The organism is Alphaproteobacteria bacterium (assembly GCA_015231795.1).
Taxonomy (GTDB): Bacteria; Pseudomonadota; Alphaproteobacteria; order Rhodospirillales; family WMHbin7; genus WMHbin7.
Genome location: JADGAX010000005.1, coordinates 170504 through 226076, shown reverse-complemented (window position 1 = coordinate 226076; position 55573 = coordinate 170504). Strand labels below are relative to the sequence as shown.

The following is a 55573-nucleotide window of genomic DNA, read 5'->3' as shown; positions in this document are numbered from 1 at the left end:
ACGCGGTAGAGCAGGGCTTCCGGCTTTTGGGTGGGATGCGCCTTCTCGCCATTCTTCTTCAGGCGTTCTCCCCCGGTGCAGATGGGCAACGTCCAGTCCGAGCGCATCTGGATGCCCTCGTTCAAGGCCTTCATGCTGTCGTAATTGAAAGTGACCTTGGCGTCCTTGCTTTTGGCGCACCAGATCAGGGTTTCATGGGCATTGGCGAAGCGGGTACCCTTGAAGTTCGGCATGGGGTTCGATTTGCGCCAAACGATGTCGTTCAGCATCCAATAGCCAAGATCTTGCAAGATGGCGCCGACGCGAAAGATATTGTGGTAACTGCCGATCACCCATAGCGCGCCATCGGGTTTCAAGACCCGCTGCGCGGCCTTCAGCCAGTCGCGCGTGAACCGGTCGTAATCGCCGAAACTGGCGAACTTGTCCCAGTCGTCGTCGACGGCATCGACCTTGCTGTTGTCCGGGCGATGAAGCGCACCTTGCAGCTGCAGGTTATAGGGCGGATCGGCAAAGACCAGATCCACCGACCCTGCGGGCAGGCTGTTCATCAGTTCGACACAGTCCCCTTCAAGGACTTGATTCAATGGGAGCTTCTGCATGCCCGGACTGTGATTCAACCGCGACTCGCCGTCAAGTCTTTGTTTTTCTGGCGAATCTTCGACCTATCCACAGGCCATATCTTGAGTCACGGCAAGCTGCGACCCACCAGGGCTGCCACGGGGGCGAAGCTGCGCCGGTGCTCGGGTGTTACGCCCAACTGCTCCAGGGCAGCTTGATGTTGGGCGGTTCCGTATCCGGCATTGCTTTCCCAGCCATAGCCGGGATAACGCGCAGACAGGTCGGTCATCAAACGGTCGCGCGTGACCTTGGCCGCGATCGAGGCGGCGGCGATGGATAGCGACAAGCCGTCGCCCTTCACCACGGTTTGAACTTTGCAGGGCAAAGGCGGGGGACGGTTGCCATCGACCAAGGCAAGATCGGCCCTGACGCCTAGTGCTTCGAAGGCGCGGCGCATGGCCAGATAGGTGGCCTGTAGGATGTTGACGGAATCGATCTCGGCAGGCGACGCCATGCCGATGCCGATCAAGGCCCAGTCGCCTTGCGTCAGGCAGGCGAACAGGGCCTCTCGCTTGGCGTGCGACAGCTTCTTGGAATCATCAAGACGGTGGGCAATGTCGGCGGGGATGCGTTCGCGGTCCAGAATGGCGGCTGCAGCCACTACGGGTCCGGCCCAGGGGCCGCGCCCGGCCTCGTCAATGCCGGCAACGACGCCCTTTGCCGCTTGTTCCAGCGAGAAGTCGGGCACGTTTGCCTTACTGCGCTGCTGGGGCGCCGCCAGCGGCGGCCTGCGCGTTGCGCAAGGCGATGAACTGCTGCAGCCCGCCAGCCTCCAGAAGGGCCACGGCGCAGCCCAGCAACTTGTCCTTGGGGTCCTGGGCCGCCGGGCAGATGCTTTCCGAGAATTGCGCCACCGCCCTTGGTCCCTTGGCCTCGCTGGCGGGCAGGGCCTTGGTCAGGTCGGCTTCGCGCTTCACTTCGGCGGGATCGCCAGCGATCACGAGATCGGGTTCGATGCCGCGCGACTGGATCGAGCGGCCCGACGGCGTGTAGTAAAGGGCCGTGGTCAGCTTCAGGGCCGAGCCATGCTCAAGCGGCAGAATGGTCTGCACGCTGCCCTTGCCGAACGACGTCGTGCCCAGCAGCACGGCTCGTTTATGGTCTTGCAGCGCGCCCGCTACGATTTCGCTGGCCGAGGCCGAGCCTGGATTGATCAAGACGGCCAGGGGGCGTCCGGCAATCACGTCGCCGACCCGCGCCTTGTAATGTTCCTCGCCGCTTTTGCGCCCGCGCACGGCCACCACTTCGCCGGAATTCAGGAAGTCGTCGGAGATGCGCACCGCCTGATCCAGCAGGCCGCCCGCATTGTTGCGCAGGTCCAGCACATAGCCCTTCAGCGAGGCACCCGCTTGCTTCTCGATCTCCTTGACCGCCAGCTTCAACTCTTCGTCGGCATGTTCGTTGAAGGTGGTCAGGCGCAGATAGCCGACATTGGATTCCAAATGCCAGCGCACGGGCTTGACGACGATGATCGCCCGGATGATCGAAACCTGGAACGGCGAGCCGCTTTCGCGACGGATCGAGATGCGAACGCTGGTGCCCGGCTTGCCGCGCAGCTTGCGCACGACCTGGGAAAGCGTTTGTCCCTTGATGGCTTCGCCTTCGACATGGGTGATGATGTCGCCCGACTTCAGTCCGGCCTTGGCGGCAGGCGTGCCGTCGATCGGCGAGACGACCTTCACTTCCTCGTTTTCCATGGCGATCTCGATGCCAAGGCCGCCGAACTCGCCGCGGGTGCTGGAAGACAGGTCTTTGTATTGATCGGGCGTCAGGTAATTGGAATGGGGATCCAGGGTCGACAGCATGTTGCCCAGCGCCTTTTCCACTAGATCGCCGGGCGGCAGCGAGGCGGGCTTGGGCTTGTCGTCTTCCACGCCCTTGATGGCGGCGTCGATCAGCAGCTTGCTGTCGGTGGGCGTCACATAAAGATCATGGACCCGTTTCAGCGCCAGCCTGAAAACGTCCATCTGGCCGCGCCTTTGGGTCGGGGTGGCGCTGGGATCGACGTAACGGTCGTAGACCACTGAAAAGCGCGCCAATTCCCGGGTTTGGGCGTCGGGAGGGCCGCCGCAGCCTGTGGGGGTCAGCAGAACCAGAAACAGGCAGGGAAGGAGCAGGGGACGGTGCAACATGCTTCCTATATGTGGCGAAGGGATTATAAGGACAAGGCCGCTGTCGAACGACTTTGCCGTTGTGATGACAGTTTCGCTCGAAGTCGTCAATTTCTGGTTAAACATCCCCTGCCATTTTCCGTTCAGTTTGCCTTCAGCTTGACTATGAAAAGGTAGCGTCATGACGAACAAACCCGCTCTTGTCTGGGACATTGAAATCCGCATTTTCCACTGGCTGCTTCTGGCCTTCGTGGTCGGCGCTTGGCTGACCGTGGAAGTGGGGCCGCCATCGTTGCTGGGACTGCATGAAGTTCTGGGCTTCGGCATCGGCGCCATGCTGGTTTTCCGCCTGTTCTGGGGACTGTTCGGAAGCTGGCACCAGCGCTTCACCAGCTTTGTTCGCGGGCCGGTCACGGTTCTTAGCCACCTGAAATCATTGCTTTCTGGCAAACCACAGCGCTTTGTCGGCCACAATCCGGCGGGCGGCGTCATGATCGTGGCCCTGCTCGTGGTTTTGCTGGGCGTGGTGGCCAGCGGCATCGCCACCATGGGCGGCTTCGACAAGGCCGGTCCCTTGGCGCCCTACCTGACCTTTGCCCAGGGCCGCCAAGCCAAGGAAATTCATGAACTTCTGGTCAATATCCTGTTGGTCCTGGCAGGGCTGCATGTGGCGGGCGTGATCCTGGAAAGCGTCTTGCTGAAGGAAAACCTGATCCGCTCGATGATCCATGGCCGCAAGGAAGCGCACCCTGCCGCCGTGGTCCCTCCCGGCGAGGCGCCCATCGCGCGCCCCGGCCTAGCCGCCGTTCTTGCCAGCCTTGTCGTCGCGAGCCTGGGTTCGACCATGTTCTATTCCTCGCTCAAGCCCGCCCTGGGCGTTCCCATGCTGGGCCACAATCCCCAATACGTCAAAGAGTGCGGAGCTTGCCATACGCCGCATCATCCCAGTCTGCTGCCGTCTTCCTCGTGGAAGCTGGTGATGGCGGGCTTGTCCGATCATTTCGGCGACGATGCCAGCCTGACGGAAGGCAATCGCCAGGAGCTTGAAAGCTGGCTGGTCAAGTCGTCCGAACTGGGTTGGGACACCAAGGCCGGGCAACGCATTCCAGCCACCTTGAAGGCCGACGATCCCATGCGCATCACCGCTTCCGTTTTCTGGGAGCGCAGACACCGCAAAATCCCGGAACCTGTTTTCAAATCCAAATTGGTCGGCGGCAAAGCCAATTGCCAGGCCTGTCACGTCGATGCCGTGCGCGGGGGATTCTCGCCCTTGGGCATCGCCATCCCAGAGGAGATCAAATAACCATGAAGATACGCCTTGTCCTTGCCGCCGCCTGCCTTGTGGCCTTGTCCGCACAAGCCGTCGCGAACCCGCAGCGGTCAGCTTTGCTCGATCGCTTCGCCGCCGAAGCCAAGCAGCAAGACAAGGCGTTTTCGACATTCTCCGCCGAGCGCGGCAAGGCCTTCTTCACGAACAAGCATGCGGGCGGCAAGCCTGAATTCCCGGCTTGCTCCAGTTGCCATACGACCGATCCAAAATCGTCGGGCCAGACCAAGGCGGGCAAGGAAATTCCCCCCATGGCGGTTTCGAAAACGCCAACGCGCTTTACCGATCCGGCCGAAGTCGAGAAATGGTTTGGCCGCAATTGCAATCAGGTGCTGGGGCGCGAGTGCACGGCCAGCGAAAAGGGCGATTTCATCACTTTTCTCATCAGCCAGTAACAGGAGGGTCGCATGCGCCGACTGATTCCCGCCGCTTTGTTGCTTTTGATCCCGGCTGTTGCCTTGGCCGACAAGGGGCCTCGCGTGCAGGTGATTTCCGATCCGCTGGTGGTCAAGGAATGCAGTGCTTGCCATATGGCGTTCCAGCCGGAGTTCCTGCCCCAGCGCTCCTGGAAGAAGCTGATGGAACCCAAGGAACTGGCCAGCCATTTCGGCGATGACGCCAGCTTGCCCGAAGCGGCCAGGGCGCAGATCGAGGCCTATCTGACCAGCCATGCCGCCGGTGTGGCGCCGGGCAAGGAATCGGGCAAGGTGGCGGCCAGCGTCGCATCTGGCGATGTTCCGCTGCGCATCACCGAAACCGGACGTTGGGTGCAAAAACACCGGCCCGGCGAAGTCAATCCCGAGGATTTCAAAAGCCCCAAGGTGAAAAGCAAGGCCAACTGCCAAGCCTGTCATAAGGGCGCCGTCCGGGGCATCTACGAGGACGACTAGGACGGCGACGGGCGTTTCTGGATGCGCTGAACTGTTAAGCCGTTTTGTGCGAGCCGTCGCAATAGGGCGAGGTTTTCGTGCGCTTGCAGGCGCATAGATAGGCGGTGCCGCTTTTCTCCGCCTTGAAGACCTTGGGGGCCAAGCCTGTCCCGACATGCGACCCATCGCAATAAGGCTGGGCCTTGCTGCGCCCGCAGGCGCACCAGACATAAACGGTTCCGGCTTCCAGCTCCACGGCGTAGGGCGCGTCGGCGGCGGCGATGGGGTCCATGTGGGATCTCCTTGGCGTCAGCCTTTTAATTCAGGTCGGCCCTTGAACAATTCAAGGGCTTCGGGATTGGCCAGGGCCTCGATGTTCTTGACGGAGCGCCCATGCACCACATCGCGCACCGCCAGTTCCACGATCTTGCCCGATTTGGTGCGCGGAATGTCGTCCACCTGAACGATGCGGGCCGGAACGTGCCTTGGCGTGCAATTGTCGCGGATGCGCTTCTTGATGGCGGCTTGCAACTCGTCGCTTAGCATGATGCCGTCGCGCAGGCGAACGAACAGCACCACGCGCACGTCATTGTCCCAATCCTGGCCGATGACCAGGCTTTCCACCACCTCATGCAGTTGCTCGACCTGGCGGTAGATTTCCGCCGTACCGATGCGCACCCCGCCGGGATTGAGCGTGGCGTCCGAGCGGCCGAACACCACCACGCCGCCATTGGAGGTGATCTCGATCCAGTCGCCATGGCACCAGACGTTGGGGTATTTGGCGAAATAGGCATTGTGATATTTCTGCCCGTCGGGATCGTTCCAGAAGCCCACCGGCATCGACGGAAAGGCCATGGTGCAGACCAATTCGCCCTTTTCCCCGTAAACGGGCTGCGCGTTCTCGTCGTACACTTCCACCTTCATGCCCAATCCCAGGCACTGGATTTCGCCCCGATAGACCGGCAGCGTCGGATTGCCCAGCATGAAGCATGAAACGATGTCGGTGCCGCCCGAGATGGACGACAGGCAAACATCTTGCTTGATCGAACGGTAGACGAACTCGAATCCTTCCGGCGACAAGGGCGAGCCGGTCGAGGTCATAAGGCGCACCGATGACAGATCGTGGGTCTTGATGGGTTCCAGCCCCGCCTTGTACACGGCGTCGATCCATTTGGCCGAAGTGCCGAACAAGGTGAACTTCTCCGTCTCGGCGTAATCGAACAGCACATTGCCTGACGGATAGAAGGGCGAGCCGTCGTACAGCATCAGGCTGGCTTCGCTGGCCAGCGCTGTCATCAGCCAATTCCACATCATCCAGCCCAGGGTGGTGAAGTAGAAGACGCGGTCGTTGGGCCGGATGTCGCAATGAAGCAGATGTTCCTTCATATGCTGGAGCAGCGTGCCGCCGGCGCCGTGGCAAATGCATTTCGGCGCCCCGGTCGTGCCCGAGGAAAAAAGGATATACAGCGGATGATCGAAGGCGAAGCGTTCGAAAACGATCGGCTGGGCCACAAAGGGGGCCAGAAAATCCGCAAACAGTTGAGCATTGGCTAGGCCGGACAGGTCGGGGGCCGCGCTGGCATAGGGAACGACGATCAGTTTCTCCAGCGTGGGCAGTCCGGCTGCGATTTGCTTTAGCTTATCCAGGCAGTCATGCGACTTGCCGTTGTAGTGATAGCCGTCGACGCCGATCAGAATCTTGGGCTGGGTTTGCCCGAAACGGTCCAGCACGCCCTGGACGCCGAAATCCGGCGAGGCCGAAGACCAGATGGCGCCCAAGCCAGCCGCAGCCAGCATGGCGATGGGGGCTTCGGGCATGTTGGGCAGATAAGCCGCCACCCGGTCGCCCGGCTGCAGCCCGGCGGCTTTCATGGCCGCCATCATGCGCGACACCTGATCATAGAGCTGGCGCCAGCTTAGGCTGCGCCGCACCTTGTCCTCGCCCCAGAATTGAATGGCCTGGGCCTCGTCCCTTCGCCGCAACAGGTTCTCGGCAAAATTAAGCCTTGCCTCGGGAAACCAGGCGGCGCCCGGCATTTTATCCAGGTTTTGCGCCACGACGGCGCCCTTGTCGCCCCGAATCTTGGCCCAATCCCACATCATGTCCCAGAATTGGTCGGGCCTTTGCGTCGACCAGTCATGCAGGGACTTGTAGTCGGGCAGATGACGGCCAAAGCGCCGACCGGCCTCGGCGGCAAAGCGGGTGACGGCCGCCTGGGCGACGCGGTCGGGCGAGGGGGTCCATAGAGCCTGGTTCATGGTGCGCGTCTCGTTCGGTTGTCGTTGGCGGTTGTTGTTTGACGGATACTCTAACATCAGGTTCTTGGCAGTCCAGCGTCAGCGGGCTATTGTCCGGGACCTTTTCGTTCAGGAGACGATGGCGTTGCGCTATATCAGCACAAGGGGTCGGGCGCCGGCCTTGAAGTTCGAAGACGTCCTGCTGGCCGGTCTGGCCCGCGATGGCGGGTTGTATGTGCCCGAAAGCTGGCCAACCTTCACCAAGGCCGATCTGAAGGCCATGCGGGGCCTGTCCTACGCCGAACTGGCCGCCCGGGTCATGCAGCCCTTCGTGGGCCGCTCGCTCAAACAGGCCGAACTTGTCGCGATGTGCGCCGAAACCTACGCCGTTTTCGATCATGCGGCCGTGGCGCCCTTGCGACAGATCGGGCGCAATCAATGGGTGATGGAACTGTTCCACGGCCCAACCCTGGCCTTTAAGGATTTCGCGCTGCAGCTTTTAGGCCGCCTGTTCGACCATGTGCTGACCAAGCGCGGCGAACGGGTGTGCATCGTGGGCGCCACCTCGGGCGATACGGGATCGGCGGCCATCGAAGCCTGCCGGGGCCGGGCCTCGCTCGACATCGTCATCTTGCACCCGAAAGGGCGCGTTTCCGAAGTGCAACGCCGCCAGATGACGACGGTAGCGGAACCCAACGTCCACAATATCGCCATCGAGGGCAGTTTCGACGATTGCCAGGATTTGGTGAAGGCCATGTTCAACGATCAGGCCTTTCGCGATTCCATGAAACTGTCGGCGGTCAATTCGATCAACTGGGCCAGAATCATGGCGCAGATCGCCTATTACATGGCCGCCGGCGTGGCCCTGGGCGCGCCAGATCGCGGCTTTACCTTCGCAGTGCCGACCGGCAATTTCGGCAATGTCTTCGCGGGCTATGCGGCCAGGAAGATGGGGTTGCCCATCGATCGTCTGGTGGTGGGTTCGAACGCCAATGACATCCTGACCCGCTTTTTGAGCACCGGCGCGATGACAATGGGCGATGTGGTCCCCACTTTAAGTCCCAGCATGGATATTCAGGTGTCATCGAATTTCGAGCGGCTGCTCTTTCTGGCCATGGGGCGCAATGGAAGCGCCGTGGAAAAACTGATGAGCGGCTTTCGCGCCGACGGCGAATACCGCTTGTCGGCCAAGCCCATGAGAGCCATCCGCGATTTGTTCGAAGGACGGCGTTTCGACGACGCGGCCACCAAGGCGGCCATCAAGGGGCTTTTCAAATTGACCGGCGAAATCTTCGATCCGCACAGCGCCATCGGCGTTGCCGCCGGTCTTGAATGTCACGACTACAAGCGCTCGGTTCTGGTAAGCCTTGCTACCGCGCATCCCGCCAAGTTTCCCGACGCCATCGAGGCGGCCATCGGCCAGCGTCCGGCGCTGCCCAAGCGTTTGGCCGATCTGCACAGCCGCAAGGAGCGCTATGAAACGGCGCCCAACGATCTTAAGGCCGTTCAGGACCTGATCCGCGCCCGTGTGACGCCATGAGCGTGCGCATCCAGGAAGTCAGACCGGGCCTGCGGCTGGTGACCGACCGCATGGACAAGGTGGAGACCGCCACGCTTGGCGTGTGGGTGGAGGCGGGCACCCGCCACGAAGCGCCCGAGATCAACGGCGTGGCCCATATGCTGGAACATATGGCCTTCAAGGGCACCCGCAAGCGTTCGGCGCTGGCGATCGCCGAAGAGATCGAGAATGTCGGCGGCCATCTGAACGCCTATACGTCGCGCGAACATACGGCTTATTACGCCAAGGTGCTGAAGGAAGACGCGGCGCTGGCGCTCGACATCATTTCCGACATCTTGCAGAACTCGGTCTTCGCCGAGGACGAACTGGCCCGCGAGCGCGATGTGGTGGTGCAGGAAATCGGCCAGGCCGAAGATACGCCCGACGACATCATCTTCGATCATTTCCAGGCCGCCGCCTTTCCCGATCAAGGGCTGGGCCGTCCGGTGCTGGGCACGGAAGAGATCGTCAAGGGATTAAGCCGCGACGCCATCGAAGGCTATATGCGCGCCAATTACGGCCCGCCCCGCCTGCTGGTGGCGGCGGCTGGCAACGTCAATCACGAAGCCCTGGCGGACCTGGTGGCCAGCCAGTTCGACAAGGTGGGCGGCGCGGCGCCGGTGCAGGCCGATGTAGCCAAATATGCGGGCGGCGAGCATCGGGCCGAGCGCGAACTTGAACAGGCGCATGTCGTGCTGGGCTTGTCGGGCATCGATTACGCCGATCCTGACTATTACGCCATTTCCGTGCTGGCGACGCTGCTGGGCGGCGGCATGTCGTCGCGCCTGTTTCAAGAAGTGCGCGAAAAGCGAGGGCTGGCCTATTCCGTCTTCGCGCACACCACGTCCTATGTCGATGGCGGACTGTTCTCGATCTATGCCGGAACCGACCCACAGCGGCTGGGCGAATTGATGCCCGTGCTGTGCGCCGAACTGGTCAAGATGTGCGAGCCGGTAGAGGCCCAGGAATTGGCGCGCGCCCGCGCCCAGTTGAAGGCCAGCGTGCTGATGAGCTTGGAAAGCACATCTGCCCGGTGCGAAGTGCTGGCCCGTCAGATGCAGGTGTTTGGCAGACCGATTCCGCCGTCGGAAGTGGTGGAGAAGATCGAGGCGGTGGACGCCGCCTCGGTGGCCCGCGCCGCCAAACGACTGCTGTCAAGCCGCCCCACCCTGGCGGCGCTGGGACCCTTGTCCAAGCTGGAAAGTTTCGAGTCCATCGCAGCGAGACTGAAGGTTTAGGACGTCTTGCGAACAACCGAAACGACAAAAGGCCGGGTTTCCCCGACCTTTTGCATTTCTGGCAGGTCAGAAGATTAGGCGGCCTTGGCGGCCTTGGCCTTCTCGAGCTGACGCTTGACCTTCAAGGAGTCGGCGGTCAGGCGGGTGTTGGGGGTGCCCAGCAGATAGGCGTCCAGGCCGCCATTGTGCTCGATGGTGCGCAGGCCCTGCATCGACACGCGCAGCTTGACCATGCTGCCCAGGATTTCGCTGTAGGTGGCGGTTTCCTGAAGATTCGGCAGATAGCGGCGGCGCGTCTTGTTGTTGGCGTGGCTGACATTATTGCCGGCCAGAACGCCTTTTCCGGTGATGGCGCAACGACGGGACATGATATCTGCTCCTGAACCTTGAAACGAATGAGAAGGCGGGTTTCTACGCGACCAGGGGGTGGGCGTCAAGGGGGCAAAAAGGGAACGGGCGACCGTTAACCAAATAACTTATCGATATCGTCCTGGCTGAACAGCTTGTCGACATCGGCCTGATTGACGCCCTGGCCCTTAAGCTGCGGACCATTCAACAGTTTTTGCTCCTCGGTCAGCTCTTTCTTGACGGCCCCGGCCACTTCCTTCAACTCGTCGGGACGCCACATGCCCAGCATGCTCGAAATGCGCTCTTCGATGAATTTCATCGACTTCACCACCTTGGTGATGCGCTGGCCGGTGATGTCCTGGAACGAACAGGCCTCGTACACTTTGCCGATTTCGTCCTCGGTTCCGGCGATCAGGCGCTGGGCTTCTTCGCCCGCGGCCTGCTCCTTCAAGGTGGTCAGATTGGTCTCCATGACTTCCATGGCGCCCATGATGGAGTTGGTGGCCTCTTCCGTGGCCTGGACGATGGCGTCCAACTGATCGGCCATGCCGCCGAAATGGTCTTCTCCGGCGCTGGCTGGACCCAGGGCCGCCAATTCCAGGCGAATTTTCTGAATATGTCCGAACAGGCGCACGAATTCGCGCTTCAGGACGTCGGCATCTGGCTCTTTGAGCATTCTTTAAGGTCCCCTCTAGGCCGTGCCAGACTAGCCTCGGAGCCGTGGAAAGGAAAGAGGCAGTCCTAAGAAAAATAAACGCATTATTTTTAGGCTGTTGTCTGGGCGAAGAAGGCGGCCAACAACGCCTCGGCGCCCTGGGCGGGGCTTTGGCGGCCCTGGGCCACTTGGCTTTCCAACGCCCCCAGGCGGGCGGCAATGGCCGGATGGCCGCGAAACCGTTCTTTCAGCCCGTCTTCGATGGCGCGCCACATCCAAGACAGCGCCTGCGTCGAGCGTTTTTGCGCCAATCCGCCTTCGCCCAGGATCTTGCGGTAGGCCTCGATGGCCGCCCAGGTTTCGTCCATGCCTCTGCCTTCCAGGGCCGAGATATTGAGAACCGGCGGCTGCCAGCCTGGATGGGCCGGGGTCAGCAGGTGAAGGGCGCTGGCATAGTCGCGGCATGTCCTAAGGGCTGCCTGGGCCAGATCGCCATCGGCCTTGTTGACCAGCAGGGCGTCGGCCAGCTCGACCACGCCCTTCTTGATGCCTTGCAACTCGTCGCCGCCGCCCGGCACCAGCAGCAGCAAAAACATGTCGGTCATTTCCGAGACGGCGGTTTCCGACTGACCGACCCCCACGGTTTCCACGATCACCACGTCGAAGCCCGCCGCCTCGCAGACCAGCATGGCTTCGCGGCTGCGCCTGGCCACGCCGCCCAAGCCGCCGCCGGAGGGCGAGGGGCGGATGAAACAGTCGGGGTGGCGCGACAATTTTTCCATGCGCGTCTTGTCACCCAGGATCGAGCCGCCGGAACGCGGGCTTGACGGGTCGACGGCCAGCACGGCCAGCCGATGGCCCCGACTCGCCAGATACAGACCGAAGGCTTCGATGAAGGTCGATTTACCCGCACCCGGCACGCCGGTAATGCCTAGGCGCACCGATTTTCCGGTAAAGGGCAGCAGACGCTCCAGAAGATCGACGGCTTGGTCGCGATGGTCGGGCCTTGTCGATTCGACCAGGGTAATGGCGCGCGCCAGCGATCGCCGTTCGCCGCTTTTCACCCGTTCGGCCAGATGCGCGACATCGGTTTTCATGATGGCTTGGCCGGTTTCTTGGCGCCCGGCTTGGCCGCGCCATCAATCGGAGCGTTGAAGAAGGTTTTGAGCGCCATGTAGACGAGGGCTTCGCGCTGGATGGGGGGCAGTTCGTCCAACAGGCTTTGCTTGGAGCGATAGATCTTCAAGGCGTCGTCGATCAGGGCTTGGCGCTCGGGCGTCATGGTTTTCGGCTTGGGCGCGCCCTTCAGTTCCAGATTGTCGGGCAGCTTGGCCTCGACCGGCTTGGGAGGCGGCAAGAACAGCCGCTTCAGGAAATCGCCGACCAAGCTGCTCATGGCCCTGGATTTCTGGGAAAGCCCGGAGCCAGCGGGCTGAAGGGCATGACATTGGCGCTGGACGGGACTTGATCCCCGGCTTCAGGGCGGGCCGCTTGTTGGGAAGCGACCGCCGGGCTTTCCGGCCAGGGGGCCGCCTCAGTCGGGCTATTGGCGGGCTGGGATGGCGACAAGGGTGGCGGGACGGCGCCTTCGGGCCACAGCACCTTGGCCACTTGATGGGCGGTATAGGCCGCGCTGGGATTGGTGCTTTCCGCCAGCGGGTTTCTGGACGGCATCGCCGCCGGTTGGTTGCGTAACGCCGTCATCAGCAGGGCATGCAGCTTGGCGGGCGGGCCAAGCTCAAGCCCCTCGCGCAACAAGGGATCGATGGCGCGCTTGGCGGCGAAGTCGGCAAGACGTTCCTGCAATTGAACGAAATCGGCGATCATGGGCTTTAGGGCAGGCACGGCCGTCAAGCGGGCGGCCAGTTCAGAGGCGGCGGCCTGGGGATCGGACGGATTGCCCAGCAGAAGGCGGAAAAAGGCGAAACGGTCGCCTGCCCGCGTCATGCGCCACAAATCGGGCATGTCGTCCTGGTTCAGCCTGCCCAGCGACAGGGCCAATTGGGCGGCCAGGGCCTGCAGATCGGCCAAGCCGCGGTTGATGATGTCCAGCGCCGCCGCTTGGCGCTCGCGGTCCTGGGTTTCGGCCAGGGCGCGAACGATGGTTTCGGTCTGTTCGGCCGACTTGCGGGCCTGCCAATGCAATTGCTTGAGGGCGAAGGCCAATTGGCGCTGGGCGCTGGATTGGCGGAAATAGGCTGCCAGCAGCCACAGCAGGGCCAGGGGCGCGAAGATGCCCGCCATCAGGGCCGCCAACTCGGTCGGGTGCTGATGGGCGAGATTTTCCCAGCCGATATGGCCGTCGATATAGGCGCCGGCGCCCAAAAGCCAAGCGCCCGAGACCAAAGCCGACAGCAAAAGAACGAAACCTTCAATCATCTTGACGCAACTATAGATCAGAAAACGGATTTTTGGAATGGTGCGGCTTGACAGGCCGACGGGCAGAAGGCATGAACGGGGCCATGATCGAAATCCCCTTTCTCTCCGAATTGGTGGCGCTGGCCTCGGTGGTGCTGATCGACATCGCGCTGGCGGGCGACAACGCCATCGTCGTCGGCATGGCGGCGGCGGGCCTGCCCGCCCAGCAGCGGCGCAAGGCCATCCTGATCGGGATCGGGGCGGCGGCCCTGCTGCGCATCATATTCGCCGTCTTCACCTCGCAGCTTTTGCAGATCGTGGGGCTGATGGTGGCGGGCGGCATTCTGTTGCTGTGGGTTTCCTGGAAGCTGTGGCGCGAGATCAGAAGCAACGCCCATCAGGAAGAGGCCGAGGGCGAGGCCGCCCTGGAAGGCGCCGACTATTGCGCCAAGAACCAGAAAAGTTTCAAGGAGTCGGTCATTCAGATCGTGGTGGCCGACGTCTCGATGTCGCTGGACAATGTGCTGGCGGTGGCGGGGGCGGCCATGGATCATCCGGTAATCATGGTTATCGGTCTGGCGCTATCGGTGGCCTTGATGGGGCTGGCGGCAAGTTACGTCGCCAAGCTGCTGCAGCGCCACCACTGGATCGCCTATGCCGGACTGGTCGTCATCTTGCTGGTCTCCGTCAAGATGATCTGGGACGGATCGCTCGAGGTTATGGCTCGGCTGTAAGCAAGGCGCGGGCGACCTTCGAGGCCAGGGGACGCCCCAATTTTTCCGAGACAAAGCGCGAGGCGACGAGCAGAAGCTCCATCTCCACGCCGGTATCGATGCCCAGACCGTTCAGCATGTAAAGAACGTCTTCGGTCGCCACATTGCCGGAAGCGCCCTTGGCGTAGGGGCAGCCGCCCAGACCCGCGATCGAGCAATCGATGGTGCTGACGCCCACCTCCATCACGGCCAGCAGATTGGCCAGCGCCTGGCCGTAAGTGTCGTGAAAATGGGCGGCAAGCGACGCCTGGGGAATGCGCCTCGCCGTTTCGCTGACCATCGCCTGGGCCTTCCCCGGCGTTCCCGTGCCGATCGTGTCGCCCAGCGATATCTCGTAGCAGCCCATCTTGAAAAGCTGCTCGGCCACGTCGGCCACCCGAACCGGTTCGACCGCGCCGTCATGAGGGCAGCCCAACACGCAAGACACGTAGCCGCGCACCTTGACGTTCCTTTCCTGGGCCTTGGCGCAGAGGGGGCGGAAACGTTCCAGGCTTTCGGCAATCGAACAATTGATGTTCTTTTGCGAAAAGGCCTCGCTGGCGGATGCAAAAATGGCGACTTCCTTAGCGCCCGCCTTCATGGCCGCCTCGAAGCCTTGCAGATTGGGCGTCAGCACCGGATAGGAGGTGCCGGTTCTTTGGATGATGTTGGCCAGAACCAGATCGGTGCTTGCCATTTGCGGCACCCATTTTGGCGAGACAAAACTGCCCACTTCGATGGCGGGCAGGCCTGCGGCGGTCAATTCGTCGATCAACGCCACGCGATCTTCGACGCCAACAAGATCGGCTTCGTTCTGCAGCCCATCGCGCGGGCCGACCTCGACAAGGCGGACATGGCTGGGCAGGCGCATCGGATCATTCCTCTTGCACGAATGCGATCAGCACGTCGCCGTCGCTGGCCTGATCGCCGGGCGCGAAATGCACGGACGCCACAACGCCGTCGATGGGCGCCTTGATGGTGTGCTCCATCTTCATCGCTTCCAGAATCATCAAAGGCTGGCCCAGCAGGACGGCGTCGCCGGGTTTGACATGCACGGCGGTGACCTTGCCGGGCATGGGAGCGGTCAGGCTGCCGCCTTGCGCTTCGCGTCCCGCCGCCAGGCTCATGGGATCGAACAGGTCAAGATGATAGGCCTTGCCCTGTGCAAACAAGATCAGGTGTTGACCCTCGCGCACCAGCCTTGCGTTAAGGCGATATCCGTCCAGATCGGCCATCAGCGAGCCGTCGTCTTGGCGCTGGGCGCTCGCCGCCATGGACGCGCCGGACGGCAAGTCGATCTGCCATCCCTGTTTGCGGTAATGCACCGTGACCTTCTGGTCCTTCTCGCCATCCATGAAAATGAGGTCGTGGTGATTGTCGTCGTTCATGCGCCAGCCGATGGCCGAATGCCAAGGCGAGTAAGGATCGCAAGACAGCTTGGCCTGCGCCTTGGCCTCTTCGTCCCTGTCCAGCATGACGCCGATGGCGGCCAGGGCCAGGATGGTCTCGGGGGCCTGCGAAGGCTTGGACGACAGGGCGCCCTGCTCGCGGTCAAGAAAGCCGGTATCGACGGCTGTTTCGGCGAAAGCCGGATGGGCGGCGACATTGGACAGAAAGTCGAGATTGGTGACCAGCCCCGCCACTTCGAAATCGGACAGCGCCGATTGCAGGCGTGCCAGGGCCTTGGCGCGGTCTTCGTCCCAGACGATCAGCTTGGCCAGCATGGGATCGTAATGGATGCCGATGTCGTCGCCAGCCCGCACGCCGCTATCCACCCGCACATGGGGCGATTCGACGGGCGGACGCCAATGAAGCAGCCTGCCGGTGGCGGGCAGAAAATCGCGCGCCGGATCTTCGGCATAGATGCGGGCCTCGAAGGCATGGCCATTGATCGACAACTGACTTTGGTTTCGGGGCAGGGCCTCGCCCATGGCGACGCGCAATTGCCATTCCACCAGATCAAGGCCGGTGATCATCTCGGTCACCGGATGTTCGACCTGCAGGCGCGTGTTCATTTCGATGAAATAAAAGCCGCCGTCTTCGTCCAGCAGGAACTCGACCGTTCCAGCGCCCAGATAGCCGACGGCCTTGGCCGCCGCCACTGCCGCCTCACCCATGCGGGCGCGCAGCGCTGGATCAAGGCCGGGGGCGGGCGCTTCCTCGATCACCTTTTGATGGCGGCGCTGCAGCGAGCAATCGCGCTCGAACAGGTAGACGGCATTGCCCTGCATATCCGCGAAGACCTGAATCTCGACATGACGCGGGCGGGACAGATATTTTTCGACCAGCAGCGTATCGTCGCCGAAAGACGCCTTAGCCTCGCGCCTTGCCGAGGCGATGGCGGGTTCAAGTTCGCTTTGCTGGGTCACGATGCGCATGCCCTTGCCGCCGCCGCCGGCCGAGGCCTTGATCAGCACGGGAAAGCCGATGCGCCCGGCTTCCCGCTCGATGGCGGCGTTGCTTTGGTCGGTGCCATGATAGCCGGGCACCAAAGGCACGCCCGCCTTGGCCATCAGGCGCTTCGATTCCGATTTAGACCCCATGGCGCGCATGGCGTGCGGCGTCGGACCCACGAATGCCAGCCCCGCCTTTATCGCGGCCTCGGCGAAGTCGGCGTTTTCGCTTAAAAATCCGTAGCCGGGATGGATGGCTTGAGCGCCCGATGCGCGCGCCGCTTGCAAGATGGCGTCGACGGACAGGTAGCTTTCTCGCGCCGGTGGCGGGCCAATATGCACGGCCATGTCGGCCATCTCGACATGCAAGGCGTGTTTGTCGGCGTCGGAATAGACGGCGACCGAGCGAAGGCCCATGCGCCTTGCCGTGCGGATGATTCGTGTGGCGATTTCGCCGCGGTTGGCGATCAGGAGGGTATCGAAGCGCATGGTCTATTCCGGCCTTTCCGGGGGCTGGTCCGGTCCCGGCGCGCTGAAGGCCAGGGCCAGCGCCTGGACCAGCACGAGAAACAAGAACAGCGAGATGATCACTTGCAGATAATCGGCGATCCGCGACAAGAGCGAGGCGGATGCCGTGCAACTATCGTCCAGGCCCAGACTGGCCGATAGGGAATGCGTCATGAAGTCGCCGAGGCTGGGCAAGGATGGGCAGCCCGCCGGGATGGTGTAATAGGCGGACAACCCCAACTTGCCGATGGCGTAATGGACGAAGCCGAACCACACCACGCTGGCCGTGAACAGGGCCAAGCACGAGAACACCACGGCGCGCGTATTGTCGAAGTCGCGAAAGCGGCGCTTCCAAGAAGCGCCCGATCTGAACAGGGCGACATGCTGGCTAAGGGCATGCACGGCCAGAGCGCCCGGCCGCCAGACCAGCAAGGGCATAAGCAGGACCAATAGGAATTGCGCAAAGTGGTAGGGCGAGATCGCCAAGCCCGTCGAAACCATCACGAACAGGGCGTGCAAGATGAACTGGCCCATGTAAAAGATCATATAATAGGCGGCCAGGCGGGTATAGGTGGGTCCGGGCGTTCCCCGAAGATCGAACAGCCAGCTCATCAGCCAGGCAGAGCTTAGGGTCAGGGCAGAGTGCCCGGCCAAGGTCGCCAGTTCCAGGGGATTGGCGTCGACGACCAACTGGTGATAATTGACCACCTGGCGCGAGAAGAGCTGAAGCCCGGTCATGATCAGGGAAAAGACGGCGACATCGATCATGTTGCGCTTGATGGCGTAGGCGTAGGCGAAGAACAGGGCGAAGAACAGGCTTTTCAGCAGGCCGTACCGTCCGTCCATCCAAATCCACAGCGGCGCCATGGTGGCGGCGTTGATGGCCCAGGCGGCTGCGTAGCCGCGCCAAGTCAGGGAACGGTTGCCGTCTTCCTGGATCATTGCCATGTTGGCTTTCGTTTCTCGAGAAAGGCGCCGACGCCTTCTTTTCCCTCGGCGCTGGCGCGACGCTCGGCGATCCTGCGCGCCGTGTCCAGGCGCACGTCCTGCGTGATGGGGCGCTGCGCCACCGCGCGGATCAAATCCTTCGAACTTGCGATGGCCTGGGGGCCGTTGGCGGCCAGGGTGGCGACCAGCCTGTCGACCGCCTTGTCCAATTGTTCCTCGTTGTCGGCCAGTTCATGCACCAATCCCAGCCGGTGAGCTTCGACGCCGTCGAAACGTTCGGCGGTCAGGAAATAGCGCCTGGCGGCCCTGGCCCCCATGGCGGCGATGACATAGGGCGAGATCACGGCGGGAATGATGCCCAGCTTGACCTCGGACAGGCAAAAGGAGGCGGAAGGAACGGCCACGGCGATGTCGCAGCAAGCCACCAGCCCGACCCCGCCGCCATAGGCCGCACCCTGCACGCGGGCGATGGTGGGCTTGGGCAATTCGTCCAGCGTTTGCATGACCAGGGCCAGCGCCTTGGCGTCTTCGACATTCTGCTCGAACGAGTAATTGGCAAAGCGCTTCATCCAGTTCAGATCGCCGCCCGCCGAAAAACTTTTGCCCGAACCGGACAGCACCACCGCGCGCACGGCGTCGTCACGGCCCAGGCGCGTCAACAGTTCGGTCAGCTCGGCGATCAGCGCCTCGTCGAAGGCGTTGTGGATTTCCGGGCGATTCAAGGTCACGTCGGCCCGGCCATTCTGGATGCTGACAAGAAGAGTATCGCTCATGGCTACATCCGAAAGACGCCGAATTGGGTGGGGGGAATGGGCGCGTTCAAGGCCGCCGACAGCGACAGGGCCAGCACCATGCGTGAGTCGGCGGGATCGATGATGCCGTCATCCCATAAGCGGGCAGATGCGTAATAGGGATGGCCCTGCGTCTCGTACTGCTCGCGGATGGGGGCGCGGAAGGACTCTTCCTCTTCCTTGCTCCAACTTTGTCCCTTGGCTTCCATGCCGTCGCGTTTCACCTGCGCCAGCACGCTGGCCGCCTGTTCGCCGCCCATCACCGAGACCCGCGCATTGGGCCACAGCCACAAAAAACGGGGGCTGTAGGCGCGTCCGCACATGGCGTAATTGCCCGCTCCGAAGCTGCCGCCCATGATCATGGTGATGCGCGGCACACGCGCGCAGGCGACGGCGGTCACCATCTTGGCGCCGTCCTTGGCGATGCCGCCCGCTTCGTAGCGCTTGCCCACCATGAAGCCGGTGATGTTTTGCAAAAACAGCAAGGGGATGCCGCGCTGGGCGCACAATTCCACGAAATGCGCGCCCTTTTGGGCGCTTTCCGAAAACAAGATGCCGTTGTTGGCGACAATGCCGACCGGATAGCCCATCAGATGCGCGAAGCCGCAAACCAGCGTTGCGCCGTACAGGCGCTTGAACTCGTCGAATTCCGACCCATCGACCAAGCGGGCGATCACTTCACGGACGTCATAGGGCTTCTTGGGGTCGGTGGGAACGATGCCGCCGATCTCGGCCGGATCGTAGAGGGGCGGAGCGGGTTCGCGCAGCCGCAAGGAAAGCTGCTTGCCGCGGTTCAGCGTTCCCATGATCCGCCTGGCGATGGCCATGGCGTGCGCGTCGTCCTCGGCGTAATGGTCGGCAACGCCCGAGATGCGGCAATGAATGTCGGCGCCGCCCAGTTCCTCGGGCGTCACCACGTCGCCGGTGGCGGCCTTGACCAAAGGCGGGCCGCCCAGAAAGATGGTGCCCTGATTCTTCACGATCACCGCTTCGTCGCTCATGGCGGGCACATAGGCCCCGCCCGCCGTGCAACTGCCCAGCACGACGGCGATCTGGGGGATGCGCGCCGCGCTCATATTGGCTTGATTGTAGAAGATGCGTCCGAAGTGGTCGCGGTCGGGAAAGACGCCGTCCTGATTGGGCAGGTTGGCGCCGCCCGATTCGACCAGATAGACGCAAGGCAGATTGTTCTCGAGCGCGATTTCCTGGGCGCGCAAATGCTTTTTCACGGTCAGCGGGTAATAGGTGCCGCCCTTGACCGTGGCGTCGTTGGCGACGATGACGCATTCATTGCCCTGGATGCGCCCGATGCCGGTGATGATGCCGCCGCCCGCGATGGTGCCATCATACATCCCATAGGCGGCCAGTTGCGAGAATTCCAGAAAGGGCGATCCCATATCCAGCAGTTGGCGGATGCGCTCGCGGGGCAACAGCTTGCCGCGTTCCAGGTGCTTTTTGCGCGGTCCCTCGCCGCCGCCCAGCTTGACCTCGGCGACCTTGGCGCGCAGATCGGCGGACAGGGCCTGCATGGCCGACAGGTTGGCCTTGAATTCCGGATCGCGAGGATTGAGGGCGGATTTCAGTACCGTCATCTTACCAGCCTTTGCGCCTGATCCATTCTTCCATCATCGGAATGCGGTCGAAGCCCCAGAAGGGCTCCTGGTCCACAATGAAGAAGGGCGATCCGAAAACGCCCAGCCCAATCGCCTTGTCGGTCTCCTCGCGCACCTTGTTTTTCCAGCTTGCGTCCTCGATGGCGGCCAGCAATTGGGCGCGGGGAATGCCGTGCATCTGCCCGAGATCGGCCACCGTCTCGGGTTTTGAAATGTCGATGCCCTTGCCGAAATAGGCGTCGAAAACCGCCATGGCGAAATTGCGCGCCAGCGCCGATCCCTGTTCCGCTTCGATCCAGTAAAAGGCGCGCGTGGCGGCCAGGGCCGCGATGGGAAACGGATCGGGCAAGGTCCAGGGCACATTGTACAGGCGAGACAGCCTGGCCCAGTCGCGCACGCAATAAGGCCCTTTCAAGGGCTGGCTCATCAGGGGCTGATTGCCCGACGCCTTGAAGGCGGCCCCGATCATGATCGGTTTCCAAACGATGGCGCGTCCCGTCCTGGCGGCGAACGCTTCAACCCCATGGCGGGCGAAATAGCCATAGGGCGAGGAGAAGTCGAAATAGAAATCGATGGGACCCGGCATGTTCCTTATTCCTCCAGCAGAGCGCGGGCGATGACCATGCGCTGGACGTCGCTGGTGCCCTCGTAAATCTGCGTCACCCGCGCGTCGCGGTACAAGCGCTCGAGCGGAAAGTCGGAAAGGTATCCATAGCCGCCCAGGGTCTGGATGGCGTCCGAGACCACGCGCTCGGCCATTTCGCTGGCGAACAGCTTGGCCATGCTGGCTTCCTTGAGGCAAGGCAGCCCCTCGTCGCGCAGGCGGGCGGCTTCCAGCACCAGATGCCTGGCCGCTTCGATCTGCGTGGCCATGTTGGACAGCCGGAAACCCACGGCTTGGTGTTGGGCGATGGGTTTGCCGAATGCGGTGCGCTCCTTGGCGTAGGCGATTGCGGTTTCCAGCGCCGCCTTGGCCATGCCCACCGACTGCGAGGCGATGCCGATCCGCCCGCCTTCCAGGTTGGACAGCGCGATCTTGTATCCCTCGCCCTCTTGGCCCAGGCGCAAATCCACGGGCAGGCGCATATCTTCGAACAAGACTTGGCAAGTGTCCGATGCGTGCTGGCCCATCTTCTCCTCGACCCGCCACACTTTATAGCCCGGTGTGTCGGTGGGCACGATAAAGGCGGTGATTCCCTTCTTGCCCGCCGTCGGGTCGGTGACGGCGAAGGCGATCATCACTTGGCCGTTGCGACCCGACGTGATGAACTGCTTTGTGCCGTTTAGGATGTAGCCGGAATTGCCGTCCTTGACGGCCCTGGTCTTCAGGTTGGCGGCGTCCGACCCAGCTTGTGGCTCGGTCAGCGCGAAAATGCCGATCTTTGCGCCGGTCGCCATCTCGGGCAGAAACCGTTTCTTCTGTTCTTCGGTTCCGAATTTGTAGATGGGCATGCAACCCACGGAATTATGGACGCTCATGATGGTGGAGCAAGAAGCGTCGCCCGCCGCGATCTCTTCCAGCGCCAGGGCGTAAGATACGTGATCGGCCTCGGCTCCGCCCCACGCCTCGGGCAGCAGCATGCCCATCAGGCCAAGCGCTCCCATCTCGGCGATGGCTTCGGCGGGATAGCGGCTTTCCTTGTCCCAGCTGGCCGAAAAAGGCGCCAGCTTCTCCTGCGCGAAACTGCGCGCCATGTCGCGGATCATGTTTTGCTGTTCGGACAATTTCATGCCAGAACCTCGAAGGCTCCCTTGAACTCGTTGTAGGCCCACAAAGCCCCCTTGCCCATGTCGAACCACCAGCCGTGCAAGGACAGTTCCTTTTTGGCGTGCGGTTCGGCGATCCAGGGAAAGGTCTTCAGATTGGTCAAGGACACCACGACCGCCTGACGGCCGATCTCGTTGGCGTCGCCGACGCTCTTGTCCTTGCAATTCGACGCCTCGCAGGCGATCGACACCCAATTGGCCAGAAATTCGCGCTGCGGTTCTTCGCCCTTGGCGATGCGCTGAAGCGCTTCGATGCCGCCGCAATTGGAATGGCCCAGCACCACGATATGGCGCACGGCCAGGTCGCGCACTGCGAATTCGATGGCCGAGCTGGTGCCCAGCATGCGTCCTTCCGGTTGATAGGGAGGGACCAAGCTGGCTACGTTGCGGATGACGAACAACTCGCCCGGTTCCGAATTGGTCAAAATGGCGGGATCGGCGCGCGAGTCCGAACAGGCGATGACCAGGGTTCTGGGATTCTGCCCACGCTCGACCAGACTTTGGAAACGTTCGGGCCGTTGTTCGTAATAGGTGGCCTTGAAGCTCTTGAATCCGGCGATCAGTCGGTCGATCTGCGTTGGGCTCACCATGGAATCTCCTCGCCGTTATAGCTTAGGAACTTGCCGGAATGCTGGCTTGTCACTTGGCCGAGCACTTTGCGCAGACCGCTGATGCTTTCGCCAGGAGAAAGAGGTGCCGCCTCTCCCCCCATGTCGGTTTTCACCCAGCCCGGATGCAAGGCCAGGGACACGATACCTGAAGATTCAAGATCGACCGACAGCGATTTTACGAGGGCGTTGAGGGCGGCTTTTGACGCCCGGTAAATGTAAAACCCCCCGGACGCATTGTCGGCGATCGATCCCATGCGGCTGGACAGAAAGGCCATCACGCGCCCCTGACTGGCCGCCACATGCGGCCTGAAGGCCTGGGCCAGCATCATGGGGGCTATGACATTCACATTCAGCGTTTCTGCAAAGTCATCGACATCCACCGCGCCGAATTCCTGATCGCCCCCAAACTGGGCGGCGTTGCACAGCATCAGGTCGATGGGCTTGTCCTTCAGCTTGTCGGCCAGCACCTTGATCCAGCCGTAATCGGTGACGTCCAGCGCATGGATCTCGACGCCGGGCAGGCCCGATAATTTGGCCGAACAGCCGGGATCGCGGCAGGTGGCGATCACCCGCCAGCCCGCATGCGCGTACTGGCGGGCGAATTCAAGCCCCAAGCCCCGGTTTGATCCCGTGATGAAGACCGTTGGCAAGCGGGCCTATCCCCGTTTCAGCGCGGTGATTTCGATCTCCACTTTCATGCGGGGATCGACCAGGGCGGCCACGATGACGGTGGAGTTGGCGGGCTTGGAGACTTTGAGATGCTTGCCCAGTACCGGCGCCACTTTCTCGAAATAGGCGACGTCGGTCAGATAGACAACCACACGCACCGCGTCGTCGAGCGTGGCGCCCGCCTTGGCCAGGGCCGCCGCAATGGTCGCAAAGGCGGTTTCGGCTTGTTCCACCACGTCGTCGGCGATCTGGCCGTTGGCGAAACCCGACGTGCCGGCCACGAAGATCCAGTTGCCGTCGACGACGGCGCGCGAATAGCCCATGACTTCTTCGAAGGGCGAGCCGGAGGAAATAAGGGTACGAGTCATCAGTTTGCAAGCTCCAAAGCCATGGCGGTGGCCTCACCTCCGCCGATACACAAGGACGCCACGCCTTTCTTAAGGCCGTATTTCTGAAGCGCGGCAAGCAGGGTTACGATGATTCTGGCGCCCGATGCGCCCACCGGGTGGCCAAGCGCGCAAGCGCCGCCATGCACGTTCACCTTGTCGTGGGGAATGTCGAGATCCTTCATGGCGCACATGGTCACCACGGCGAAGGCCTCGTTGATTTCGAACAGATCGACATCCTTGGCCTGCCAGTTCACTTTTTCCAGCAGGGTCTTCATGGCGCCGACCGGGGCGGTGGTGAACCAGGCCGGGGCCTGGGAAAAGGTGGCGTGGCCCTTGATGACGGCAATCGGCTTGCAGCCGCGCTTGTCCGCTTCGCTGCGGCGCATGAGAACCAGCGCAGCGCCGCCGTCCGAGATCGACGATGAATTGGCCGCCGTCACCGTGCCGCCTTCGCGGAAAGCGGGCTTTAAACTGGCAATCTTGTCCAGCTTGGCCTTCAGGGGCTGCTCGTCCTTGGAGACGATGGTTTCGCTTTTGCCCGCCTTCACGCTCAACGGCGTCACTTCGGCGTCGAACCAGCCTTCCGTGATCGCCTTCTGGGCGCGCTTGGTCGAGGCGATGGCGAAATCGTCCTGGGCTTCGCGGGTGAATTGATAGGCCTGGGCGGTGTCCTCGGCGAAGGTGCCCATCAGGCGGCCCTTGTCATAGGCGTCTTCAAGCCCGTCCAGGAACATGTGGTCATAGATTTTGCCATGACCCATGCGATAGCCCGAGCGGGCCTTTTCCAGGATGTAAGGCGCATTGGTCATGCTTTCCATGCCGCCCGCCACCATCACCTTGTTGGTCCCGGCGATCAACAGATCGTTGGCCAGCATGGTGGCCTTCATGGCCGAGCCGCACATTTTGGAAATGGTGGTGCAGCCAGCACTGTCGGGCAGGCCTGCAAAGCGCGACGCCTGGCGCGACGGCGCTTGGCCCAGTCCTGCGAACAGGCACAGGCCCATGATCACTTCCTCGACGTCTTCGGGCTTAATCCCGGCCCGCTGCACGGCGGCCCGGATGGCGGCCGCGCCCAGATGCGGGGCGGTCACGTCCTTCAGGTCGCCTTGAAAGCCGCCCATGGGGGTCCTGGCGCTGCCTACGATGACGATGGGATCGGATGACATGGTGCGTTGCTCCTGTTTATCGGGAGGCGCTCATCAAGAGCGCCTCATTTTGCGCGACAATAGAAATCTTTACGCCTATCGGCAAGCTCAAGCCGTCTCGTTGAACAGTTCGCGCCCGATCAGCATGCGCCTGATCTCGCTGGTGCCCGCCCCGATTTCATACAATTTGGCGTCACGAAGCAGCCTGCCGGTGGGATAATCGTTGATATAGCCGTTGCCGCCCAGGGTCTGAATGGCCTCCAGCGCCATCCAGGTGGCCCTTTCGGCGGAATAGAGGATGGCCCCGGCGGCGTCCTTCCTGGTGGTCTCGCCCAGATCGCAGGCCCGGGCAACGGCATAGACGTAGGCCTTGCAGGCATTGAGCGTGGTGTACATGTCGGCCAGCTTGCCCTGCATCAGCTGGAAGTTGCCGATGGGTTCGCCAAACTGCTTTCTTTCATGCACATAAGGCACCACCACATCCATGCAGGCCTGCATGATGCCCAAAGGCCCACCCGCCAGCACGGCGCGTTCGTAATCCAGGCCGCTCATCAAGACGTTGACGCCCTTGCCGATGGCGTTCAACACGTTTTCCTCGGGCACTTCGCAATCTTGGAACACCAATTCGCCGGTGTTGGAGCCGCGCATGCCCAGCTTGTCCAGCTTCTGGGCCACGGAAAAGCCCTTGAATCCCTTTTCGACCAGGAAGGTGGTGATGCCTTTCGAACCGGCGGCGGGGTCGGTTTTGGCGTAAACCACCAGCACGTCGGCGTCGGGACCATTGGTGATCCAGAATTTGGTGCCGTTCAGGATGTAGCGGTCACCCTTCTTCTCGGCCTTCAGCCGCATCGAGACGACGTCGGAACCCGCCCCCGGCTCGCTCATCGCCAGGGCGCCCACATGCTCGCCCGAGATCAGTTTGGGCAGATATTTCCTTTTCTGCTCTTCATTGCCGTTGCGTCGGATCTGGTTGATGCACAAGTTGGAATGCGCGCCGTAGGACAGGCCGACCGAGGCCGATGCGCGGCTGATTTCCTCCATCGCCACCACATGGGCCAGGTAAGACATTCCCGCGCCGCCATAGGCTTCTTCCACCGTAATGCCATGCACGCCCAACTCGCCCAGTTCCTTCCACAGATGCATGGGAAATTCGTTCGAACGGTCGATCTCGGCGGCCAGGGGCGCGATGCGGTCCTGGGCGAAATCGGCGACCGACTGGCGCAGCATGTCGACATCTTCGCCAAGATGGAAATTCAAGCTGGGATAGGCGTTGGGGATCATGTCGGTTTCCTCTGGTTCTGGCGCTTGTTTTTCTGCGGCAAGCAGGCTTTGGCGCAAGGCTAAGCCAGGGGGCGGCCCAGCGTCGCCTGGAAAATAGATGACGTTTACGTAAACGTCAATTAAATAAAGGAGCGTGAAATCCAGTGGCGAGAATTGCGTCATCCTTGGCGGGACAATGGGCGCCCGAACCCAGATGATGACCTTCGTCAAGGCCATTCGATCATCGTCATTGCCTCGCCTTGCTTAAAGGCGAATGGCGAAATCTGAATCAAGCCGACATCGAACCCTTCGACGAATGCGAGCGGCGCGCGCCCCATTCCTTTCGTCGGCATTTTCGCAATGCAGCGTCGCCCATAGGTCGAATCTTGTCAAAATCTCTCAATGTTCTTGCCAAGGAGTCATGCATTCTTCATTATTCGTCCACAAATTTCCGGTCTGCCGAATTGCCTGATCAGATCAAGGAAATGAAAAACTAAAACAATTAAAAAACGCACTGTGGGAAGGCCTTTCGTTGAGCGTTCTGGCATTGGATTCGGGCACTACGGCTTTGCTGAGAAACAGTCTTGATCAGCTTGATGTGGGTATCAGCGTCTTCGACGCCGATCTCAATATGGTATATTTCAACACCCAATTCTTGAAGCTGTACAAGTTTCCGCCAGGCTTGGCGCAGCCGGGCACGCCGTTCGAAACCTTCATCCGCTACAATGCCGAACATGGCGAATATGGCGATTGCGACATTGAGACCGAGGTCCGGTTTCGCGTCGAGCGGGCCAGAAAGTTCGAGGCGCACACGGTCGAGCGCACGACGCCTGACGGGCGCGTCCTGGAAATTCAGGGCAGTCCGCTGCCCGGCGGCGGCTTCATCACCACCTATACCGACATTTCCGAGCGACGCAACGCCGAGGTAAGGCTGCGGGAAAGCGAAGAGCGTTTCCGCCGTCTGGTCGAACTGGCGCCCGACGCCATTCTGGTTCATCAGGGCGGCACCATCGTTTACGCCAACCGCCAGGCCCAGATCATGATGGGCGCGCCCACGCCGACCGACCTGATCGGGCGCTCGATCATCGAGATCATCGATCCGGCCTGTCACGATCTGGTCGCCAAGCGCTTGAAGCTGCTGGCCAGGGGCGAACAGTTGCCGCTGGTCGAGATGCGCCTCGTGCGTCTGGATGGCGGACAGGTCGAGGTGGAATCGACCATGGGCATGACCACCTATGGCGGCCACCGCGCCATGCAGTCGGTGTGGCGCGACATTAGCGCCCGCAAGCAGGCCGAGGCGGCAAGCCAAGCGGCCAAGGATCATTTCCTGGCCTTCGCGCGCTCGACCCCCGACGCCCTGATTGCCTTCGACGAGGAAGGCCGCATCGTCTCATGGAACGAGGGCGCCGAGGCGGTGTACGGATTTCGCCAAGACGAAATCCTGGGGTCGCCTCTCAGTCGGCTGATCCCCGAGCGCTACCACGCCATCAATGCCGCCTGGGTCAAAAGAATGGCCAAGGACAGGGGGCGGCACAATTTCACCGGCAAACCCATCGAGGCGCATGGCTTGCGCAAGAACGGCGAGGAGTTTCCCGTCGAATTCTCGGTCGGCCGCTGGCGCGAGGCGGGGCGCAATTTCTTCTCGGTGGCGGCGCGCGACATCAGCAAGCGCAAACAGTCGGAAGAAAAACTGCGCCATCTGTCGCAGGCGGTCGAGCAAAGCCCGGCCGACGTCGTCATCACCGATGCCGAGGGGATCATCCAATACGTCAATCCCCGCTTCTCGCAGGTCACGGGTTACGCCTCCAAGGAAGTGATCGGCAAGAAGCCCAGCATCTTGAAGTCGGGGCGCACGCCCGCCGCCCTGTACGAGTCGCTCTGGGAAACCATTACGGCGGGCAAGGAATGGCGCGGCGAATTGATGAACCGCAAGAAGGACGGCAGCCTGTTCTGGCAGCACGCCATCATTTCGCCGATCCGCGACAATTCAGGCGCCATCACGCATTACATCTCGGTCAAGGAAGACATCTCGATCCGCAAGGAATACGAGGAACGTCTGGTTCGCCAGGCCAATTACGACGCGCTGACCGGCCTGCCCAACCGCATTCTGGCCATGGATCGCTTGAAGCAGGCGATCGCCCAAGCCCAGCGCTATAACCGCAAGGTGGCGCTGATGCTGCTCGATCTCGACGATTTCAAGAAGGTCAACGATACGCTGGGCCATGCGGCGGGCGACCTGCTGCTGAAAGAGGCGGCGCTGCGCTTGGTTGACTGCCTGCGCGAAGGCGATACGGTGGCCCGCCTCGGCGGCGACGAATTCGTGCTGTTGTTGCCCGACCTGACCGACATAAGCAGCGCCGAGGTGGTGGCGGAAAAAATTCTGACCGTCTGCAACCAGCCCTTCGATGTCGGCGGTCACGAGGCCTACATCGCGGGCAGCATCGGCATCGCCATCTTTCCCGACGACGAGCGCGACCCCATCTTGCTGATGCGCAACGCCGACGCCGCCATGTATCGCTCCAAGCGCGAAGGCAAGGGCGTCTTCCGCTATTTCACGCCGGAAATGAACGCGCGCGCGCTGGAACATATGCGCATGGAATCGCAGTTGCGTCATGCCATCGAGCGCAACGAGATGAAGGTGCACTATCAGCCGCTGGTCGATAGTGGCACGGGGCGTCTGGTCGGCGCCGAAGCGCTGTTGCGCTGGAGCAATCCGGTGCTGGGCGAGGTGTCGCCCGAACAGTTCATTCCCCTGGCCGAGGAGACCGGGCTGATCTTGTCCATTGGCGCATGGGTCTTGCGCACGGCTTGCCGCGACGCTGCCAGTTGGCAACGTCCCGACCATGAGATTTTCGTAGCCGTCAACATCTCGGGCAAGCAATTCCAGAAGCGCACGCTGGTCGATACCGTGCGTTCATCGCTAAGAGACAGCGGCCTGCCGCCCGCTTGCCTCGAACTGGAACTGACCGAAAGCGTGTTGTTGGAACATACCCAGGAAACGCTGTCGATCATCCAGGAGCTGGAATCCCTGGGCGTGGGTTTTGCCATCGACGATTTCGGAACCGGCTTCTCGTCGATCAGCTATCTGCGCCGTTTCCCCTTCGACACCTTGAAGATCGACCGCTCCTTCATCAAGGACCTGGGCGACAATGAGGGCGATGCCGACCTCGTCAAGTCGATCATCGCCATGGCCAACAGCATGAGCCTGAAGGTGGTGGGCGAAGGGGTGGAAACCCACGGCCAGCGCGAGTTCCTAAGGCTGTCCGGCTGTCATATCGCGCAGGGCTGGTTGTACAGCCGCCCCATTCCCGGCAAGGATTTCCAAGAACTGATCGACGGCTGGACCCACGCCAAGCCGCAGGTTTGAGCGCCACCTTACCCCAAAAACTCTGGCATCCCCGTGCGCACCGCCATCTCCGTAAGCGCTGTCAAAGCCGAGATCGAAACGGGAAAATCAGCCAGTACATGGCGGATGAAATAGCCATGTGTATAATGACGATGTTTAGAGCTAGGGGCAGGTAGTCACGCATCGTCGCCCCGGCGGCAAACATGATGAGTGAAGTAGGTAAAATCACCACGAGGGCCAAGAGCATCCACCTGGGTTTTGGCGCATAAACATAGCTTCTGGCATTAAGTGCATAATGGGCAAGCAAAAAGCTGCTTATTAGGGCAAACAGAAAGCTTCTGGGCAGGAACATATTGCCTTGAAGGAATTCTGGATCGTTCGCTAGGTTCTGCAAAATCATGAACAGCGAGCGGCTGTTGACTATAGAGTTAATGTCAAAACCAGTAAGAAGCGCGTTGCTTGAGCTTTCGATCTGCGCGACAGGAATGGCTGCAATAAGGCTGACGCTGAGCGCCATCGTTGATCTTCTCGAGAAAGAGAAAAAAAGGTTTCTTTCATCAGTTAAAAAAAAGTTTCTGTTCGGCAGAAGCCTCCCCGCAATCGAATAAAGGAAGAAGACGCTAACGCCAACCTGAATCATCCAATGGACATACCAGGATACACTCAAGGTGAACCATGCCACGAAATAAATCAGGGCCTTCGCGTCTCTTCGAGAGATGTCGGTGCGATACATTTTCCTATGCTATCAAACCGGTTTAAATTTACAATTACCCCAAAAACTCTGGAATTCCCGTGCGCACCGCCAGCGTTTGCAGCATGGTGGCGCATAGTTTGCGCTTGCGGTGCTTGACGGCGAAAACATCGGCCCTGGTCACCGTGATGGTGCGCCCCGGCTTGATCACCGTGCCCTCGGCGATCAGCAACTCGCCGTCGCCAGGGGCTACGATATTCATCTTGTATTCGATGGTCAGCACGCCTGCGTCGGACGCCATCAGGCTATAGCCTGCGTAACCGGCGGCTGAATCGGCGATCATGCCGATGACGCCGCCATGAAAGAAACCATGCTGCTGGCTTAACTCGGGTTTGTAGGGAAGATGAATTTCGCAATAGCCGGGTTCGATCACCGGAAGCGTGGCGCCCATGAAGGACATGACGCCCTGGCGCGCGAAACTGCCTTGCACGCGCGAAGCGAACTGATCGTCGGCGGGTTGGAAGTCGGTTTTGCTCATGGCGCTTTTGCCTTAGAGAGGATTTCAGGGGGGAAAGGTATCGATTTGCGGGCGCGCCTGTCCAGATGCACGCCGGTCAGATCGCAGATGGCGGCCACCTCGCCGCTGCCGCGCTCGATCATCACATGCTCGAAACGGATGACGCGTTCGCGCAGCTCGATCAGGCGCGTGCTGATTTCAACCACGTCGCCCGCCATCAGTTCGCGCTTGTAGGTGATGTTCTGCTGGACGGCGGCCATGCCGCAATGATGGTCGCGGAAATAGGCGGGCGTCATGCCCAGATCGGCGAAAAAGTTCCATGTCGCCTCGTCGAACTTGCCGACATAGTGCATAACGTTCATATGCCCGACATGGTCGCAATGCCAGGGATAGACGCAGCCTTTGTAAGTGATGGGCAGGGACGTGGGTGCGGACGAGGGCTTGGCCCTTGCCTTCTGCTTTGCCGTCGCGGTCTTTACGGTTTTAGCCATGTCGCGCACCTCCCAGATGAACGTAGCCTAATGCTTGCCGGAATTTCCCAGCTTGCCGCCAGCATACATTACGTTTACGTAAACGTCAATTACTGATCAGAGGACGCGAACCCGATGCGTTGGAGCGGTTCACGACCTCGTGCCGGGTTGGCCGAAATATGGTCAGTGTTGCTGCAATTCGCCCAGGCGGCGCTGGACATTGGCTTCCACCTGATCCAACTCGGATAGGGTTTGCTTGATGTCTTCCTGCTGCTGCTTGAGCATCTGGCGGCGCTCGGCGATCTTGGCCAGGAAGAGGCGAAGCTGTCCCTGCTCGCCCGGTTCGCGATCATATAGATCGATGATCTCCGCGATTTCCTTCAGCGAGAAGCCCAGCCTGCGCCCGCGCAGGATCAGCATCAAGCGCACGCGGTCGCGCTGCGTGTACAAGCGCTTCTGGCCGTCGCGTTTGGGCGAGATCAGCCCCTCATCTTCGTAAAAGCGGATGGCCCGGGTGGTGATGTTGAATTCGCGGGCCAGATCGCTGATGGTGAAATGCGTTGTCATGGCGATCAGATTATCTCGGGCTTGTCATGCTGTTAAGACGAAAGGCAGGGGGTGGCGGGCATAGCCTGCCGGATCGAACAGGGCCTTGGCGTCGCAAGACTGGCGGGCCTTTCGCAGCGCCGAAACGATCCGTCCGTCCGAAATCTTGTAATGCTCGGCCAGTCCGATTTCGCCCAAGGGGGCGCAGTCTTCCTTGAACACATGGCGGTAAAGATCGGTCATCATGCCGAAGCGGGCCGCCATCAGCATGTTGGTGGCGTTCTTGACCGCCTTCACATCTTCCTGGTTTCGGCAGTGGAAAGAGGTGGCCAGCACCACCGCGATGGCGTGCAGCACGTCGTATTTCACATGCGCCGTCAGCACGAACAAATGATGCTGATTGAGCGCCAGATTGTTCTTCCAGGCGAAACGGATCAGCCCGCCCAGCAGCAAGGTGAAGAATTCGGGCACGCCCCATTCCATGCCCAGCCCCACCGACGCCAGCGATTCCAAGGGCGAAAAGGCCAGATCGCCCGCCACCAGCCTTTGGGTCAGCACATTGTCGGCCACGCCGTTCAGCAACGGCACGTCCTGCTGGGCGAAAGGGATGCCCAGACCGTCGAACAACTGGCGGTACATGACGATGTGGGTGGTGGCGCCGAACAGCTGGGCCATGCCGGGATAGCCGTCGACCGCATGCGTGGAAACGCCGTATTCGTCGGCGATCAACTGGGCCAGCACGATCTGCGTCAGTTCCGAGATGCGTTCCGACGCCTGGCCGTGATTTCGTTCCTGCAATCCGTTGAAGCGGCCCAGCGACAAGGCCACGCATTGGCGGGTGTTCTTGATCTGGTTGAAGTAGTGCAGCGCGAACTGAACCACCTGTTCTTGCGTGACGCGCCCTTCGAAAACGCGCAGGAAGAAGGGATGGCGCCAAACCGGATGGCTCATCACATGGTCGTGCAGATCGATGAACAGCGCTTGCAAGGCGCTGGGATCGACCGGGAAAAGGCCCAGCGGGACCAACTGGTCCAGAATGCGCTTCAAGGGATTCGCGGGATCGTTCAACCCTTCGATGATGCGCGTGAAGTCGTCGGCCTGACTTTTCTTGAAGGAGGCCAGCACCGCCTCGGCATCCATTTCCAGCAAATGCGGCAGATGATGAACCTCGGGCGACAGGACGGGGCGTCCATCCGCGTCCGCCGCGATCAGGTCGGAAAAGGGGATCGGCAGGTTCATGGCGCTTTGTACATTTGGGCGTCCACCACGGCCAAGGCGCTCATATTGACGATGCCGCGCACGGTGACGGACGGGGTCAGGATATGGGCGGGCTTGGCCACGCCCATCAGCATCGGCCCCACGGACTGGCCCTGGCCCAGCACCTTCAAGAGATTGAACGAGATGTTGGCGGCGTCCATGTTGGGCATGACCAACAAGTTGGCTTCGCCCTTCAGCCTTGATTCGGGGAAGATGTTGTTGCGGATTTCCTCGGAAATCGCGGCGTCGCCGTGCATTTCGCCGTCCACTTCCAGGTGAGGAGCGCGTTCCAAGATCATGGCCAGCGCTTCACGCATGCGAACCGCCGTGACACTGTCGCGCGCGCCGAAATTCGAATGCGAGACCAGGGCGATCTTGGGTTCGATGCCGAAGCGCTTCACCTCGTCGGCGGCCAGCAGGGTGGTTTCGCAAATCTGCTGGGCGCTGGGTTCCGGGGTGACATAGGTGTCGCACAGGAAATAGGTGCCCTTGGGCAGAATCATCAGGTTCATGGCGGCGGCGGATTTCACGCCCGCCTTCAGGCCGATCACGTCCATGATGTGGCCGAAATGGCGGGTAAAGCGGCCCGACGTGCCGCAGATCATGGCTTCCACTTCGCCCCTGGCCAGCATCAAAGCCGCGATCACGCTGGTTCTGGTGCGCACCACCGTGCGGGCATATTCGGGCGAGATGCCCTTGCGGCCCATCAGCTTGTGATAGAGCTTCCAATATTCCTGATAGCGCGGATCGTTCTGCGGGTCGCACAGTTCGACGTTCTCGCCCAGCTTCAAGCGCAGGTCCAATTCCTGGATGCGCTTTTCCAGAACGTCCCTGCGCCCGATCAGCACCGGCTTGGCCAAACCCTCATCGACCACCGTCTGCACGGCCAACAGCACGCGCCTGTCTTCGGCTTCGGCATAGGCGACGCGTCTGGCGTCGCGCCGTGCCCGCTCGAAGACCGGCTTCATGACTAGCCCTGAGCGGAAGACGAACTGGCTTAGTCGGTCGCGGTAAGCCTGGAAATCGGCGATCGGCCTTGTGGCTACGCCGCTGTCCATGGCGGCCTTGGCCACGGCGGGCGCCACCACCAGAATCAGCCTGGGATCGAAGGGTTTGGGGATCAGGTAATTGGGGCCGAAATGCAAATCCTCGCCGCCATAGGCCAACACCACCCGGTCGTCGGGTTCGGCCATCGCCAGTTCGGCCAGCGCTTTCACGGCCGCTTGCTTCATCGCTTCGTTGATGGTGGTGGCGCCGACGTCCAAGGCCCCCCTGAACAGATAAGGAAAGCACAAGACATTGTTGACCTGATTGGGATAGTCGCTTCTGCCGGTGGCGATGATGGCGTCGGGACGCACCGCCTGCACTTCTTCCGGCATGATTTCCGGCGTCGGATTGGCCAGCGCGAAAACCAGCGGGCGCTCGGCCATCTTGGCCACCATCTCGGGTTTCAGCACCCGAGGGGCGGACAGGCCCAGGAATATGTCGGCGCCTGCAATGACGTCGCCCAAGGCCCGCATCTCGGTCTTGCGGGCATAGCGGATCTTGTAGGGGTCCATCAAGCTGGTGCGGCCTTCATAGACCACGCCCTCGATGTCGCACACCATGATATGCTCGCGCTTCATGCCCAGATTGACCAGCACGTCCAGGCAAGACAGGGCTGCGGCGCCAGCGCCCGAACAGACCAGCCTGACCTCCTCGATCTTCTTGCCGATCAGCTTAAGCGCGTTCAAGACGGCGGCGCCGACGATGATGGCCGTGCCGTGCTGATCGTCGTGGAAGACGGGAATCTTCATCCGCTCGCGCAGCTTGCTTTCCACCACGAAACATTCCGGCGCCTTGATGTCTTCAAGGTTGATGCCGCCGAAGGTGGGTTCCAGGCTGGCGATGATCTCGACCAGCCGGTCGGGGTCGGATTCGCTGATTTCGATGTCGAAGACGTCGATGCCCGCGAATTTCTTGAACAAGACGCCCTTGCCCTCCATCACCGGCTTGGCGGCTAGGGGGCCGATATTGCCCAATCCCAGGACGGCGGTGCCATTGGTGACTACGCCGACCAGATTGGCCCTGGCGGTGACCGTGGCGGCCTCGGCCGGGTTTTCGACGATGACGTCGCAGGCGGCGGCTACGCCCGGCGAATAGGCCAGCGCCAAGTCGCGCTGATTGGCCAGCGGCTTGGTGGGCGTGACGCTGATCTTGCCGGGAGTCGGAAACCGATGGTATTCAAGCGCGGATTCGCGCAAATCACTGGACATGGTGCGGGCCTGTCCTGGCTAGAGCCGCCGGTCCGCCCTCATTCCTCGGGACGGATTCCAGCAAATGGTGCGGTCGAGAAGACTCGAACTTCCACGGGGTTTCCCCCACAGCGACCTCAACGCTGCGCGTCTACCATTCCGCCACGACCGCGATCTGGTGAACTGAAGGGCTTGCCTTCAGAGACCGGAGGACTTAGCAAATCATGAGCCGTCCCGCAACAAAGTTCGCCCGATGACCCAAAGAAACATGGAATGGACCGTAAGCCCTGGCCAAACCGGCTATCTTGACGCCGTGGCGGCGATGGAGGCCAGGGTGGCCGCCATCCGGGCCGGATTGGCCCCGGAGTGGGTCTGGCTGCTGGAACACCCCCCCCTTTACACGGCGGGCACCAGCGCCAAACCAGCCGATTTGCTCGATCCCGACCGGTTCCCGGTCTTCCAGGCCGGACGCGGCGGCCAATACACCTATCATGGGCCGGGCCAAAGGGTGGCTTATGTCATGCTGGACTTGAAGGCCAGGGGCGGCGACATCCGGGCCTATGTCAACGATCTTGAGGAATGGATCATCCGTTCGCTGGATCATTTCGCCATCCGGGCGGAACGCCGGGCGGGCCGGGTGGGCATCTGGGTCGAGACCGGCCAAGGACGTGAGGCCAAGATCGCCGCCTTGGGCGTGCGGGTTCGCCAGGGCGTCACCTATCACGGGGTGGCGATCAATCTGGACCCTGACCTCTCGCATTTTGCGGGCATCGTGCCTTGCGGCCTGCAAGACAGCGGCGTCACCAGCATCTGGGCGCTTGGCCACACGCCCAGCATCGAGGATCTGGACCTCGCCTTGAAAAGCGAATGGGGCGGCGTTTTCGGCTAAAGAACGGTGTAACCCGCCGGGACCAATTCGATGTCCGTCCATTTCAGCAAGGTTTCGTCCATGGCGTCGAGCTGGCGCACCAGCTCGCCCTTGCCGACGTAAACCGGGCGCAGGCCGTTTCCCATCAGCACGATGGTGTGTTTGGCAAAATGCGGCTTGTATTTGACGATGGCGGCCTTGGCCCGTTCGATGTCTTCGGCGACTTCAGGCTTGACGGGCAGGATGACGGTGGGGTGGCCGGACAGTTCAAGAAAAACGACACGCGTTTTCATCGGCAGGGTCCTCAAGATTTTTTGATCGTTTGATGAAGAATCGCCGTCAGTTCCAGGTGCGGCGTCCATAAGAATTGGTCGATTGGCACGACCGAGTCAAGACGCCATCCCTTGTTTATAAGGATGGAAAGATCGCGCGCCATCGTCGCCGGATTGCAAGACACCATGACGGTTTTTTGAACCGTTGCGGCCATAGCCAGTTCCGTTACTTGCTCGCGCGCTCCGGCGCGCGGCGGATCGATCACCACGCCGCTGAATTTCTTCAATTCATGGACCAGCAGGGGGCGCTTGGACAGATCTCTGCGCTCGGTGGTCAGTCGGCCAAGGGCGATGCGGTCGCCCGCCTGTTTCAAGGCGGCCACGGCCTGGGCATGGCCATCGACGGCATGGACGGGATGGCAGGCGGCCAGGGGCAGGCTGAAGCTGCCGACGCCCGCATACAGATCGGCCACCGGACCATCCAGACCAGACAGGCCCGCCATGACCTGGGCGGTGATGGCGGCTTCGCCCTCGCGGCTGGGCTGTAAAAAGACGCCCGGCGGCAAGTGAACGGCGACGCCGCCCAACGTCACGATGGGGGCGTGGCGCTCGGAGACGGGTTCGGGGTCCTCGTCTTCGTGCCGTCGCCACGAAATGCGGGCCAGATTGGCCTGCTCGGTCATGACGGCCAGCTTTTCGCGCTTGAACAGATCGAGCGTCAGGTCGCAGGTAATCAGCGCGTCCAAACCGCTTTCGGTGAGTTGAAGCGCGATGTCGCCCTGGGCATCGCCGGTCAGAACGCCGTTCAAGGCCAGACGCAAGCCGGGCAGAGCCGATTCCAGATCGGGATGCAACAGCGGGCATTCGCCGACATCCACCAGTTGATGGCTGGCCCTGGCGTTGAAGCCCAGCAACACGCCGTCGCGGGTTCTTCTGAAGGCGAAGCTGGCGCGCCGCCTAGTGTGCGCCGACACCCGCATCAAGGGGGCGATCCGTTCTTCCGGCACGCCCACCCTGGACAAGGCTTCCACTGCGATGCCGCGCTTCCAGGCGACATAGAGCTTGTCGTTCATATGTTGGGCGGCGCAGCCGCCGCAGATGCCGAAATGGCGGCAGGGCGGCTTGGCGCGGGCCGGGTCTTGCAGAAGCCATTCAAGAACGCTGGCGGTCAGGCCGTCGCCGCGCTTGCCTTCGATGCGCGCCAGCACGCGCTCGCCGGGCAGGGTCAGCGGCACGAAGACGGGAGTGCCGCCCAACTGGCCGATCCCGTCGCCCCTGGCGCCTAGGCGCTCAATGACGATTTCGGCGTTGCGCGCTTCGATCGGCCGGTTGATGGGCCGCGACACGGCATAGCGAGGACGTTTTGCCAAGGGGTTACGGCGCTTTCAGATCGGCAGCGATCCGCTGGCTTAAGCGTTCGAAGGCTTTTTGCATGGCGTCGACCGCGGCGGCAGGGCTGTCGCCCTGGGCGGGTTCCTCTTCGCGATACAGGCCGCGATGGACCAGACTGTAATCCTTGGCCTTCATCAGCGTCATGTCGGCTTCGATCACCACCTTGGGCTGGCTGCCCAACACCTGCTCGAAATGCAGCAGGCGGCCTTTCAACAGCCAGACGCCCTCAACCTTCACTTCGTCGGTCAAGACCTGGCTGGCCGCCTTGGCGTCGTTCAGTGATTTCACCAGATGCTGCTGCAACATGCGCCCCGGCGCTTCGGTCCAAAAATGATAGCGGTAGGTTTCCAGATTCTTGGGCTGATCGGCGCGAGAATGGGCTATCGGGCGCTCGCCGGTCACGCCGTCGGCGCGCAGCCGCTCGACGACCAGGATGCCGGGCAGGGGCTTGGCAGACGGCGCAACGACGGGTGTGGTCAGCCGGTAGAAATGCTCGGCCGGCGGGGGCGCTCCGCCGCAACCGGCCAGGGGCAGGGCGAGGGCAAGCAGGGCAAGCAGGATGCGCATTTTCATTTCGCGGCCTCGTCGGGTGGCGCTCCGCCGCCCAGGATCAGGCCTGGATTGTCGCGGATGCGCCGTGAGAATTCCGCCATGTTTCGGCTGGTGCTTTCCATGTTGACGGTGATCGAATCGATGCTGGAGGAGACCACGCGCAGCGTGTGGTTCAAATCTGTCAGGCCCTGGGCGACGCTTGGCTTGGCGTCGGCGGCTGTCGCGTTCAATTGCGCGATCAGATGGTCGACCTGGGCCTTGGTGGCTTTCAACTCGCCCATCATCTTCACGGTCTTGTCCATCTCGTCGATGTTCTTGTCGGACAGAACGCGCTCGCCCGCCTGACTCAAACGCCCGGACAGGCTTTCGGCATTTTCAAGAATGGCGGGGCCGCGCTTCGACAGGTCCTTGGACAAGGTCTGCATGTTGGCCAGCAGATCGGGGGCGGTCTTTTCCAGCGTGGAACCCAGCGTGTCCACATAGTGGAGCAGGCTGGCCAGCAACGGCTTCAGCCCGTTCTGGGTCAGGTCGCCCATGTCGCCCGCCAGGGACGAAACCACGGCCATCATGTTGGAGCTGCTAGCCCCTTGCAGCACGGCCTCCGGCTTGGCCAGGGTTTCGCTGCGTCCGGCGCGAAGATCGATCGAAACGGCGGCCAGCAGGCCCGACGAGGTGATGGCCGCCACGCTGTCCTCGGGAATTTCCCAGCCCTCCTGAACCGCCAGCGCCACCTTGAAGCGCGGCTTGCCCTTCTCGCCATAGGGCTTGACCCATTCCACCTGGCCGACGCGATAGCCTTCATAGGAAACCACGGTGCCGTATTTGATGCCCGACACGTTGTCGTAGCCGGTGTAGTACATGTCGGCCGAGCCGGTGCGCCCGGTCAGCAAGGCCAGGGCCGTGATCAATCCGGCCGCGCCCGCCAGCACAAAGGCGCCCACGGCCACGTAATTGGTGTCAAGGGTGCGCATGTCTTCCCAAATCCCCCGTTATATTCCAATGGTCAGGCGGCGCATGTAATCGTCGGGGTCGAGTGTCGCCTCCTCGAGCCGCCGGTTCAACAGATTCTGAATGCGTTCGTTGCTGGTTGAGCGCACGGCTTCGACCGTATCGACCATCAAGATGTCGCCCCGGTCCAACACGCAGATGCGGTCGGCGATGCGAAAGGCGCTTTCCAATTCGTGGGTGACCACCACGATGGTCATGCCCATGGCGTCGCGCAGGGTGATGATCAACTCATCGATGGCCGCCGACACGACGGGGTCCAGCCCCGCCGACGGCTCGTCGCAGAACAATAGCCTGGGGTCCATCACGATGGCGCGGGCCAGGGCGGCCCGCTTGATCATGCCGCCCGACAATTCGCTGGGCATCAGATTTTCGAAATCGGCCAGCTTCACCACTTCCATTTTCAGGCGCGCCATGATGGCCATGGTGCTGTGGTCAAGTTCTGTGTGTTCGCGCAGCGGCAGCAGAATATTCTCGCCGACCGTCATCGAACTGAACAGGGCGCCGCCCTGAAAGGCCACGCCCATGCGCGTGCGCAGCTTGGTCATCTCGACGGCGGACAGTTTGTTGATGTCCTGGCCCAGGATGCTGACCGTTCCCGACGACGGCTTCAAAAGGCCCAGCAGATGGTTAAGCAGCGTGCTCTTCCCCGAACCCGAGCCGCCCATGATGACCATGATCTCGCCTTCGTGGATGTCAAGCGAGATGCCCTTCAGGATCTGGCGGGTGCCGTAATGGGTCACGAGGTCTCTGACCTCGATCACCTTGTTGGGGGTGCGGTTGGGGGTGGCGCTCATGGCTATCTGGTCAGCACGAAGGCGAACAGCATGTCGGTGACCACGATGGCGCTGATGGCGTGTACGACCGACCGCGTGGTCGCCTTGCCCACCCCCTCGGCGCCGCCCTGAACCAGGGAACCGTTGACCACGCCGACCAAGGTCACCAACACGGCGAAGATCACGCTTTTGCCAAGTCCGTGGCCCAGATCATCGACCTTCAGGGCTTCGATCACCCGTTCCCAATAGGCGGGAAAATCCATGCCCAGATCCATGCAGATATACATGCCCGCCCCGGTCAGGGCCACGAAATCGGCCAGCAGGGTCAGAAGCGGCAGCACGACCAGCATGGCCAGCAGGGCGGGGGCCACCAGAAAACGCACAGGATCAATGCCCATGACGTGCAGCGCGTCGATTTCCTGGTTGATGCGCATGGTGCCAAGGCGCGCCGCCAGCGCCGAGCCTGAGCGCCCGGCCACCACGATGCCGGTGATGAGGGGGGCGAATTCGCGCACCACCGACAGCGCCACCCCGAAGGTGACGCGGGACTCGGCGCCGAAGGTCTTGAGCGTATGGATGCCCTGGATGGCCAGCATGGCGCCCACGGTTCCTGCCAGGATGGCCACGATGGGAACGGCGCGCACGCCGAACTCCATCGCCTCGGCGACCACGGCGCCGAAGCGCACCGGCTGGCGCCGCCTTCTGCCCATGACCAGCCAGAACAGGCTTTCGCCCAGCAGGAAGGCGCCATAGCCGATCTCGGCGATGCCAGCGATGGTGGCGCGCCCGGTCTTCTCGACGAGATGAAGGTGGCGGGCGGGCAAGTCGCTTATCCTCCGACCGCCGCGTCCAGCGTGGCATGGATGGTGAACACCCGATCCAGCCTGGCCAATTGCAGCACGCGCAGCGCGGCCGGACTTAAGCCCGCCAGAGCGAAGGAAAAGCCCTTTTTCCGGGCCGACTGATAGGCCTCGACCAGACTGGCGACGCCGGAACTGTCGATATAGCTGACATTCGACATGTCGACCACCACCGGCTTGCCGCCGGAAACCGATTCCAGCAGCATCTTGCGCAGCGTAGGCGTGTGCTGAAGATCGGCTTCTCCATCCAGCGTCATGACCAGAAAGCCGCGGTCTTCGCGTACGGAAATGTTCATGGCAAGGGTCCTTGTTCGATACGAATAGACAGCTTGAGGCGGTTGCCTGCCCCCGGCGGGGGCTGTTCGAAACGGTGGTCGTCCAGCACGGACTGGATGAAATGGGTGCCAAGCCCGCCGGGGCGCACATCGTCCAGGTCACGGGGCCGGATGCGCGTTGGGTCAACCGCGGGCGCGTAATCGGTCATACGCACCACCAGATGTCCTTCTTCCTTCGAAATGTCGATATTTACCGGCTTGTCCGAAGGGCCGCCATAGGCGTGGCGGATGATGTTCTGCATGGCCTCGTCGACCGCCAGCACCAGATCGGCGTTCTTTTCATCCGATAACCCGGCCAGCGCCGCCGATTCGGCCACTACGCGGCGCACCATCTTCAAGCGGTCGGGCTGTGCCGGCACGTCCAGTCTGGCCAGGCGCAAGATGGGTTGGAACTGTTGGCCGTCAACCGGCTGCTGGCTGCCATCGACGGCCAGCAGGGTCAGATCGTCATGCACTTGACGCCCTGGGGCCAGGGCGCCATCGGCCAGGGCCGCCAGCTTGTCGGTCAGCGGCGCATCGTCCTTTTGCTCGCCGATCAAGGCGGCGACGCCCTCGGCTCCCAGCATTGTCCCGTCCTCCCCCGTGCTTTCGGTCAGGCCATCAGTGAAGATGTACAAGGTTCCTCCGTCAAGCGCCACCTCTTCGGATTCGTAAACCGTTCCCGGCAGAATGCCCACGGGCGGCGACGGGGCGGGAAGCGACATGGCGGGCTGGCCCTTGCGGATCAGCAGCGGCGGTTCGTGGCCCGCATTGGCGAAGGATAGTTTCTGTCCCGACGCATCCAGGAAGCCCGCCACCAGAGTCACGAATTTTCCCTGGCTGGCGGTTTCGCACAATTCGTCGTTGATGCGCGCGACCAGAAGCGCTGGATCGCATTCGTCCTTGGCCAGGGCGCGAAACAGGCTGGCCGTCTTGGCCATCAAAAGGGCGGCATCCATGCCCTTGCCGGAAACGTCGCCCAGGCAAAAGCCGATGCGGCCGTCCGGCAAAGGCAGGATGTCGTAGAAATCGCCGGCCACTTCGCGGAAGGGGCGGCCCAGCCCCGCGATGGGAAAGGGGGCGGGCCGGTCTTCGGGCAGCAGGCTGTGCTGGATTTGCGCGGCCAGCTCCATTTCGCGCTTCATGCGTTCTTGTTCGACCAGAGCTTGGGCCATGCGGGCGTTCAACAGGGCCAGGGCGGCGGCCGAGGCCAGGGCCTCCAGCACGCGGGCGTCCGGGGCGTCGAACAATCCGTCGCCGGTCGATTTGTTGATCAGCTCGATGGCGCCCAGGGCTTCGTTGCGCACCACCATGGGGGCGCACAGGATCGAGCGCGTGACGAAGCCGGTCTTGCTGTCGACATTGGCGTGAAAGTCGGGATCGTTTCGAACGTCGAAGACTGTCTGGGTAGTGCGGCCGGTGACGGCGCGGCCCACGATGCCGCTGGAAACCGGAATGCGCAGGCCGGTGATGTCGACCGGCCCGGCGCAGGCATGGCACACCAACTCGCCCTTTTCGGCCAGGAACAGCGACGCCGCCTCGGCGTTCAGGGCGTCGGCGATTCGCTCCAGCCCGTGCTTCAAACTGGCGTCCAGATTCTGCGACGTGGCGAAACTTAGGCTCATCGCGGCGATGAGATCCAGGTGTTCGGCCAGTCCGTGCGGATGGGAATCGATCATGGCGCATGATGCAATGGCTTGAAAGGATTGGAAAGCCAGTGTTTGCCTGCCAGCGGCTTAAATGAATGTTTTGTTGCAAGTCCTTGTAGATGTTGACTTTCTGCGGGCTAAAAGCGCATCCCTTGCCTGCTTTGAACGGTCCGGCAACAAGCGCGGAGAGCCTGATGACGATGCTTCAATTGGACCAGGCGGGATCAATGGCTCGCCCATTTCCCCCGTCGCCCTTACGCCCGACGCACGCCAAGGGGCCGGTGCCGCTGGCCGTGCCGCCCCGCCTGGGCCGCGCCTGGCAAGACATTCTGTCCAAGCTGGACTTCGCCTTTCAGCCCATCGTCAACATCCATACCGGCTATTGCGGCGGCTACGAGGCGTTGTTGCGCAACACGAGCGATGCCGGGTTCGCCAGCATCGGCGATTTCTTCGATTGCTGCCATGCCCAGGGCGTCCTGCCCGCCATCGAAGGGGTGCTGCTGGCCAAGGCGGCGCGCAAGTTCGCCACCATGCCCGGCGCCGCCAAACTGCGCTTGTTCCTGAACGCCGACAACCGCGCCCTGGGCGCACTGCCGGTGCTGCAAACGTTGAAATCGTGCCTGGCCGAGGAAGGCCTGTCCGAAACCGCCGTCACCTTCGAAGTGTCCGAGCGCCACCCCTTTCCGCTGACGCTGGACCCCACCCAGATCATTCGCGAATTGAAGCGCGACGCCTTCAAGATCGCCATCGACGATTTCGGCATCGGCTTTTCCGGCCTTCAGCTTTTGTATCAGGCCGAGCCGGAATATCTGAAGATCGACCGTTTCTTCATCGCGGGCATCTCGACCGACGCCAAAAAGAAGCTGTTTCTCGCCAACATGGTCAATGTGGCGCATGTGCTGGGCATCGAGGTGATCGCCGAAGGGGTGGAGACCGAGCAGGAATTCTTCAGCTGCAAGGACATCGGCTGCGATCTGGTGCAGGGCTACATGATCCAGCATCCGACGCAAGAGACCGCTTTGTTGCGCACGCACTATCCCGACATCGAGAAACTGAGCCGCCGCGAGCGCCGCCAGAAGGGTTCCGACCAGAAGATCATTTTCGAACAGATCGAGCGGCTGGAGCCTTTGGCCGCCACCAGCGACATGCGCACTGTTTTCTCGCGCTTCAGGGACGCCAAGAACCACAATTTCCTGCCCGTGGTCGACAATGCGGGCGAGCCGATGGGTCTGATCCGCGAGCGCGACCTGAAGGAGTTCACCTATTCGACCTACGGCAAGGAAATCATCTGCAACAAGAATTTCGGCTACAAGATCACGCACTTCATCGCCCGGTGCCCGATCGCAGACGTGCATACGCCCGCCGAAAAGATCCTCGAAATCTTCTCGGCCAACGCCAGCTCGGAAGGGGTGATCATCGTCGAGAACCTGAAATATGTGGGGTTTCTGGGCGCGCACGCCCTGCTGAAGGTGATCAACGAAAAGAACTTGGCCTTCGCCCGCGATCAGAATCCGCTGACCAAACTGCCGGGCAATAGCGTCATTCACGGGCTGGTCACCGAAGCCCTGGCCGACGCCGAGAACGCCTATTCCTTCGCCTATTTCGATTTCGACAATTTCAAGCCCTTCAACGACAAATACGGTTTCCGCCAAGGAGACCGGGCCATTTTGCTGTTCGCCGAAATCTTGTCGCGCGAGGCGCAAAGCCATGGCTTTGCGGTGGGGCATGTGGGCGGCGACGACTTCTTCGCCTGCTTCAAGGGAATGGACGGCGAAGCGGTCGGCGCCTTGGTGCGCGCCATCGGCCTGCAATTTCGCTATGAGGTGGAAAGTTTCTACGACGCGCCCGACCGGGCGGCGGGCTTCATCGAGGCGCATGACCGGGAAGGCAATATCCGCCGCTTCCCGCTTCTGACCGTGTCGGCGGCCCAACTCGACCTTCCATCGTCGCACGGCCCATCGACGGTCGAGGAAATCGGCTGGCTGATCGCCGAGTTGAAGAAGGGGGCCAAGGCCAGCCCGGACAAGATCTGTCAGGCCACGTTGATCACCTCCTGCGACAGCCGACTGGCCTGAGCCGTCGCCATTTGCTAACTTGGTCGGCGATGACCGACCCAACGCCCGCGACCGATATCGATATCTTGCCGCCCTTCGAGGCGTTCGAGCGAGCGCTGGATCTGCAAAGGTCTGGCCAATTGGAGCAGGCCGCCAGCGCCTATGAACAGGCGATGGCCGAACAGCCCGATCACATTCCCTCGCTGGTCAATGCCGCCGTGGTGCTGCGCCGCCTGGGCAAGCTGGAAGCCTCGCTGCGCCTGCTCTACAAGGCGTTGGAGATCGATCCCCGCCAGCCCGGCATGTGGCAGAATCTGGGCGAGACCTTGCGCCGCCTGAAGCGCCTGCACGAAGCGGTCGGCGCTTTCAAGAGGGCGGCGCAGGATTCGAACATCCTGTTGGCGGCGGTCAGCGGCCTAGCGCTAGCGCTTAAGGAAGCGGGCCAGTTGGACGAGGCGTTGTCGGCCATGGAAACGCTGCTGGCCAAGGAGCCTGGCAATGTCGCCGCCTGGGCCGCTTTCAGCGACGTCTTGTTCGATGCGGGTCAGGATGATGCGGCGCAACTGGCGCTGGAGCGCGCCATTCGCCTAAAGCCGACCTCGGCTGGCCATCATCTTAGGATGGCTTTCCACAAATCGCAGCAGGGCCAGTATCAGGCGGCGGAAGCGATCTATCGCGCCTTGCTGCGCCAAGGCGGCGAAGGCCTGGCGGCGGTTCATACCGGCCTAGCCCAGACGTTGATCAGCCAGGGGCGGCTGGAGGAGGCCCAGCCCCCCATTGCAAGGGCGATGGAGCTGGACGCCAATCTGATCGATAGCCATCTGGCGCGGGCGAGGCTTCATTTCCTGGCGGGCCGCCTGGGTCCCGGCTGGGCCGATTACGAATGGCGCAAGCGTCACATCGATTTCACGCCGCCCCATCTGCCTGTGCCGGTCTGGGACGGCCTGCCCTTGGCCGGGCGCTCGATTCTGCTGCTGGGCGAACAGGGTGCTGGCGACACGATTCAGTTCCTTCGCTATGTGCCCATGCTGGTGGCGGGCGGCGGCAAGGTGTTTCTAGCCACTTCGCCAGCACTTGCCCCCTTGCTGCAATCGATGCCGGGTTTGGCCGATGTGGTGACCGACGGCAAAGGCCTGCCCAAGACCGACTGCTACGCCCATCTATTGGACCTGCCCGCCTTGTTCAAGACCGAGTTGTCTTGCATTCCCGCCCGCGTGCCGTACCTGTTGGCCCCGTCAGTGCCAGAGAATTTGAAAATCAAGGTCCCGCAGGGGGCGCATCTAAAGGTGGGGCTGGCCTTTGCGGGCAATCCGCGCCACCGGGGCGATCGGCTGCGCAGCATGGCCTTTGCCAAGCTGGCTCCCTTGTTCGGCTTGCAAGGTGCGGCCTTCTATTCCTTGCAGGTCGGACAGGACCTGCCCGTCGAGGCCAAGCCCTTTCTTGACAGCGGCTTGCTGGTCGATTTGGCCCCGCGGATCGGCTCGTTCGCCGATACGGCGGCGCTGGTTTCGCAATTGGATCTGGTCATTTCGGTCGATACGGCGCTGGTGCATCTGGCGGGCGCTTTGGGCAAGCCCGCCTGGGTGCTGCTGCCCTTTGCTCCCGACTGGCGATGGCTGCTGACCTGCCAGGATTCGCCTTGGTATCCGACGCTGACCTTGTTTCGCCAGCCGCGCCCCAATGACTGGGACGGCGTCGTGCGCCGAGTCTTCATAGCGCTGCAGGAAAAATCGGCGGCGCAAGACATTCTAACCTTGCCTTCGGCGGCTAAGCGCGACGACGGACGGCCGCGTTTCACCATGACGCTGCCCAGAAGCCTGCTTAAGGATCCGGGGGCCGCCTTCATCCTCAAACGCGAAAGCCATTTTGGCGGCTATGAATACGCGACGCGCGCCTTTCTCGATGCGCATTTGGCGCCCGGCGACGTCGTTCTCGATATCGGCGCCCATTGGGGCGTGATCGCCCTTTCCTGCGCTAGTCGTTGGCCGGGCCAAGTGCGGGTGCTGGCCGTCGAGGCCGATGCGTCGAACGCGGCAAGGCTGAATGACTGGGCGGCGGCCAACGGCTTGGCCCATATGATCGAAACCGTGGTGGCGGGCTGCGCCGACAAGCCGGGCCAGGGGCGGCTGGCGGCGGGCGGCAACAGCAGCATGGGATTCTCGGTTCTGCCCGACCCCAAGGGGGCGTTGCGTCTGGTCAGCGTCGATTCCCTGCTGGCCGAGCGGCCCAGCCTTCGAGATGCGCGCTGCTTCGTCAAGATCGACGTAGAAGGCATGGAACCCGAAGTCGTGGCGGGTATGAAAGGCCTGCTGGCAAGCGGGCAGGTGGCGGCGATCATTCTGGAACGCGGGCGAGGATTCGACGAGGGCGCGCCTCGCAAGAATTTCACGCGTTTGCTGGCCGGGCTGACCGGGCAGGGCTTTCGTCTGATGCGCTTTGCCAACGAGCAACTAGGCGGCCCCTTGATTCCCTTCGTCGATACCGAGGATTTGTGCAATTTCATCGCTCTGGCGCCGGGCTTTGCGCCGCTGGACAGCTATCCGCGCCCGCCGGTTTCGCAGGCCGTGGCCCCCACCCAACCCGAACGGGCGCGCCAGGAAGGCGAGGCCAAGGCCAAGCGCACGACCAATTTGAAATCGGCCCTGACCAGCGATGCGGGTTTCTGGGCCGATCCGGCCAATCTGTCTTGGCTGGCCATCGAGCGTGCCGCCGCCGCCGCCTCGTTGCTGCCGCAAAAGGGCCGCGTGCTTGACCTGGGGGCGGGGCAGATGTTTTTGAAAAAGCATCTGGCGCCAGGGGTCGATTACGTACCTTGCGATCTCGTACCTTGGACGGAAGGCACGCTGGCTTGCGATCTCAATCAGGGCCAGTTCCCGGACGGCGCATTCGACGCCGTCGCCCTTCTCGAGGTTCTGGAATTCCTGCATGATCCGGGCAAGGTTCTTACGGCTTGCCGCAAGGCCAGCCCGTCCTTGGTGCTGACCTACCGGCTGCGCGACAAGGACAAGATCAAGGAGCGGCGCGCCCAGGGCTGGTTCAATGATTTCGACGAGAAACAGTTGCGCGCCCTGTTGGAAGAGGCGGGCTGGCGGATCGATCTGTTCGTTCCCGCCCCTGAAGCCAAAACGACGCTTATTCTGGCCAAGCCTCTGCCCGGCTGATCCAGCCGACGGCTTGGTCGCGCTCGTATTTCAAATTCGTCTGAAGCCTGTCCAGGGCGCACAAATCAACGCCGATTTTCTGGCGAGCACCCGCCAGCGCTTGGCGCGAAGACCCGGCCATGGCGGCAAGGAAACGAGCCTGCGCCATTGCCAGTCCCCGGGCGGCCGCTTGATCGGATTGCGCCAAGGCAAGCCGCAACCGTTCGGGCGGAAGAGGTCCATCGTAATGCAAGGACAGCCTGTTCAGGCGGTCGGGGTGAGGAACGAGCGTCTCCATGCCGGAAGGATGGCCTGCCGGACTGAGCGCGTCAAGGAATAATTGTGACAATTAGGTTTTGTGTCAGGTTACTGGCTGGCCCAGACCACGCGATGGATCAGCGCCACCTCTTCGATCGGCAAGGACCGGTTGGGATGCTGATCGTTCAAGGATTGCAGATCGACGAATTTGGCGGTGCGGCGCAAAAGCTGCTTGACCATCACCTCGCCATCGTTGGTTTTCACGATCACGCGGTCGGCGCGGCGGATCTGGGCGGCGGGCGAGACGATGACGATGTCGCCCTCGCGATAAAGCGGTTCCATCGAATCGCCGGTGATCTCCAGCGCATAGGCCTTGCTGTCGCCCATTTCCGGGAAAGGGATTTCATCCCAGCCGGCGCCGGTGGGGTAGCCCGCATCGTCGAAATAGCCGTCGGAACCGGCCTGAGCCAGTCCGATCAGCGGAATGCGCTGCACCGCGCCCGTCTCGTCGGGATTGTCGATCATGGTGACGAATTCCGCGATCGAGGCGCCGGTGGCGGTCAAGACCTTGGCCACGCTTTCCGTCGAAGGCCAGCGCAATTTGCCTTCGGGGCTGGTGCGCTTGCTCTTGTTGAAGGTGGTGGGATCAAGCCCCGCCTTGCGGGCAAGACCGGACGCCGTCAGCCCGTGCTTGAAAGCCAGACGGTCGATGGCATGCCATATATCGGCGTGACGCAGCATGGAATCCTCCCAACCCCCGCAAGGGCTTGTGGTTACAATCACAGGTAGGAACATAGTCAATTTTCCCCTTGACGTCAAGCGCCCACCATGTTTTGACAATGTTCCCACAATGTACGTGATGGAGACTTGCATGTCGTTCTATCGATACGTGCCAAAACCGCTGGCGGAGCCGCTAACCCAGCCCTTCGAAACAGCCGAGGAGGCATGGTTCTGGTACTGCCGTTCTCAGATCGCCAGACTCGAAGGGGCCAAGTTTCGTTCGACCGACAACGCCAGCGTTCCCAGGCCGTGCGACCCCGACGACGTCTTCGCGGTGGTCGATCGGCTCTACAAGGCCAGGGAGCTTGATCGTCGCCATCTGGTGGTTCTGGGCGATTACGGCTTGCGCCTGGCGCCGCCCCTGGAAGGTCGTGTCGATGAACGCGCCGCCGCCCGTTGCTGGGAGGAGGCGATGCTGCGTCTGCACCCCGTGCTGAAGGCCAAGGGAATCGTGCTGTGACAGGCAAAAACGCCTTATATGACAGCACGTACGACGAAGCCTGGGTGGGTTTTCGCAACAATACGGGGCTGGCCTGGCTTAAGCTGTTGAAGCCGGGATTTCGCCATTGCTTCTTGCTGTTGCGCAAAGGCGGGCAGTGGGTGGTTTACGATCCGCTTTCTCATCATACGCGCATCGATCTGGTCGAGGTCGGTTACGAACTGCTCGATGTTTTCAGCGAGGAAGGGTGCCGATTGATTCCGGCGGATATCGACGCTCCGCAGCCCGCCGCCGCGCCATGGCGGCCCTATAGCTGCGTCGAAGCGGTCAAGCGCGTGCTTGGGCTGAAGGCGGGATGGGTGCTGACGCCCTGGCAATTATACCGCCGCTTGACGTCGGCCAGCCGCCAACAAAAAAAGTTCCTATAACGCGATAATTGTCGTTGACGACGCAAAAAATGCGGAGTATATACTGCCTCATTACCGCCCTTACTGCGACCGCAGCGGATCATAAGCCTCGGAGGAGGCGCTGCTGACCAGAAGAGGGAGAGGTTTCCCGAAAGGGGCCGTTCGCATTCGCGGACGGCCCCTTTCGGTTTTCAGGTCCTTGGCATGCCAGCCCCGCCGGAATCCATCCGGCGGGGTTTTTCATTTCACTGGCGCTCTGCGCCGACAGCAAAGGAGTTCGTCATGGGTGGTTTCATGAGCATTTTCTTGCCGCCGTCCCCGCCGCCGCCGCCGCCGCCGGTCGTCTTGCCGCCGGTTACGCCCGCCCCGGTCGCCGACAACACGGCCGACGACGAGCGCAAGGCGCGCTTGGCCGCCGTGGCCCGCAACCGGGCCGGCTTGTCGGGCACCATCGCCACCTCCAGCCGCGGCGTGCTGGCCCCCGCACCCGGCGAGGGCGCTCGCAAAACGCTATTGGGAGAATAAGACCATGAACGAACAGAATGACCCCGAAGCGCAGCGCGTCGTGCTGAAGCGATTCGAAAAGGCCAAAGAGCGGCGCAATGTTTGGGAAGGCCATTGGCAGGAATGTTACGATTATGCGCTGCCGTCGCGCGGCGGCCCCTTGCTGTCGTCGCAGCCCGGCGCCAAGCGCACTGACCGACTGTTCGACGGCACGGCGCCCGATTGCGTCGATCAGTTGGCGGCCAGCCTGCTGGCGCAGCTGACGCCGCCCTGGGCGCAATGGTTCGGCCTGGCGGCTGGTCCCGACCTGACGCCCGAAGAGCGTGAAGTCGCCGCCCCGGTTCTTGAAAAGGCGGGAGCGGCCCTGCAAAGCCATTTCGACCGGTCGAACTTCGCCATCGAAATGCATCAGTGCTATCTCGATCTGGTCACGGCGGGCACGGCGTCGCTTTTGTTCGAGGAAGCGCCGCTGGGGTCGGCCTCGGCCTTTCGCTTTACCGCCATTCCCTTGGCGCAGTTAGCACTTGAGGAAAGCGTGGAAGGCAGGCTCGACACCACCTTCCGCTCGAGCGAGATGACGATCAGCGCCATCCGCGAGCGATTTCCGAAGGCGCAATTGCCCGAAAGCATGGACCGCAAAAGCAAGGACGCCGCCGATGCGCGCTTCAAGGTGGTCGAAGCCGTGCTGCCCGAACGGCACGGCTACGCCTATCACGCCATTCTGGACGGCGAGGGGACAGGCGGAGCCGCGACCTTGGCCGAAGGGCGGTTCGACATGTCGCCCTTCATCAATTTTCGCTGGCTGAAGGCGCCGGGCGAGGTCTATGGCCGCTCGCCGGTCATGAAAAGCCTGCCCGACATCAAGACCGCCAACAAGGTCGTCGAACTGGTGCTGAAGAACGCCACCATCGCCGTCACCGGCATTTGGCAGGCCGATGACGACGGCGTGCTCAATCCGGCCAACATCAAGCTGGTGCCGGGCACGATCATTCCCAAGGCGGTGGGGTCGGCTGGCCTGACGCCCTTGGAAACGCCGGGTCGTTTCGACATTTCGCAACTGATGCTGACCGATTTGCGCCAGCGCATTTCGCACGCCTTGTTGGCCGACCGGCTGGGACAGATCGACGCGCCCAACATGACCGCGACCGAGGTGCTTGAACGATCGGCGGAAATGGCGCGCCTGTTGGGCGCCACCTATGGACGCTTGCAATCGGAATTGCTGACGCCCTTGGTGATGCGCGCCGTCGCCATCTTGAAGCGGCGCGGCGAAATCCCCGGCCTGTCCATCGACGGCCATCAGATCGAGCTGATCTACAAATCGCCGCTCGCCAACGAACGCGGGCGCGAGGATGCGAAGAATACGTTGCAATGGCTGACCGCCGTCATGTCGTTCGGGCCGCCAGCCAATCAAGTCGTCGATCTAGGAGCGGCCGCCCGTTGGCTCGCCAAGGCGCTGAACGTGCCTGCCGAGCTGTTGCGCGCCGCTCCCGCCTCGCCGGGCGTCGATCCTGCCCTGACCTCCCTGATCACCGGGATGGCGCAAGGCGCGGTCGCACCCCAGCCCAGCGACGCCAGGCCGGTTCAGGGAGGGGTGCCATGACCGATCGCCCCGGAACCGGCCACCCCGATCTTGCCCGCACGTTCGCCAGGACATTTCGCGGCGACGACGGCGCAAGAGCGCTTGCTCATCTGAAGGCGGTCACGCTGGAGCGACATCTGGGTCCCGAATCCAGCATCGCCCAACTGCGCCATCTGGAAGGCCAGCGTCACTTGGTCAACCACATCCTGTCTCTCGTGCGCCGCGGCCGCGAGGGCCAGCCATTCGACATCGAAACCGAGGAGAACTGAAAATGACCGACATCAATGCCAACCAAACCAGCCAGGCGCAGGCCCGCCCCGGCTTTCTGCCCGAGAAATTCTGGGACGAGGCCACGCAAAGCCCGCGTCTCGAGGAACTCGTCCGCTCCAACATTGAACTCGAGCGACGTCGCGGCCAGGAAGGCGGCCAGCGTCCCAACGTGCCCGCCTCGCCCGACGCCTATGCGATCACCGAACATCATCCGATGTGCGGCTGCGATCTGGAGGTGAACAAGCGCCTGCATGCGGCGGGATTCAGCAACGAGCAGGCGCAGCTTGTCTATGACCTGGCCTTCGAGCGCCTGCTGCCCACCATTCACGGCATGGCGGCGCAGATGTATGGCCAGCGCCACGAGGAGAAGCTGCACCAACATTTCGGCGGCCCTGAAAGGTTCGCCGAGGTTCAGCGTCAACTGTCCGCTTGGGCCAAAGCCAATCTGCCCGAAGACGTGTTCAAGGCCATGAGTTCGTCGGCCGAGGGCGTGATGGCGCTCGAGCGCATGATGAATTCCGGCGAACCGGGGCTGAACATGAAAGGGGCCGAAAGCGGCATGCCCGCCAACGAAGCCGAGCTGAAGAAAATGGTGGCCGATCCCCGCTACTGGAAAAGCCGCGACCCGGCCTACATGGCCAAGGTCACCGACGCCTTCAAGCGCGCCTACGACAGCCAGAACTAGGCGCGCCCCTTATTGCCCTCAAGACAACCCAGCCTTGGGCCTTGGGGTTTGTGGCGCCGCTGCGGGCGGCGCGCCGAAACCGGATCGGCGCGTCATAACCCGCAAGCGGCGCCATTTTTCGTTCAACCGATCAAACAAGGATCAAAGACATGAGCAACAACATCGAATCCAGTTACGTCAAACAGTACGAAGCCGAGGTCCACAACGCCTATCAGCTGATGGGATCGAAACTTCGCAACACCGTGCGCAGCAAGAACAGCGTCGTCGGCTCGTCTTGCGTCTTTCCCAAGGTGGGCAAGGGCATCGCCTCGACCAAGGCGCGTCACGCCCATGTGCCGGTGATGAACATCGACCACGGTCAGGTGGAATGCCAGTTGTACGACTATTATGCGGGCGACTGGCTGGACCATCTGGACGAATTGAAGACCAACACCAAGGAAAAGGAAGTGCTGGTCAAGGCGGGCGCCTACGCGCTGGGCCGCAAGTCGGATGAGCTGATCATCGCACAGCTCGACGTCAGCACCAATTACGCCCAGGACGGCACGACGGCGCTGACCAAGGCGAAGGTGCTGGAAGCCTTCGAAATGCTGGGGGCTTCCGATGTGCCCGACGACGGCGAGCGTTACGCCGTGGTCGGTTGGAAGCAGTGGAGCGACCTTCTGGCCATCGAAGAATTCTCGAACGCCGATTACGTTGGCGGCGAGGATCTTCCCTGGCAGGGCACCCAGGCCAAGAAGTGGCTGGGAACCTTGTGGATGCCGCATTCCGGCCTGACCAAGTCGGGCAGCGTGCGCTACTGCTACTGGTTTCACAAGACCGCCATCGGCCACGCCATCGGCAAGGATGTGACCAGCGACGTCACCTGGCACGGCGACCGTGCCGCCTTTTTCGTCTCGAACATGATGAGCCAAGGCGCCGCCCTGATCGACGCCTCGGGCGTCGTTTCGATGCGTTGCCTGGAAAGCTAAGGAGAAAAGAACATGTCCTATCAGTCAAAGAACTTAAGCGTGCTGGCCTACGCCAACGGTTTCACGCTCTGGCATTACACGACCGCCGACGCGGCCTCGATTGTGGACAGCGACGGCTACTTCAATGCGGCGGCCGACATGCTGCGCGTGGGCGACATCATCATCGCCAACGTGGCGACCGGCGGCACGATGCAGGCGGGCCAGTTCCTGGTCACGTCGAATTCGGCTGGCGTCGTTGACGTTAACGACATGACGCAGATCGGCTCGACCGACACCGACTAAAGAAGACCGCTTCTCCCCAACTGCCGAAGGGCCGGGTGCTTGCATCCGGCCCTTCGGGCTTTTTGAAAGGAAAGCTGCATGTCAATTTCGCAAGCTCCCGATGAAGCCGCGCTTAGGCGTCTAATTGGGACCAAGGCCTACTGGGATCAGCGTCATCCCGATCATCAGCGCGTGAATGAATATGTGCGAGAAGGTTATGAACTCTTGTATGACCCAAGAAAAGAAAGCAAAGTGAACGAATGCGATCTATCAGCTTCGGATCCCTTCGAAAGGGGGCGCCAATTGATGCGAGGGTTGCTTATGGCGCAGGCATCAAATGCCGCCGAGAAGAAAGGGCAAAATGACGGGCAACAAAGGCCGACCATCGATATTCCAGTCAAGCGACCGATACCGGAGATTGGGCCTTCAGGTCCCCTCGAACGGGCAGGTGGGTGGATTATGAAACAAAGAAGCAATGTCTACGACTGGCTCGGGAAAAAAGCCCCCGAATTGGACAGGCCGCCCGGTCCTGGTGGAACAAGGCAGTAGGGAAATGCCGGATTTCGTTGCACAGACAAGACGCCAAAGACCTCTTCTTGCTTACGCGGCGGGGGTAGCCGTTTTTGTTCTGAACGACTTGGCGTTCTTGCTGCTGGACGGCACCTATCAACTATATCTGGCAGATTATGGCTTTCGGGCGGTCTTGTTGGCGCTGATGCTTCCCATTCTAAGGGACGTGCTGCCAGGGCCACCGAGACGAGGCTCGCCCCTTGTGATGATGGCCCTGTTCGTTGGCTTGGTTGGCTTCTCCATGGCCTGCGAGCCGATCTCGGTGCTTCTTGGCAGTGGATGGCGGTTATTCAACTGGCCAACGATTGAGAATGGCGTTCTTTGGCTGCTGGACATGACCTTGGGATTGGCCCTTGTGTCCGTCAGCGAGGAGTTTGTCGCAAGGCGCTTGGCTTTGGCCGTTCTGCCGGGAGCCATATGGAAGCGGGTCGTCATGTCCAGCCTGCTGTTCGGGCTTGGGCATTGGGGAATGGGCTATGGACACATTGTGGAGACGACGACCATCGGCCTTGCCTTTGGCGCGGCCTATGCCTGGAGCGGCTCGTTAAGATTGGTGATGATCGCCCATTTCGCAGTGGATTTTCTGGTCTTTGGTTTGGACATGAGCAATCTGTAGCAAGCCTTCAGTTAAATGAACCTCGTTCACCGGCCCGCTTCACAGCGGGCCTTTTTTTTCGCGCAACCACAAGAAGGAATCATCGCAATGGCACTTTCATCCATAGCGCTTTGCTCGCGCGCCCTGTT

Annotated in this window: 59 protein-coding genes and 1 tRNA gene (2 of these 60 cut by a window edge); 21 read left to right on the top strand and 39 right to left on the bottom strand. The window is 61.8% G+C overall.

The genetic code is table 11. The features are described 5' to 3' along the window. The 3 genes from HQL44_12510 to HQL44_12500 form a co-directional block, all read right to left on the bottom strand. Positions 1–599: the 5' portion of a site-specific DNA-methyltransferase gene (locus HQL44_12510; protein MBF0269402.1), read on the bottom strand. The gene continues 484 nt to the left of window position 1, outside the view; 599 of the gene's 1083 nt are visible here — the first part of the coding sequence; it begins with the start codon at positions 597–599; its stop codon lies off the left edge, out of view. Between the two features lie 86 nt (positions 600–685). After that, positions 686–1306 (bottom strand): ribonuclease HII, encoded by a 621-nt coding sequence (locus tag HQL44_12505; protein MBF0269401.1) that lies wholly within the window; start codon positions 1304–1306, stop codon positions 686–688. Between the two features lie 7 nt (positions 1307–1313). After that, positions 1314–2750 carry a S41 family peptidase gene (locus HQL44_12500; protein ID MBF0269400.1) on the bottom strand — a complete coding sequence of 479 codons (1437 nt, stop codon included), beginning with the start codon at positions 2748–2750 and terminating at the stop codon, positions 1314–1316. Positions 2751–2910: 160 nt separating this feature from the next. Here HQL44_12500 and HQL44_12495 point away from each other — a divergent pair, with 160 nt between their 5' ends. Genes HQL44_12495 through HQL44_12485 form a run of 3 tightly spaced genes read left to right on the top strand, consistent with a single transcriptional unit; the run spans position 2911 to position 4946 of the window. Beyond that, positions 2911–4032 carry a cytochrome b/b6 domain-containing protein gene (locus HQL44_12495; GenBank protein ID MBF0269399.1) on the top strand — a complete coding sequence of 374 codons (1122 nt, stop codon included), beginning with the start codon at positions 2911–2913 and terminating at the stop codon, positions 4030–4032. A 2-nt stretch (positions 4033–4034) separates the two neighbouring features. Then, positions 4035–4451: a DUF1924 domain-containing protein gene (locus tag HQL44_12490; GenBank protein MBF0269398.1), complete on the top strand. Its 417-nt coding sequence runs from the start codon at positions 4035–4037 to the stop codon at positions 4449–4451. A gap of 12 nt (positions 4452–4463) precedes the next feature. Next, the gene (locus HQL44_12485) at positions 4464–4946 is read left to right on the top strand and encodes a diheme cytochrome c (protein MBF0269397.1); all 483 of its coding nucleotides are present in this window, start codon (positions 4464–4466) and stop codon (positions 4944–4946) included. Positions 4947–4980: 34 nt separating this feature from the next. Here the strand turns inward: HQL44_12485 and HQL44_12480 are convergent, their stop codons facing one another. Both HQL44_12480 and HQL44_12475 read right to left on the bottom strand, forming a co-directional pair. After that, on the bottom strand, positions 4981–5217 hold the full coding sequence (locus tag HQL44_12480) for a CDGSH iron-sulfur domain-containing protein (GenBank protein MBF0269396.1): 237 nt from the start codon (positions 5215–5217) through the stop codon (positions 4981–4983). Positions 5218–5234: 17 nt separating this feature from the next. Further along, on the bottom strand, positions 5235–7184 hold the full coding sequence (locus HQL44_12475; protein ID MBF0269395.1) for an acetoacetate--CoA ligase: 1950 nt from the start codon (positions 7182–7184) through the stop codon (positions 5235–5237). Between the two features lie 124 nt (positions 7185–7308). Here HQL44_12475 and HQL44_12470 point away from each other — a divergent pair, with 124 nt between their 5' ends. Both HQL44_12470 and HQL44_12465 read left to right on the top strand, forming a co-directional pair. After that, entirely contained in the window at positions 7309–8703 is a 1395-nt protein-coding gene (locus HQL44_12470) for a threonine synthase (protein MBF0269394.1), read from the top strand. Beyond that, the gene (locus tag HQL44_12465) at positions 8700–9959 is read left to right on the top strand and encodes an insulinase family protein (protein MBF0269393.1); all 1260 of its coding nucleotides are present in this window, start codon (positions 8700–8702) and stop codon (positions 9957–9959) included. Before HQL44_12470 ends, HQL44_12465 begins: the two co-directional genes overlap by 4 nt. Positions 9960–10033: 74 nt before the next feature. Here HQL44_12465 and rpmB read toward each other — a convergent pair whose 3' ends face one another. The 5 genes from rpmB to HQL44_12440 form a co-directional block, all read right to left on the bottom strand. Continuing rightward, entirely contained in the window at positions 10034–10327 is a 294-nt protein-coding gene (gene rpmB / locus HQL44_12460) for a 50S ribosomal protein L28 (protein MBF0269392.1), read from the bottom strand. 95 nt (positions 10328–10422) lie between these two features. Continuing rightward, positions 10423–10983: a protein phosphatase CheZ gene (locus HQL44_12455; protein MBF0269391.1), complete on the bottom strand. Its 561-nt coding sequence runs from the start codon at positions 10981–10983 to the stop codon at positions 10423–10425. A gap of 89 nt (positions 10984–11072) precedes the next feature. Then, on the bottom strand, positions 11073–12059 hold the full coding sequence (gene meaB / locus HQL44_12450) for a methylmalonyl Co-A mutase-associated GTPase MeaB (protein MBF0269390.1): 987 nt from the start codon (positions 12057–12059) through the stop codon (positions 11073–11075). Next, positions 12056–12358, bottom strand: coding sequence for a hypothetical protein (locus HQL44_12445; GenBank protein ID MBF0269389.1), 303 nt, complete (start codon positions 12356–12358; stop codon positions 12056–12058). Before HQL44_12445 ends, meaB begins: the two co-directional genes overlap by 4 nt. After that, positions 12355–13341: a hypothetical protein gene (locus HQL44_12440; protein MBF0269388.1), complete on the bottom strand. Its 987-nt coding sequence runs from the start codon at positions 13339–13341 to the stop codon at positions 12355–12357. The genes HQL44_12445 and HQL44_12440 overlap by 4 nt, the downstream gene beginning before the upstream one ends. A gap of 83 nt (positions 13342–13424) precedes the next feature. Here HQL44_12440 and HQL44_12435 point away from each other — a divergent pair, with 83 nt between their 5' ends. Beyond that, positions 13425–14054, top strand: coding sequence for a TerC family protein (locus HQL44_12435; protein MBF0269387.1), 630 nt, complete (start codon positions 13425–13427; stop codon positions 14052–14054). On the opposite strand, the gene HQL44_12430 is transcribed toward HQL44_12435, so the two are convergent. The 12 genes from HQL44_12430 to HQL44_12375 all read right to left on the bottom strand — a co-directional run bounded on the left by HQL44_12430 (position 14038) and on the right by HQL44_12375 (position 26186). Next, positions 14038–14943, bottom strand: a complete 906-nt coding sequence (locus tag HQL44_12430; protein MBF0269386.1) for a hydroxymethylglutaryl-CoA lyase — start codon at positions 14941–14943, stop codon at positions 14038–14040. The genes HQL44_12435 and HQL44_12430 overlap by 17 nt on opposite strands. 4 nt (positions 14944–14947) lie before the next feature. Further along, positions 14948–16954: an acetyl/propionyl/methylcrotonyl-CoA carboxylase subunit alpha gene (locus HQL44_12425; GenBank protein MBF0269385.1), complete on the bottom strand. Its 2007-nt coding sequence runs from the start codon at positions 16952–16954 to the stop codon at positions 14948–14950. Positions 16955–16957: 3 nt separating this feature from the next. After that, the gene (locus HQL44_12420; GenBank protein ID MBF0269384.1) at positions 16958–17920 is read right to left on the bottom strand and encodes a hypothetical protein; all 963 of its coding nucleotides are present in this window, start codon (positions 17918–17920) and stop codon (positions 16958–16960) included. Next, complete coding sequence (locus tag HQL44_12415) at positions 17911–18693, bottom strand: enoyl-CoA hydratase/isomerase family protein (protein MBF0269383.1); 783 nt, start codon at positions 18691–18693, stop codon at positions 17911–17913. Before HQL44_12415 ends, HQL44_12420 begins: the two co-directional genes overlap by 10 nt. Positions 18694–18695: 2 nt before the next feature. Beyond that, the gene (locus tag HQL44_12410; GenBank protein MBF0269382.1) at positions 18696–20303 is read right to left on the bottom strand and encodes a methylcrotonoyl-CoA carboxylase; all 1608 of its coding nucleotides are present in this window, start codon (positions 20301–20303) and stop codon (positions 18696–18698) included. 1 nt (position 20304) lies between these two features. Then, positions 20305–20910: a 2-hydroxychromene-2-carboxylate isomerase gene (locus HQL44_12405; GenBank protein MBF0269381.1), complete on the bottom strand. Its 606-nt coding sequence runs from the start codon at positions 20908–20910 to the stop codon at positions 20305–20307. Positions 20911–20915: 5 nt separating this feature from the next. After that, positions 20916–22055 (bottom strand): acyl-CoA dehydrogenase family protein, encoded by a 1140-nt coding sequence (locus tag HQL44_12400; protein MBF0269380.1) that lies wholly within the window; start codon positions 22053–22055, stop codon positions 20916–20918. After that, complete coding sequence (locus HQL44_12395; protein MBF0269379.1) at positions 22052–22681, bottom strand: carbonic anhydrase; 630 nt, start codon at positions 22679–22681, stop codon at positions 22052–22054. Before HQL44_12395 ends, HQL44_12400 begins: the two co-directional genes overlap by 4 nt. Next, entirely contained in the window at positions 22675–23352 is a 678-nt protein-coding gene (locus HQL44_12390; GenBank protein MBF0269378.1) for an SDR family oxidoreductase, read from the bottom strand. The genes HQL44_12395 and HQL44_12390 overlap by 7 nt, the downstream gene beginning before the upstream one ends. Positions 23353–23358: 6 nt before the next feature. Next, complete coding sequence (locus HQL44_12385; protein ID MBF0269377.1) at positions 23359–23739, bottom strand: RidA family protein; 381 nt, start codon at positions 23737–23739, stop codon at positions 23359–23361. Then, entirely contained in the window at positions 23739–24926 is a 1188-nt protein-coding gene (locus tag HQL44_12380; protein ID MBF0269376.1) for an acetyl-CoA C-acyltransferase, read from the bottom strand. The genes HQL44_12385 and HQL44_12380 overlap by 1 nt, the downstream gene beginning before the upstream one ends. Before the next feature lie 87 nt (positions 24927–25013). After that, positions 25014–26186 (bottom strand): isovaleryl-CoA dehydrogenase, encoded by a 1173-nt coding sequence (locus HQL44_12375; GenBank protein ID MBF0269375.1) that lies wholly within the window; start codon positions 26184–26186, stop codon positions 25014–25016. A gap of 511 nt (positions 26187–26697) precedes the next feature. On the opposite strand from HQL44_12375, the gene HQL44_12370 reads away from it, so the two are divergent. Further along, complete coding sequence (locus HQL44_12370; protein MBF0269374.1) at positions 26698–29532, top strand: EAL domain-containing protein; 2835 nt, start codon at positions 26698–26700, stop codon at positions 29530–29532. 61 nt (positions 29533–29593) lie between these two features. Here HQL44_12370 and HQL44_12365 read toward each other — a convergent pair whose 3' ends face one another. The 7 genes from HQL44_12365 to HQL44_12335 all read right to left on the bottom strand — a co-directional run bounded on the left by HQL44_12365 (position 29594) and on the right by HQL44_12335 (position 35398). After that, positions 29594–30244, bottom strand: coding sequence for a hypothetical protein (locus tag HQL44_12365; GenBank protein MBF0269373.1), 651 nt, complete (start codon positions 30242–30244; stop codon positions 29594–29596). Positions 30245–30278: 34 nt separating this feature from the next. Beyond that, positions 30279–30740 (bottom strand): PaaI family thioesterase, encoded by a 462-nt coding sequence (locus HQL44_12360; protein ID MBF0269372.1) that lies wholly within the window; start codon positions 30738–30740, stop codon positions 30279–30281. Then, entirely contained in the window at positions 30737–31210 is a 474-nt protein-coding gene (locus HQL44_12355) for an acyl-CoA thioesterase (GenBank protein ID MBF0269371.1), read from the bottom strand. The genes HQL44_12360 and HQL44_12355 overlap by 4 nt, the downstream gene beginning before the upstream one ends. A 162-nt stretch (positions 31211–31372) precedes the next feature. Then, positions 31373–31756, bottom strand: coding sequence for a MerR family DNA-binding transcriptional regulator (locus tag HQL44_12350; GenBank protein ID MBF0269370.1), 384 nt, complete (start codon positions 31754–31756; stop codon positions 31373–31375). A gap of 24 nt (positions 31757–31780) precedes the next feature. Then, positions 31781–32974, bottom strand: a complete 1194-nt coding sequence (locus HQL44_12345; protein MBF0269369.1) for a hypothetical protein — start codon at positions 32972–32974, stop codon at positions 31781–31783. After that, positions 32971–35247, bottom strand: coding sequence for an NADP-dependent malic enzyme (locus HQL44_12340; protein MBF0269368.1), 2277 nt, complete (start codon positions 35245–35247; stop codon positions 32971–32973). Before HQL44_12340 ends, HQL44_12345 begins: the two co-directional genes overlap by 4 nt. A 65-nt stretch (positions 35248–35312) precedes the next feature. Then, a tRNA-Leu gene (locus HQL44_12335) sits at positions 35313–35398 on the bottom strand. An 81-nt stretch (positions 35399–35479) separates the two neighbouring features. Here HQL44_12335 and lipB point away from each other — a divergent pair. Then, positions 35480–36115 (top strand): lipoyl(octanoyl) transferase LipB, encoded by a 636-nt coding sequence (gene lipB / locus HQL44_12330; GenBank protein ID MBF0269367.1) that lies wholly within the window; start codon positions 35480–35482, stop codon positions 36113–36115. Here the strand turns inward: lipB and HQL44_12325 are convergent. Genes HQL44_12325 through HQL44_12290 form a run of 8 tightly spaced genes read right to left on the bottom strand, consistent with a single transcriptional unit; the run spans position 36112 to position 42944 of the window. Continuing rightward, positions 36112–36387, bottom strand: coding sequence for a hypothetical protein (locus HQL44_12325; protein ID MBF0269366.1), 276 nt, complete (start codon positions 36385–36387; stop codon positions 36112–36114). The two genes, lipB and HQL44_12325, sit on opposite strands and share 4 nt — an antisense overlap. An 11-nt stretch (positions 36388–36398) precedes the next feature. Beyond that, the gene (locus HQL44_12320) at positions 36399–37736 is read right to left on the bottom strand and encodes a class I SAM-dependent RNA methyltransferase (GenBank protein ID MBF0269365.1); all 1338 of its coding nucleotides are present in this window, start codon (positions 37734–37736) and stop codon (positions 36399–36401) included. A 4-nt stretch (positions 37737–37740) separates the two neighbouring features. After that, positions 37741–38331, bottom strand: a complete 591-nt coding sequence (locus tag HQL44_12315; protein MBF0269364.1) for a membrane integrity-associated transporter subunit PqiC — start codon at positions 38329–38331, stop codon at positions 37741–37743. Further along, positions 38328–39281 carry an MCE family protein gene (locus HQL44_12310; GenBank protein MBF0269363.1) on the bottom strand — a complete coding sequence of 318 codons (954 nt, stop codon included), beginning with the start codon at positions 39279–39281 and terminating at the stop codon, positions 38328–38330. Before HQL44_12310 ends, HQL44_12315 begins: the two co-directional genes overlap by 4 nt. A gap of 18 nt (positions 39282–39299) precedes the next feature. Further along, entirely contained in the window at positions 39300–40112 is an 813-nt protein-coding gene (locus HQL44_12305; GenBank protein ID MBF0269362.1) for an ATP-binding cassette domain-containing protein, read from the bottom strand. 2 nt (positions 40113–40114) lie between these two features. Further along, entirely contained in the window at positions 40115–40915 is an 801-nt protein-coding gene (locus HQL44_12300) for an ABC transporter permease (GenBank protein MBF0269361.1), read from the bottom strand. Positions 40916–40920: 5 nt separating this feature from the next. Beyond that, positions 40921–41247: an STAS domain-containing protein gene (locus tag HQL44_12295; GenBank protein ID MBF0269360.1), complete on the bottom strand. Its 327-nt coding sequence runs from the start codon at positions 41245–41247 to the stop codon at positions 40921–40923. Next, positions 41244–42944, bottom strand: a complete 1701-nt coding sequence (locus HQL44_12290; protein MBF0269359.1) for a SpoIIE family protein phosphatase — start codon at positions 42942–42944, stop codon at positions 41244–41246. Before HQL44_12290 ends, HQL44_12295 begins: the two co-directional genes overlap by 4 nt. A gap of 197 nt (positions 42945–43141) precedes the next feature. Between HQL44_12290 and HQL44_12285 the strand changes: the two genes are divergently transcribed. Together HQL44_12285 and HQL44_12280 are read left to right on the top strand one after the other, a co-directional pair. Then, a complete protein-coding gene (locus HQL44_12285) occupies positions 43142–44989 on the top strand; it encodes a GGDEF domain-containing protein (protein ID MBF0269358.1) in 1848 nt (615 codons plus the stop codon). 29 nt (positions 44990–45018) lie between these two features. Beyond that, the gene (locus HQL44_12280) at positions 45019–48129 is read left to right on the top strand and encodes an FkbM family methyltransferase (GenBank protein ID MBF0269357.1); all 3111 of its coding nucleotides are present in this window, start codon (positions 45019–45021) and stop codon (positions 48127–48129) included. Here the strand turns inward: HQL44_12280 and HQL44_12275 are convergent. After that, positions 48101–48406, bottom strand: coding sequence for a hypothetical protein (locus HQL44_12275; protein MBF0269356.1), 306 nt, complete (start codon positions 48404–48406; stop codon positions 48101–48103). The genes HQL44_12280 and HQL44_12275 overlap by 29 nt on opposite strands. A gap of 68 nt (positions 48407–48474) precedes the next feature. Next, positions 48475–49107, bottom strand: coding sequence for a helix-turn-helix transcriptional regulator (locus tag HQL44_12270; protein MBF0269355.1), 633 nt, complete (start codon positions 49105–49107; stop codon positions 48475–48477). Positions 49108–49237: 130 nt separating this feature from the next. On the opposite strand from HQL44_12270, the gene HQL44_12265 reads away from it, so the two are divergent. The 11 genes from HQL44_12265 to HQL44_12215 all read left to right on the top strand — a co-directional run. Beyond that, positions 49238–49606, top strand: coding sequence for a hypothetical protein (locus HQL44_12265; protein MBF0269354.1), 369 nt, complete (start codon positions 49238–49240; stop codon positions 49604–49606). Continuing rightward, on the top strand, positions 49603–50013 hold the full coding sequence (locus tag HQL44_12260; GenBank protein ID MBF0269353.1) for a hypothetical protein: 411 nt from the start codon (positions 49603–49605) through the stop codon (positions 50011–50013). The genes HQL44_12265 and HQL44_12260 overlap by 4 nt, the downstream gene beginning before the upstream one ends. Positions 50014–50274: 261 nt before the next feature. Further along, on the top strand, positions 50275–50517 hold the full coding sequence (locus HQL44_12255) for a hypothetical protein (protein ID MBF0269352.1): 243 nt from the start codon (positions 50275–50277) through the stop codon (positions 50515–50517). A 4-nt stretch (positions 50518–50521) separates the two neighbouring features. Beyond that, positions 50522–52096, top strand: a complete 1575-nt coding sequence (locus HQL44_12250) for a head-tail connector protein (GenBank protein ID MBF0269351.1) — start codon at positions 50522–50524, stop codon at positions 52094–52096. After that, positions 52093–52344 (top strand): hypothetical protein, encoded by a 252-nt coding sequence (locus HQL44_12245; GenBank protein MBF0269350.1) that lies wholly within the window; start codon positions 52093–52095, stop codon positions 52342–52344. The genes HQL44_12250 and HQL44_12245 overlap by 4 nt, the downstream gene beginning before the upstream one ends. A 2-nt stretch (positions 52345–52346) precedes the next feature. Further along, entirely contained in the window at positions 52347–53030 is a 684-nt protein-coding gene (locus HQL44_12240) for a hypothetical protein (GenBank protein ID MBF0269349.1), read from the top strand. A 149-nt stretch (positions 53031–53179) separates the two neighbouring features. After that, positions 53180–53998 carry a hypothetical protein gene (locus HQL44_12235; GenBank protein MBF0269348.1) on the top strand — a complete coding sequence of 273 codons (819 nt, stop codon included), beginning with the start codon at positions 53180–53182 and terminating at the stop codon, positions 53996–53998. Between the two features lie 12 nt (positions 53999–54010). Continuing rightward, entirely contained in the window at positions 54011–54280 is a 270-nt protein-coding gene (locus HQL44_12230) for a hypothetical protein (protein MBF0269347.1), read from the top strand. A 78-nt stretch (positions 54281–54358) separates the two neighbouring features. Further along, positions 54359–54808, top strand: coding sequence for a hypothetical protein (locus HQL44_12225; protein ID MBF0269346.1), 450 nt, complete (start codon positions 54359–54361; stop codon positions 54806–54808). Positions 54809–54812: 4 nt separating this feature from the next. Then, the gene (locus HQL44_12220; GenBank protein ID MBF0269345.1) at positions 54813–55445 is read left to right on the top strand and encodes a CPBP family intramembrane metalloprotease; all 633 of its coding nucleotides are present in this window, start codon (positions 54813–54815) and stop codon (positions 55443–55445) included. An 87-nt stretch (positions 55446–55532) separates the two neighbouring features. Further along, positions 55533–55573, top strand: the beginning of a protein-coding gene (locus HQL44_12215) for a hypothetical protein (GenBank protein MBF0269344.1). 529 nt of this gene lie beyond the right edge of the window; the window shows 41 of its 570 coding nt (coding positions 1–41); it begins with the start codon at positions 55533–55535; the stop codon falls past the right edge of the window.

Excerpts from the sequence above, each read along its gene's own strand:
- HQL44_12500 (MBF0269400.1), bottom strand. The coding sequence starts at position 2,750 with ATGTTGCACCGTCCCCTGCTCCTTCCCTGCCTGTTTCTGGTTCTGCTG.
- HQL44_12495 (MBF0269399.1), top strand. The coding sequence starts at position 2,911 with ATGACGAACAAACCCGCTCTTGTCTGGGACATTGAAATCCGCATTTTC.
- HQL44_12490 (MBF0269398.1), top strand. The coding sequence starts at position 4,035 with ATGAAGATACGCCTTGTCCTTGCCGCCGCCTGCCTTGTGGCCTTGTCC.
- HQL44_12485 (MBF0269397.1), top strand. The coding sequence starts at position 4,464 with ATGCGCCGACTGATTCCCGCCGCTTTGTTGCTTTTGATCCCGGCTGTT.
- HQL44_12480 (MBF0269396.1), bottom strand. The coding sequence starts at position 5,217 with ATGGACCCCATCGCCGCCGCCGACGCGCCCTACGCCGTGGAGCTGGAA.
- HQL44_12475 (MBF0269395.1), bottom strand. The coding sequence starts at position 7,184 with ATGAACCAGGCTCTATGGACCCCCTCGCCCGACCGCGTCGCCCAGGCG.
- HQL44_12465 (MBF0269393.1), top strand. The coding sequence starts at position 8,700 with ATGAGCGTGCGCATCCAGGAAGTCAGACCGGGCCTGCGGCTGGTGACC.
- rpmB (MBF0269392.1), bottom strand. The coding sequence starts at position 10,327 with ATGTCCCGTCGTTGCGCCATCACCGGAAAAGGCGTTCTGGCCGGCAAT.
- HQL44_12455 (MBF0269391.1), bottom strand. The coding sequence starts at position 10,983 with ATGCTCAAAGAGCCAGATGCCGACGTCCTGAAGCGCGAATTCGTGCGC.
- meaB (MBF0269390.1), bottom strand. The coding sequence starts at position 12,059 with ATGAAAACCGATGTCGCGCATCTGGCCGAACGGGTGAAAAGCGGCGAA.
- HQL44_12445 (MBF0269389.1), bottom strand. The coding sequence starts at position 12,358 with ATGAGCAGCTTGGTCGGCGATTTCCTGAAGCGGCTGTTCTTGCCGCCT.
- HQL44_12440 (MBF0269388.1), bottom strand. The coding sequence starts at position 13,341 with ATGATTGAAGGTTTCGTTCTTTTGCTGTCGGCTTTGGTCTCGGGCGCT.
- HQL44_12435 (MBF0269387.1), top strand. The coding sequence starts at position 13,425 with ATGATCGAAATCCCCTTTCTCTCCGAATTGGTGGCGCTGGCCTCGGTG.
- HQL44_12430 (MBF0269386.1), bottom strand. The coding sequence starts at position 14,943 with ATGCGCCTGCCCAGCCATGTCCGCCTTGTCGAGGTCGGCCCGCGCGAT.
- HQL44_12425 (MBF0269385.1), bottom strand. The coding sequence starts at position 16,954 with ATGCGCTTCGATACCCTCCTGATCGCCAACCGCGGCGAAATCGCCACA.
- HQL44_12420 (MBF0269384.1), bottom strand. The coding sequence starts at position 17,920 with ATGGCAATGATCCAGGAAGACGGCAACCGTTCCCTGACTTGGCGCGGC.
- HQL44_12415 (MBF0269383.1), bottom strand. The coding sequence starts at position 18,693 with ATGAGCGATACTCTTCTTGTCAGCATCCAGAATGGCCGGGCCGACGTG.
- HQL44_12410 (MBF0269382.1), bottom strand. The coding sequence starts at position 20,303 with ATGACGGTACTGAAATCCGCCCTCAATCCTCGCGATCCGGAATTCAAG.
- HQL44_12405 (MBF0269381.1), bottom strand. The coding sequence starts at position 20,910 with ATGCCGGGTCCCATCGATTTCTATTTCGACTTCTCCTCGCCCTATGGC.
- HQL44_12400 (MBF0269380.1), bottom strand. The coding sequence starts at position 22,055 with ATGAAATTGTCCGAACAGCAAAACATGATCCGCGACATGGCGCGCAGT.
- HQL44_12395 (MBF0269379.1), bottom strand. The coding sequence starts at position 22,681 with ATGGTGAGCCCAACGCAGATCGACCGACTGATCGCCGGATTCAAGAGC.
- HQL44_12385 (MBF0269377.1), bottom strand. The coding sequence starts at position 23,739 with ATGACTCGTACCCTTATTTCCTCCGGCTCGCCCTTCGAAGAAGTCATG.
- HQL44_12380 (MBF0269376.1), bottom strand. The coding sequence starts at position 24,926 with ATGTCATCCGATCCCATCGTCATCGTAGGCAGCGCCAGGACCCCCATG.
- HQL44_12375 (MBF0269375.1), bottom strand. The coding sequence starts at position 26,186 with ATGATCCCCAACGCCTATCCCAGCTTGAATTTCCATCTTGGCGAAGAT.
- HQL44_12365 (MBF0269373.1), bottom strand. The coding sequence starts at position 30,244 with ATGTATCGCACCGACATCTCTCGAAGAGACGCGAAGGCCCTGATTTAT.
- HQL44_12360 (MBF0269372.1), bottom strand. The coding sequence starts at position 30,740 with ATGAGCAAAACCGACTTCCAACCCGCCGACGATCAGTTCGCTTCGCGC.
- HQL44_12355 (MBF0269371.1), bottom strand. The coding sequence starts at position 31,210 with ATGGCTAAAACCGTAAAGACCGCGACGGCAAAGCAGAAGGCAAGGGCC.
- HQL44_12350 (MBF0269370.1), bottom strand. The coding sequence starts at position 31,756 with ATGACAACGCATTTCACCATCAGCGATCTGGCCCGCGAATTCAACATC.
- HQL44_12345 (MBF0269369.1), bottom strand. The coding sequence starts at position 32,974 with ATGAACCTGCCGATCCCCTTTTCCGACCTGATCGCGGCGGACGCGGAT.
- HQL44_12340 (MBF0269368.1), bottom strand. The coding sequence starts at position 35,247 with ATGTCCAGTGATTTGCGCGAATCCGCGCTTGAATACCATCGGTTTCCG.
- lipB (MBF0269367.1), top strand. The coding sequence starts at position 35,480 with ATGACCCAAAGAAACATGGAATGGACCGTAAGCCCTGGCCAAACCGGC.
- HQL44_12325 (MBF0269366.1), bottom strand. The coding sequence starts at position 36,387 with ATGAAAACGCGTGTCGTTTTTCTTGAACTGTCCGGCCACCCCACCGTC.
- HQL44_12315 (MBF0269364.1), bottom strand. The coding sequence starts at position 38,331 with ATGAAAATGCGCATCCTGCTTGCCCTGCTTGCCCTCGCCCTGCCCCTG.
- HQL44_12310 (MBF0269363.1), bottom strand. The coding sequence starts at position 39,281 with ATGCGCACCCTTGACACCAATTACGTGGCCGTGGGCGCCTTTGTGCTG.
- HQL44_12305 (MBF0269362.1), bottom strand. The coding sequence starts at position 40,112 with ATGAGCGCCACCCCCAACCGCACCCCCAACAAGGTGATCGAGGTCAGA.
- HQL44_12295 (MBF0269360.1), bottom strand. The coding sequence starts at position 41,247 with ATGAACATTTCCGTACGCGAAGACCGCGGCTTTCTGGTCATGACGCTG.
- HQL44_12290 (MBF0269359.1), bottom strand. The coding sequence starts at position 42,944 with ATGATCGATTCCCATCCGCACGGACTGGCCGAACACCTGGATCTCATC.
- HQL44_12285 (MBF0269358.1), top strand. The coding sequence starts at position 43,142 with ATGGCTCGCCCATTTCCCCCGTCGCCCTTACGCCCGACGCACGCCAAG.
- HQL44_12280 (MBF0269357.1), top strand. The coding sequence starts at position 45,019 with ATGACCGACCCAACGCCCGCGACCGATATCGATATCTTGCCGCCCTTC.
- HQL44_12275 (MBF0269356.1), bottom strand. The coding sequence starts at position 48,406 with ATGGAGACGCTCGTTCCTCACCCCGACCGCCTGAACAGGCTGTCCTTG.
- HQL44_12270 (MBF0269355.1), bottom strand. The coding sequence starts at position 49,107 with ATGCTGCGTCACGCCGATATATGGCATGCCATCGACCGTCTGGCTTTC.
- HQL44_12265 (MBF0269354.1), top strand. The coding sequence starts at position 49,238 with ATGTCGTTCTATCGATACGTGCCAAAACCGCTGGCGGAGCCGCTAACC.
- HQL44_12255 (MBF0269352.1), top strand. The coding sequence starts at position 50,275 with ATGGGTGGTTTCATGAGCATTTTCTTGCCGCCGTCCCCGCCGCCGCCG.
- HQL44_12250 (MBF0269351.1), top strand. The coding sequence starts at position 50,522 with ATGAACGAACAGAATGACCCCGAAGCGCAGCGCGTCGTGCTGAAGCGA.
- HQL44_12245 (MBF0269350.1), top strand. The coding sequence starts at position 52,093 with ATGACCGATCGCCCCGGAACCGGCCACCCCGATCTTGCCCGCACGTTC.
- HQL44_12240 (MBF0269349.1), top strand. The coding sequence starts at position 52,347 with ATGACCGACATCAATGCCAACCAAACCAGCCAGGCGCAGGCCCGCCCC.
- HQL44_12235 (MBF0269348.1), top strand. The coding sequence starts at position 53,180 with ATGAGCAACAACATCGAATCCAGTTACGTCAAACAGTACGAAGCCGAG.
- HQL44_12230 (MBF0269347.1), top strand. The coding sequence starts at position 54,011 with ATGTCCTATCAGTCAAAGAACTTAAGCGTGCTGGCCTACGCCAACGGT.
- HQL44_12225 (MBF0269346.1), top strand. The coding sequence starts at position 54,359 with ATGTCAATTTCGCAAGCTCCCGATGAAGCCGCGCTTAGGCGTCTAATT.
- HQL44_12220 (MBF0269345.1), top strand. The coding sequence starts at position 54,813 with ATGCCGGATTTCGTTGCACAGACAAGACGCCAAAGACCTCTTCTTGCT.